The following is a 57,671-nucleotide window of genomic DNA, read 5'->3' on the forward strand; positions in this document are numbered from 1 at the left end:
CATATAACCCCGATTCAGGCACTCAAAAATTGGCAACAAAAAAGACCTCAACTTTTTGTGAAATCGGTTCATGACTTTGCGGGACCTGACAGGTAGGTCATCAACAGGGTGGTTGGGACCTCCAGTCCACGACGTTCTTTGATCGGCACACGCGTGCCAGGTAAAGTTTTGGGTCGCGGCGCCGGTCTTCAGCCAGCCCCACCCCCCGCTCACTCCTGCGTAAGCGCCAGTCCACACCGCGGCACGTTTCTCGTCGCGACCGCGAAAGCGGAAGACCACTTTTTGAACCTGTGGCTAAAAACTAAAGGTCTGACCCCATGTCGCTCATGTTCCACGTGGAACACCGAGGCAATATCGGCGAGCTTTTCTTCCCCTCGCCTTCCATGCTAGCCTTTTGGGGACGCGTTGATTCCCCATCCGCCTTCAACAATAAGCATCGCTCAGGAGGGTCCTTATCATGAAAACCTACCGACAGGAACTCTGGATGCACGTCCCGTCCCGAAGGGGTTTTGTAAACATCACCCATCAGGTGGAAGACGCCGTCCGATCCAGTGGCGTTCAGGACGGTTTGGTTCTGGTTAACGCCATGCACATCACCGCTTCGGTCTTTATTAACGACGACGAACCCGGCCTGCACCAGGACTACGAACAGTGGCTGGAACAGCTCGCGCCCCATGAACCCGTGAGCCGCTACCGCCACAATCGCACCGGCGAAGACAACGGCGACGCCCACCTTAAGCGGCAGATCATGGGCCGAGAAGTGGTGGTGGCCATCACCGACGGCCGCCTGGATCTGGGACCCTGGGAACAAATCTTTTACGGCGAATTTGACGGAAGACGTCGAAAGCGCGTCCTCATCAAGATCCTCGGCGTCTGAAAGCGCTGTTGCGGCAGGTCCGTGCCCTTTGGACGCGCCTGTTTCGGCACTCCGTGCGCTCCATAACTCCCTCAGAGCCGTTCCATGGCTTCGGGAGGGTCCGCGCCGGGCGGACGAATCTTTCGTTGCACCTCGCCCATCAGGTTTTCTTTTTCCACGTCCGTGAGCCCTCGCGAGGGCTCTAGCACTTCAAGGGGCGCCTCTGTGGTCCCGTAAATCGTCCAACCCGTCAGAATGCCGCGCCTTTTGGTCACGATTTGTGACTGCATCCATCCCGCATCCCCGATGACCAAAGCAAAACAAAAGGAGCCGTACACCGTCTCAAGAATTCGGGCTCGGCCCACCGGTGCGTCCGTCAGCACGGTCACGGTACCTTTCTTCAGCTCTTCCGGGTCCCAGACCGTGTCCCAAAGGACCGTCAGGCCATCGATGCGGATTTCCCTTTTTAGCACCGGGCGCCGGACCTTTGAGGCCACATATTCGAGCACCGTACGATGGTTGGTTTCGTCCACGGGAGAAAATCCATGGTATTGAAGGTCTCCGTGGGAATGAATCCATCCGTTGATCAGGCGTCCCGCTCTCAGATTCTCCTGAAAGGCCAAAAGATCCGCCGTGTCCAGGCGCGCGTACTGAAGTAAATTTGCGGCATTGCGAGGCAGCCCGATGTCCGTGATCACCTCGGGGCGTTCTTCTTCACCCAAGGTGAATCCGTACCATTCATAACTTTCTCCGTAAAGTTCCCGCACCGCCGCGGAAATGGCGTAGGCCTTGTTTCGCGCATACCCCGTCATTCGCACGCACTCGGGCAGGCTGCCCAGCGGCACTTCCAGCACGGTGGGCCTTTGAAGCGTCGAAAGCTTTTTGATTCGCATGCCCCCGTCCTTCCTCAGGCCAGAGCCGCCTTGACCTGCATGGCGTTCACTTCGTAGTCTCCCGTATGTGTTCCCGGCAAGGAAAACATGGGCTCCAAAAGCACACGATGAAGAATGCTCGTGAGCCCTCGCGCTCCCACCCCTTCCTGCTCGGCGCGCCGGGCCACCTCCAGCACCGCTTCTTCCGTTAACCTAAGCCGAATTCCCCACGCCTCAAAATCCTTGATAAAGGCCTGCAGGGGACTGTCCTCGCTCTTGATCAAGATGTCTCTTAAGTTGGACGTGGTCAGGGAATTGAACACCACGCGCACGGGCAATCGGGCCATGAGCTGCCTTTCCATGCCGTAGCGCACCAAATCGTCCGGCACAAGAAATTCCCGCCACAGGCCCTTCAAGCCCTGTCGCTCCATACGCTGCTGGACCATTTCCTGAAGGCTTTCAAAAGCGCCACCGGCAATGAAGAGCACGTGGCGAGTGGAGAGAGTCAGGCGATCCCGGCCCCATTCAATGGTGTTTTCCATGCCTTCAAGAATCTTGAGCAGGCCTTTTTGCACGCCTTTGCCGGACACATCCTTGGTCAGCGTCTTTTCCGAGGCGATCTTGTCGATCTCGTCCAGGTACACCATGCCTGTTTGGGCCGTCAACGTGTGCCCGCCCGCCGAAATCAAAAGGTCCACCAAAATGTCCGAGGCACTTTGACCCACGTAGCCGGTTTCGCTAAACTTGGTCAGGTCTTCCACCACAAAGGGAACACCCACCAATCGAGATGCCACTTCGCACGAATAGGTCTTGCCGCAGCCCGTCGGGCCAACGATCAAGATATTGGCTTTGGGCGTCTTGACCCTTTGCAGAGCCTTTTCCACATCGCCCCCCACCTGGCCCGCCGCTTCCCGCAAGGCCGCTCCCAATCGACGGTAGTGGTAGGCAATGGCCGTCGCCAGAATCTTCTTGCCCCGCTCCTGCCCGATGACAAAACGATCCATTTCCGCTTTAAGCTGCGAAGGCGTCTTGTTAAAGCCGGTGATGTGCTCCACGGTCTGAATGGTCTTGCGCTCCCGCACACCATCCATCTTCTCTTGAATTTTCCACCGACTTTCAGGCGCCAACGGTTCAGCCACGGAGCATCTCCTTACCTCAGCGCTTGGCGGCATAGTAACGGTATAGGAAAGCAAAACTGTATCGAGAAAGAATCCATGGCGGAATGGTGGATTTCAAGGCATAGAGCGGACGGCTCAGCAAAAGGTCCGCCCGCGAAGCGGCCCATGGCAGGTAGGGGCTGTCGACGCGCCTGAGGATTTCCATGACTCCGCCAAAGAATTGTGGATCCACGAGGCCAAAAAGCGCACCGCACGCCCCGGCCTTTCGAATTTCGCCCTGCATCAAAGCCTGGGACACCGTGTGTTCCACCGGTTCTCGATCCAGCGCGATCAACAGATCCCTAGGCTGCAGGTGATCACGTTCTAAGATCAGGGCGACGCGACTGAAGCGGTCCGGCTGGAAAGACTCTTGGCCTTTGTCCTGGGCCCTGTGGCGCTTGATTCGATCCCTTTTGTGCCTAGGTCCAGGCATTGGTGACGGGAATGTTTTCTGAAAGCCGCCGTGCATCCTGCGCAGAAACCCTCAAATCGTCGAAATTAATCTCGCGCTCTATGGCGCTCAGCCCTTCCAGACTGTGATAGCCGTTTCTTTTTCTGGCGTCGTAGCCGTGATACAGGGCATTCAGACCGTCCTCGATGGACCGAAAGATATCCCGGGCGTTAAATGTTCGTCCCCGCGGCGCATGCCCCAGGCAGATCCTCTGCCACGGCTGATAGCGCGCCAAAAGTGGATGCTTGTACTTTTCCACCACCACCGGCCACAAATCCACCGAGGATACTGCCACGCGGCAATCCGGAAAAAGGTAGAGGCGCTGGTAGTAGTCCATGAGCGCGTAACGGCCCGTTCTTTTGTAGACCACCAGAGCACCATCGAAGGGTCTGTGAAAGAAACCGAATCCGTTCACTTCCAGCGCCCCCCGTGTCAGCACATACAGCATCAAGGCGCGCCCTAGCTTCGGCCACGATGCAAACCCATCCAAGGTCTCGCGAATCCAACTCTCTTCGGCAAGAACCGCCTCTCGAGCCTTCCCGATCAAGGCCGTCTCCACAGCTTCCAGTAGATCTCGCCTGGTAACCCTCTGAACACCCTTGCTTTGAAAGACACGGTCCGCGGCCGGCATTTCCGGGGCCTCAACAAACCGCGGCGACGCCTCCATCTCTTCCACCCCGCGGACGTAACGCGTCGGGACCCGCACCTTGTCCGCCAACCACGCCGCCAGGGCCGCTCGCCTGTTTTGTGCGGCCTTGATCTTTAGCGGGACACGCACGAACCGAGGAAGCACCTCAAAGAGAACCATCTCCACAGGCTTTAACCCAAAACGCAGAAGCCGGGGCCTTTGAGCGGAACTCAGGTCTCGAAACCATGTTTTTCGCCGCTTCTGGGCCATGTGAGGAAAAAGCTCAGAGGCGTGTCGCACCACATCCTGCCACGACACCGTCTCCACGTAGGCCGTCCCTTCACGCAAGAGGATTCGCGGCTTGACCTCAAGGCCGCTCAACCCCTCGGCTTCCGCAGACAATGGCTCGAACCCCTGAAGCTCTTCAACAATCTGGGGATCCAGGGGACAGGGAAGGTACATTCTCCCCTGGTCCATCAGAGCCTCATGGATTTTCTGAAAAAAGCGCGACTTTTGGCTCGCTCGCCGCCGGCCAGGCACGGCCACTACCCCCTTGGGGTTCCCCCTTCTTGAGGTCTCAACACCCTTACGGCCACGTAATAATATTTTTCGCCTTCCTCCGTCTGTTCCACTCGGGCCTTTTCCAAAGGGTCACCTTCTGCGGGCCGTCCGGCGCAGAGCAGGACACCGTCTTCCATCTGAAACAGGATTTCCTCCAAAATTTCCCGCTCTTCCACGGAAAGATCCTGGCGTGACAGCACGGCATTTACCAATTCCTGCAACGTCCGGCCTTCGTAGGTGCCCGGCTCGAACACTTCCAATAGCCCTTCGGCCGCCTGACCCGGTAGGACCTCCACGACCAATGGCACCGGAAGTTTTCGCGATTCCTTATCCGTCTCGTCCTGCACGTGAAGTTTCATGGTGCACCCCAAGCGTTTGGGAATTTTCTCGTATTGTGACATGGATTTCTCAGAAGTCAAAAAGGCCGCCTGCTTCGGCGAATTCTTCGGCGGGATTTTCACTTCGCTCTTCGACGACAAGGCACGGCGGCTGCGCCCCAACGGCGCCTTCGGGCAACGCCCGCGTCTTTCGGCGCTCAGGGCCTTTGCTCGACGACGGCCTCAACAATAGCTCGAACTCGCGGGTGCTCCTGCAGGGTCTTTAAGGGGAGAGGCAATTTGCGACGCCAATTGGGATGTTCATGAACCGTTCCCGGCACATTCACCTGGTCGATCATGCCGCATAGGTCTTCCAAAGACACGGCCAGCAATTTGGATCCGGAGGCTGCAAGATAACGATAGAGCGCCGCCGCTCGTAAAGGGGCGAGCCGTTGTTCCTCTTTCTTCCGTTCCTTTTGCGTGGGTCCAGGTTCTTCGTGGTATCCCCAGGAACGCAAGAGAACACGCAACGCCTTCTTGTCAGCAACCCGCCGTCGCGCCAACGCCCTTCGAACCTGAGCACTGGGGTAAAGCTGCAGGCGCCTTCGAAGCCGAAGGTCTGTTCCCTGCCAAAAGCCTTCCAGCGTGGGGAGATCATGGGTGGCAAACGAGGCCATGGATTGGGTTGGATAGTGGCTTGGTGGAGGAAAGGTGCCGTCTTCCATTCTTTCAAAAAAACACAGTCGGCATCCAAACAGGCCGGCCTCTTTCATCGCCTCTCGAATACGTTGAGGCACGGTTCCCAAGTCTTCGCCCACAATGACGCACTGGTTTCTTTCACTTTCCAGAAGCACGATCCCCAATAGCTCCTGCAACGGATAGCGCACATAGGCTCCGCTGCGCGGGTCCTTTCCGGCCGGAATCCAATATTGGCGCATGAGCCCCATGACATGATCCATGCGCAAGGCCCCGAATTCCCTCATATTGGCGCGCAGCATGGCGACAAACGGTTCATACGCTCGCTGCCTGAGTCTTTGTGGTATCCAAGGGCAAACCCCCCATTCCTGACCGTTGGGGTTGAAGTCGTCTGGCGGAGCTCCAACGCGCACGTCTCGAGCATAGCTGTCAGGGTCCAGCCAGGTGTCCAGCCCGGCCGGGTCCACGCCCACGGGTAAATCCCCATATAGACCGACGGCCAAGCCTCGTTCCCATGACCGGTGCCCGCAGGAAGCCAGTTGTTCTCGAGCGATCCACGCCAGATATTGATGAAAGGTTACCGCGTCCCTGTGTTCCGACGCAAACCGAGACACCGCGTCGCTTGCCTTGTCCTGGTAGGCCTTTGGCCACAGAGGCCACCCCCACACGGCCGCATTCAGGGCACGAAAATGGGCGTCCAGAGCGTGAAATACTCCGTAGTCCTCAAGATCTTTTCCTTCCATGGCCACAAAGCGCAGAAACTTTTGGGCCCGTTCCGATGCTGTTTTCAGGTGATGCTCACAAAAATGGTGGAAAAGCCTCTGTAAAGCCCGGCGCTGCATGGCCCATACGCGATCGTAGTCCACCAAGGAAGACTCCCGGGCCACACAGCACGCTTCCTGAAAGTCCTTTTCCCCGCACCAGCGGCGCACCTCCTCGCATTCCTCAAATTCCGGCACCGCTTCCACGTCGATATACCACGGCTGCAGGAATCGTCGGCTGGATGGCCCATAAGGACTGACCTTGGACGGATCTTCGGGAAACAGAAGCCCTAGGGGATTGATGCCCACAAAGGCGGCGCCAAGATCCGCAGCCCAATCGATCAGCGCCTTGAGATCGGAAAAGGACCCGATTCCCCAGTTTCTTTCGGACCGCACACTGTAAAGCTGCCCCGTAAGGCCCCATAGCTTTCTGTCCCCTCGCAAGGCTTCCGGCAGGTAGGCCCGATGAGGCACGATGATGAGGCGCTGTCGAGCCACGGACTCCCCATGAGGCCCTTGCAGATGCACTTCCAGATCATGGTACCCACAGCTCACTCGCACCCAAAGATAAAGAAGGCGCCGAAGATATGACCTTCCCCCGTGATCCATGGCTTCCAGGCCGGGAAGCGCCGCCAGGAATCCTTCGCCCTGGCTCTCCGACCCATCTTCACGCCGCAGGTGCCAACGGTATTGGCCGTAAGCTAAGGGCTCCGGAAGGGTGAGCACCACGGCCACGGGGTATGTTCCTTCGGGCACCACGTGTACAGGGTCCACCGCGTTCCGACACGACCGTTCGGCAAGCTCGTCAAGAATGTTCAGCAGGTCTTTTGGAGTTTCCGCCCAATAGCCAAGAGCGGAAAGGAGGGCCTTGAGCGTGTCGTCTTCCACGTCCTGTTCTCGTCCCCAGCCGTCCTCATACCGCGGCTCAATTCCGCACAGGGCGGCAACGCGTCTCAAGAGTGCTCGCTCTCCGTTTAACGTGTTATCCAAAGGCACCTCCATTGGCCCTATCCATTGACCCACTGTCCCATTTTTCAGATCAGGGCACTCGGTTTCAGAATTCAAAGAGCAGCAGTGGTGGGTCGTAAAATGTCGGAGGCTCCACTCCCAGAAGCTGCATCAGTGTGGCCGCAATGTTGGTAAGCCCCGGATCTTTCACCGAAGGGTCGATGCGCATCTTCACCACTTGCGACGCACTGTAAGCGATGAACCATACGGGGTTCAGGGTATGGGCCGTCTTGGCTTTGGGTTCCCCGTTGGGATGGCGCTTGACTCGACCCGTCTTTTTGTCCACTTCATACATTTCCTCGGCATTGCCGTGATCGGCCGTGACCAGTAGAACGCCCTGGGTGTCCTGCACTGCTTTGATAATCCTTCCGAGGCAAAGGTCCACCGCTTCCACGGCCACGATCGCCGCCTGATAGACGCCCGAGTGCCCCACCATATCGCCGTTGGCAAAGTTCAGGCGTATGAAATCATAGTTCCTGGATGCGATCTCATTGACCACGCGGTCGGTGATTTCCGCCGCCTTCATCCAGGGTCTTTGTTCAAAAGGCACGCGATCCGAAGGAATTTCCACGTAGGTTTCTAAGCTTTCGTCGAATTTTCCCGACCGATTTCCATTCCAGAAATAGGTGACATGCCCGAATTTTTGCGTTTCACTGATGGCGAGCTGTTTGTATTCCTCGGCGCAGAGAAATGCGCTCACCGTGTTCTCGATATGCGGCGGTTCCACCAGATAGCTCTTGGGAATGTGCAGGTCCCCATCGTATTCCATCATTCCCGCGTACGCCACTTTAGGGTAGGGCTCTCGAGGAAACTTGTCAAAATCCTCCTCTTCAAAGGCCCGGCTGATTTCAATGGCCCGGTCCCCTCGAAAATTGAAGAAAATCACAGCATCGCCATCCCGTATGGGTCCCACCGGACCATGGGCATCCGCAATGACGAACGGCGGGATGTCCTGGTCGATGACACCGGGAATTTCCTTGCGGTACGTCTCGATGGCTTCCACGGCCGAGGCAAAAAAACGGCCTTCCCCGGCCACATGGGTCTTCCAGCCTCGTGCCACCATGTCCCAATTGGCCTCGTATCGGTCCATGGTGATGACCATGCGGCCGCCGCCGCTGGCGATGCGATAATCCACACCGGCCTGCTGATTCAGTGAGGCAAGAAAGGCCTCAAAAGGCACCACGTACTCCAGGGCCGAGGTTTCTCCCACATCACGTCCGTCTAAGAGAATGTGCACACGGCAGCGTTCGATCTTTTCCACAAAGGCGGCCTGCTCCAACATTTTTTTCACATGATCTAGATGACTGTGCACGTTGCCGTCCGAAAAGAGTCCAATAAAGTGAAGGGTCCCCTGGTTTTGTCGACAGTAGTTCATGAGCCGTTGCCAGGTCTTACCCTCAAACAGCCGCCCTGTGGCCAGGGCTTCGTTCACCAGCCGAGCCCCTTGTGCATAGACTCTGCCGGCCCCTATGGCATTGTGGCCCACTTCCGAATTGCCCATGTCCCCATCACTGGGTAGTCCCACGGCGGTTCCGTGGGCCTTGAGCAATGTAAAGGGGCAATGGGCCAGGAGCCAGTCCAAGTGAGGAGTGTAGGCATGGGACACCGCGTTTCCTTCCGTGTTGGACGCGCAGCCAATGCCGTCCATGATAACCAACACCAGCGGGCGAGGGCCGTTTCTGGGCAAAAGACGCTTCACTTTCATGGGTTTCTTCCTTAGGCTGTGGGCGTCACTGCATGGCATCCTCAAAGACGCCTCTCAAGGGGTCGTTGCGGTTTTGTGGTGTGGCCGCGCCTTTGATCACACTGAGAGACCGACACACGGCGCGAAACGGCTTCACGGCTCGCGCCGCTTTGGCACGGTCCCTTCTTGAATCAGCGGCTAGCGTTCCCTCCAGACGGGGGTGCGCTTTTCCATAAAAGCCTTCACACCTTCCTTGGCATCTTCGGTGGTGCACAATCGAGCAAACACCTCGTTCATGTACTCAAAGGCTTTATGATACTCCATGTCCGCCGCCACGTAAAAACCCCTCTTGGCAATCTGCACGGCAATGGGGCTCTTTTGGGCCAGCACGGCCGCCCAATCGTGGGCCGCCCTGTCCAGATCCTCTGCAGGCACCACGCGATTGATAAGCCCTCTGGCCTGGGCTTCCCTGGCATCCATCAATTCTCCGTAGAGAAGCATCTCGAGCGCGGTCTTTCGCCCCACAGACTTGGACACGGGAATTACGGGGCCAACACAGTTCAAGCCCACGTTAATGGCCGTCAGTCCCAATCGAGCCGTTTCCGCGGCAATGGCCAAGTCGCAGGCCGCCACAAGACCCGCGCCGTTGGCGGCGGCCACTCCGTGCACTTGCGCGATCACAGGCTTTTTCATCTCGCTTATCGTTACCAAAGGGGTTTCCATGCGCTGAATCCATGCCTGCAGTTCCATGGGGGACTTGCCGTCCAACTCACCGACATCGATGCCCGCACAAAAGTGCTTGCCCGCCCCTTTGATGATCACCACACGCACCGCAGGGTCGGCGTCCAGTGTCTTCAAAGCCCGCGACAGCTCTTCGGCCAGGGGCGTCGTGAACGTGTTCAATTGATTGGGTCGGTTCAGTGTGATGGTCGCGACGTAGTCTGCACCCATTTCCACCAGCAGGGTCTCATAGGTCATGGTCGTCTCCTCCCTTTGCGTTAAACGATCCCTGCAAAACCCTTGCGCACGCCGACTCTCCGTTAAGGCGTATCGACGTTCGCGCTTCTACACCATGAGCCATTCCCAAACCGCGGCGCAGGTCTCCTTATCTCATGCGATAGCCCTGAGGTCTTTCCCCCAGAACCACGGCCACTCTGTCACGGTCTCCTTCCCAATGAACCACATCCAAGATCACCTTGTCTCCCGGCCGATAGCGCCGCAAAATCCTCATGAAATCTTCCACGCTCTCCACCGCGTGCCCATCAATCGCCACCACAATGTCTCCACCCACGACGATTATGTAATTACCCACTTGGGCTCGCGTCTTTCCACCGCGCAATCCTGCCTTGTCCGCCGGGCCACCAGGAACGAGCTCCATGATCATGGCCCCTCGAGACACCCGCAGTTGAAGAGCCTCAGCAAAATCGGGAAACATCGTCATCAGGGTGGCTCCAATCCACGGGTAGCTGTAGTAGCCCTTGTCAATGAGTTCCCGAACCACCGCCTTGACCGTGTCCACGGGAATGGCAAAACCGATCCCCACATTGGCCCCCGTGGGGCTGAAAATGGCCGTATTGACACCGATCATGAACCCCGACGAATCGATGAGCGGGCCGCCGGAATTGCCGGGATTAATGGAGGCATCCGTTTGAATAATGTCTTCAACCAGCGCACCCCCCGGCGCTCTCAAGGTTCTTCCCACAGAACTGATCACGCCCCTGGTGAGGGTTTGGCCCAATCCAAAGGGGTTGCCTATGGCTAACACTTTCTGTCCCACTTTTAAACCTTTTGAAGTGCCCATGGGAATGACGGTCAAATCTTTTTTGGGTGCATCAATTTTCAACACGGCGATGTCACTGTTGGGATCAGACCCGATGAATTTGGCCGTATACTTCTTGCCGTTGAAAAGAGTGACCTCCAGCTTTCTCGCATCTTCAATGACATGATGGTTGGTGACAATATGGCCTCGCTTATCAATCACCGACCCGGAACCTGCCCCTTGGCGTGGCACGATATTGAAAAAGAAGTCCCGTTCGAGCACCGTGCTGGTGATGTTCACCACTCCCCGAGAAAGCCTTTCGTAGAGTTCGATGTTGTTCTTTTCGTCATCCGTAAGACTCCACGCCATGCGGGGTATGATCACCACCATCACGCACAACCCCACAACCCACGCCTTCCAGAATCGCTGTCCCATCCTTGTTCACCTCCAGTGTCTGCAGCGCTTCGGCTTTCGATGGCCGTATCCGAAATCAGCACCCTCGAAGACCTCGCTTATCCACACCCTCACGCCAAGGGAAACCCAATCCCAATGGAACCCCTCTAGACGGCCGATCCCAAGCCGTCATAAATTCTTTGCTCCCGTGGGTCGACAAGGGTATCCTTTAGCGTCCAGGGCTTGTCTTGTGATGGATATTTTCCCATGCCAATAATTCGTTTGCTAACTAACAAAAACACCGTCCTTAGGCAAACGCCAAAGGGTTGCGTGCGTCGATCCCTCGTGGGGGTCGCCATGGATTTCTTTCGCTCAGGCGTTCGCCGAGTTCACACTGCCAGTCCTTGGAACCTCATGGCGACCTTGTTCGCTCTGCACCTTGCGGCAGGAATTCTTGTCAAAGGGTTTCTCAGTTTGCATCGTGTGGAACGGCTGGTGCCTATGTCGGCCCTGGCCCTGGGCTTGGGGTTTTGCCTTTGGGCACAAAGGCCCACCACGAAAGCCCACACAAAGGGTTGGATGCGCTTAGGCCCAGCCTTGATCTACAGCTTCTTTATCGCCGCCATGTCCCATCAACCGTTGACCGGTGTTCGACTTCCCGTCTCGGCGAACCTCTTTCATCCCGTGGAATATGCGTGCCTGGCCGTGTTGTGGGGTTGGTTTTGCCTTCCGGTGCTTTCACGGCACGGATCCTTGGCCTTTGCGGGGTGGGTTTTTGTGCCCGGCATTCTTTTTGCCCTCAGCGATGAATGGCATCAGAGCTGGGTTCCCGGAAGGTTCAGCAGCCCGTGGGATGTTGTTCTCGATGCCATCGGGCTTTGTGCCGGAGCGGCTGCCGTGGTGACGCTGTCCCGCTGGGCGCCCCCGTGGAATCCTGCCCTTTGGCCGGAGCTCGATCAAGAATGCACAAACATCAGGGTTACCGCGAGAAGCCCATGAGCATAGAGTCCGGCAGCCACATCATCGGCCACGATGCCCAAGCCCCCCTTCAATTGTCGATCCAGGACACAGACAGGCCAGGGTTTCAAGATGTCCATGGCCCGAAAGTACAAGACTCCAAGTACCATGGTCAGGGGTGTGGCCGGCATGCCCGTGGTGGTGAACAAGAACCCGATAAGCTCATCGATCACCACATCTTGTGGATCCTGATGTCCCAGGCTGTTTTGCGCCTCCTCGGCAACCCAGCAAGACCCGACAAACAAAAGCCCCAAGAGCAGGCACGCCCACCCGTGCGGCAACGCCGACAGAACCGACGCGACGGGAATTCCCGCGGCTATGGTGGCCACGGTCCCTGGAGCCACAGGGGCCGTGCCCAACACACCCAACCGAGCGATCCTCACGGCTATGGGCGGTTTCGATTGGTGTGTGTCTGCCAAACTCATGGGGGCTCCTTATTCAGCCGGGAAACATCAGCCTTGGGGAAAGTGCCCAAGAATCCATGTGCTGCGCCAAGGCCTTTTTTTGCTCGAGGTCTTTGATGAACGAGAACCAGCATCCAGAACAAAAGAACTGTGGGTCCCCCTTTCAAATCATTCGTCCAGAAGAGTATGCCTTTTACGGCATCGACCCGCAAGACATTCCCATAGGAACTTTTGCCGCCCACGACCATCCGTCCTTTCTCATGAGCCGCTATGGCGGCAACGCCTACGGCTTTGGGCTCGTGGAACAAAACAAGCTCAGCCCCGACGACTACGACTTTCTTGAACGCATCGACTTGAACGACCGTCAGAGCATCATTCGCCATGCGGATCGTTTGAACGATATCTACAAGAAGCTGGGCCTTCTCATGCGGTTTTCCCGCCGAGGCACACGCTACTACCTAATCCCCATCAATCTCGTGGCCCAATCGGTTCAGGACGTGCGCGCCAAGGCAGAGGCGGTTGAAAAAGTCATCGCCGACCATGCGCGGGCCACAGGGTCGGAACGGCTCGATGTGGCCCTTTTTACGACCAGCCAGGACCTGATTGCCCATGATCTGGCGGCTCGCCTTTCCCATCACCGGCTTGCCATAGTCGACGACATTCGAAAACTGCGGGCATGGCGCTCTCCTTTTGACGTGGCCGTTTTTCCTCGCGATCCCTGTGAGTACCTCATCGGACAACCCCTTCCAAAGCCGAAACAATCCGCACGTAAAAAAAGACGTCTTTTCCGGTACGCGGGCTATGTGGCGGGAAAAGTTTACGATCTTCTAGAATCCAGCGGAAGGGTTTTGGTTCTTGCGGACAGCCCTTGGTGTGTGGCCAAGGCCGGCCAGTACCTTGTGGAATTCCTTTCGGAGGAGGAATTCAAAAAATTCTTGCTTTTCAGCCACATCTACAAGACGCATCAACGCTATTCTTCGCAGAAACATCCCGTTTCCGTCCACCCTTTGGATTTTCATTTCTATGTGCACAACGATCCCATCAACATCGACTTTGCTCGAGAAACGCTCGGCGTGCCGCACCCCTTTGATCTTGCCCCAAAAGACATCGACCGCTTGCCGCACTTGGACCATCCCCTCCCGCACCCTTATCGAAAAAGGAGAGCCCTGGCCTGGGAAAAGGCCTTCGCACCCTACTTTGACATGCACCTTGTGGATGCCGTCACCACCAGGATGCCTTCCCAAGACTGGCTCAAACGGCTGCGCGTGCCCGACAAGGCCTGGCCCAATAACGTCGGCGTCTTCACCGGCACGCCTCGCCCCGTTTCGGTGTCTCGACAAGAGGTCGAAGAACGCGCCAAGAAAAGCGGCATGATGGGATGCCATCCCACATTGACTGCATCTTACCGAAATTCTTTTCGTTACGTGGCCGACGTTTTGCGCGCGCTCATCCAGATTCGCGACGGCCGGTTTGGACCAGTAGGGGAAGTGGAACGGGACCGCCTGATCAATCCTTTTCGGCGCAAGGAATTGAGCGAGCAGGCATTCCTGCCGGTTCGACAACTCCTTCGGCAGCTGGACAAATTGCAGGCTATCGAAGAAACCCTGAACCCGGACCACCTGGAAGGCCCTTCCACACCTGTTCTAGAAAACCTAGAAAAACTGGCCCTGCATGGCTTCACACCCGCCCAACTCACCGAGATGGTTCTGATCGTCACGGGGCACAGTGCCATGAGCCGCATCGTGCTTGGCAAAATGCCCGCCCGCAACCTGAAACCTCTCACCGACGCGGCCACCGACTCACCAGCCCACACCGTCGTGGACAAACTGCGCATCTGCCGCCTCATGAGCGTCGCTGAAATCGCCGCGTCCTTTGGCCATCCGCTGACCTCCGTGCAGATCGACGAGGTGTTTCGCATCTATCACGACGCCGTGCGCGTCGCCACAAATCCTCAGATGGACTGGCACGCGCTGGAAGACCAGCGCATCAGTGAAATGGGCGGCGTACAATACAAGGCCCTTCGAGAAATGCTCAAATTCTTTAACCTCTTTGAATACCTCAACACCTGGTACGAACTTCTGGATAAAGGTCCCTTTGAACGAGAAGTGTTCTGCGACTACGATCCGGACAAGCTCCGTCAAGTGGAACAGGTGCTTCAACTGGCCAGCATGGTAGATCGCTTTCGATCCCACCTTCACGACAGTTCCATTCCCCGTCAAACTTTTTTCTTTCGCCAGTTTCTGCAAACGGAATTTCACGGCACAGGCCATCTCTTTCCGTCGCTGGGCCCCAAATGCGGCTTGAAACTGCTCTGGGTGACGGTGCAAGTGAGCCCCCATCGCATCGTCAATTTCAATCCTCTTCTGGCCGCCGTGCCCCCGGGAAAAATGGCCCTTCGCCTCGAAAAGATTCGACAGGCTTTGGAAAAGCTGCCCGTTGAAACCATGCCCTGGAAAGAATTGGACGGTCTTCGAAAAACCCTGCTCAAAGGAAAGCCCATTTTTCTCCATAACTCGGGCTTACGACTCACCTACAATGCCGCCACCAAAGCCATCGACGTGTCCTACGTGGACGTACAGGAGAACGTGGAACTCATAGAAAAGCTGCTGAGCAAGTTTGAATCCTGCAAACTCAAGGAAGTGAGCCTGCAAGAGGTCACCCAGCTGGAGCGCCTCTTTTCAGAAATCTCCAGTTACAAGCAATACCTTTACGAGGAAGGGCGAAGCGAAGCCGATGTGCACCAGGAAGGGCCCCCCAGTCCGTCCTTCATGGGGTTGCGGCTCTCAAGCATCGAAAACCGAATTCGGCACGTGTTTCTGTCGCAGATTCTCGTCCCCGAAGAAATCTTTGATACCGTGAGTCTGCTGGTGGAACACTGCCCCAATGTGCTGCGGTTTGTCATGCCCGACTTGCACCACCTGGGACAGCTCATGGAAAATCGCCCCACACGTAAGCGCCAGTCGGTTGGCTCCTACATCATGCGCTGCCTGGAGAAATTTCAAGCGCTCATCCTCAAGGACAGAGAGAATTTTCAGGATGTTACTACCTACTACCAAATGGCCAAAAACGAATTCGGCCCCTTGGCGACGGAAGACAACGGCGCCAAACACCATCAGTTGGAAATCTTGGAACACTTTCTAGAACGCATCGACCAGGAACGGCCGGCTCTGACCCAAGCCCTGACGCTGGCTTTGCTTTTTCAGGATCTCGGCAAACTGGAAACCTACACGGAAGAGTCGAAAATCCTTGAACGCATCTGGACCCACGCCGAGCGCAGCGTCCGCATTCTTCAACAACACCGCACTTTGAGCCAATACAATCTTTCCAAGGAGGTGCAGGACCTTACGCTGGAACTCATTCGCCATCACGGCCTCATCGGCCATGTCATTCAAGGCTCGGAACCCATCACCGCCATCGAGCTTCTAACGCAAGCCAACGATAAGGATCTGCTGGACACCTTTGTCTTGCACGCCATCCTGGCGGCTGCTTCCGTTGAAGAGGGGCTCATGACGGAAGATCTTCTGGACCTCTTTTTGGAATACCGCCACGGATGCCTCCATGTGATGAAAACGGGTGGTTCCTGGTATGCTCACTGTCGCGAGAAAATGCGCCACAAAGGACAGGCCTCTCTTCACGCCTCGGAATCCGCTCCTCAACTGCTGCCTCTGACACCCCCCGCCAAAGTTTCTGCCTACATGGATTCTCAGGACGGGAATGAAGACGACGAGATGCTATGGCGCGGACGCCAGATCGAAGCTTTTGAACGGCTTCTGCGCCTTATGGGGGTTCCCTGGGTGGATTTTCACGACCTGCAGATGGCCTCCATGAACGTGCCCGTCGCTTTTATTCATCACCAAAAAGGACTGCGAAGTGTGGGGCTGCACCATTTCCGTCAGAACGTGACCAAAGCCCTGCAAATCTTGGCGGAGGTCCAGCGCATGGATGCATCTCTTCGAACCTACCTTCTCTATGGCCTGGACCCGCTAGGCGGTGCTTTTCGCATCTATGACTTTCACCATTTTCCACCATTTCTCTCGGTCCAAGCCTGCCTGAACCTGCTGGCCCTGGGTCTTATGGCCTATCATCGCCACTGGGCCGGTATGCCTCGTCAAGGTCTTGTGAGTTTTCGTCCGCTGAGCCGTGTCGTACGCCATCGCCACGAAATCCTGGAAGAATATCTGCATGACCTTGCCCTGCACGACCCGTCTTCCTGGATCCTCGGCACGGAACCCTGGAACACCGTTCAGAGCTTTCTCATGGTCGAAACCAGCCCCTTTGGACCCGGCGTTCAATTGCGCCTGCCCGAAAGCCTTCAGGTCGAAGCTCTTCTGCACGCCATCTCGGAAGCGAAAACCCACGAAGAATTGCGCCATGTGTACCGGGAACAATTGAAAAAACTGCACATGCTTCCCTTCGTGACACCGGAACAAATGGAACACATCAAAGTCGTCTACCACCGGCGTATGGAAGAAATCAGCCGTGAACTGCTTCACGAGATTCAAAACGCTTTGGCCCGCCTCACCTCCTTTGACGAACTGGACCTCTTTCGCACACGCTTGTTCGAATCCCTCTCCCGCGCCGTTCTCTCGGAGGACGATTACTTCCTCATTGAAGACCTGCTGGATCATCATCGAAGCCGGCTTCGAGACGAATTTCTGACCAAGGTGGCGGAAAAAGTCTACGCGTTCAAAGACCGAGAAGCTCTCACAGCCTACTGGAACTCTGTCAAAGCCGAACTCTTTCGATTCCGTTCCTACATTGGCAAAGAATACGAAGCCATGATCGCCTCGTATATCGACACGCAGCTGCAGGGCTCTTCTCTTGAACCCGGTCCTTGAGTAGGGTGCCCGATTTCTTTACCGTTATCCGTGGAAAAGCAACAATGCAGATTCTTCGTCAGGTGATCGACTCTTGCGCGCGGCCTCGACAGTCCGCTCCCGTGGGAAAGGCTCGGCCTAGGCCGTCTCGGGCGCAGAAACCTGGTGGGGTTCTTTAATGGGAAGAATGAAATAGATGGTGTTCCCATACTTCTTAGGTTCGCACCCCACTTCGCCACCGTGAATTTCCACCACGTTTTTGACAAAATGCAAACCGTGACCCGTGCCTTTCTCTCGACCCACGTTGGAGGCGCGAAACCCTTCGTCAAAAAGCCTTTTGGCCTCTTCCTTGGAAAGGGGTTGCCCGGTGGTAAAGATGCTAAACTGAACCCCATGCACACCCTCTCCAAAGTAATTCTTCAGAATCTTTCGATGATAGGAAATAAATTTGATCTTTTGCCCCCGCGCATCCTCCACCTCGCGCGTGTACTTGACGGCGTTGGAAAAGAGATTGTCAAACACTTGGGAAATCAGCCCCTTGTCCACAAAAAGCGTCACTTCTTCGTCCGGTATATCCTCCAACCGATTGTCTACATGAATGCCGGTTTTGGCCAACACAGCCTTGTAACGATCCAAAATGGGCTGAATGATCTCTGTTCGAAAATTGCACGGCTGACGCCGCAAAACATACGTGCCCTTTTCAAAATGATCTCGCCGCAACAAGGTTTCCAGGAAAAGGCTCGTGTGCTCGTAATGCTTTTTAAGGGATTGGTACTCTTCTTCCAGTGCGTCGTTGCGAGTGGCCAAGCCGTGATACAATTCGCACAACTCTCGACACAGGTTACTGTCCTTGGTCTGCGTGAACATGATGAGGTCACGAAGGTCTTCCTGAAGTTTTCTGTACTCGTCGATGGATTTTTTCAACCTAATAAGGAACAACTTGTAGTAGAGGTTCGGGGATATGACGTTGTGCTCAATATCAGAAACCAGCTGATTGATAAATTTGATGTGTTGAATATTTTGTTGAAGAAGTAACTTTTGATGGAGATTGTACCCGATGCGATTGCTGAACTTTTCCAGAAAAAAAAGGCCTTTTTCGTCCACCTGTTCTTTGGGGTAGATTTCAAAAAGTCCGAGAATGGGGCTTTGGCCGCCAAAGGGAAGCCACTGGGTCAAAGCGACGTTGCCTCGTATGGGAAGAAGATAGGAATGGTCCGTTTCTGCAATTCTGTCAGACAGGGCCGGCACGGTTTGGGAGGAATCCTGGGCTTGGACCACCCCGTCCGTGCTGGTGCAGACCATTACCAGTCGACCTGTTTTGTTGTCCAGTACATAGAGGCGGCTTTCGAGACGGAAGAACTCTTTGGGCACCGTGACGCAGATCAGGTAAAGGTTTTCCAGGCTGGTGTATTCCTGGGCCAGGTCAAAAAAGGTGGCAAAGGCCTCTTCCTGAAGGCGTTCAAAGTTGTAGCGCTCATAGGCCGCTTTTTTTTCGCGCACCCGCGCCCCCATGTGCTCAAGGGCCTCCCTATTCATTGTCATCGCCGCTCCTTTTTTGTGTCGACATCGGGTGTCACGGCAATGGAAACTCCAGTTCCGATTTGAGATCTCTTTCCATGAGGTCCCAAACGGCCTGGCGGGGATTCTTGTTTTCATGCAGAATTTGATACATCTGCTCGCAGATGGGCATATCCACGTGAAGCTTTTTGGCCAATTCATAGACGGAGGTGCATGTGCGAATGCCCTCGGCCACCATTCGCATGTCGGCCAGAATTTCCTGCAGCGTTTCGCCGCGTCCAAGGCGAAAACCCACCGTGCGGTTGCGGCTCAGGTCTCCGGTGCAAGTCAGCAAAAGATCCCCGATGCCCGAAAGCCCGGCAAAGGTCAGGGGATGCGCTCCCATGCGAACCCCCAAGCGGGTGATTTCCGCAAGGCCTCGCGTGATGAGAGCGGCTCGAGTATTGAGGCCGTAACCCAGGCCGTCGCAGACGCCCGCCGCAATGGCGATCACGTTTTTTAGAGCACCCGCCAGTTCCACGCCCACCTTGTCCGGGCTCGTGTACACCCGAAAATAGGGCGTGTGAAAAACATGCTGAACCTTCCGAGCCGTCTCCCGATCTTCTGCGGCCACCGTAACCGCCGTGGGCGTTTTTTGCATCACTTCTCGAGCAAAGGAAGGCCCGGCCAGCGTTACCACGCGAATGCCCAAGGATTCGGGAAGAATTTCTTTCCAGATTCCGGACATGGTGAGCAAGGTTTCGTTTTCGATGCCTTTGGTGGCGGAAACAATGACGGCGTTTTCCTGAAGGTGAGGGACCATTTGCAGGGCCACAGAGCGGTAGACGTGGGAAGGGACCACCATCACCAGCAGGGACCGATGTCGGATCACCTCCTCGATGTTCCCTGACGGCATGATCCGTTCGCTCAGAGAAAAACCCGGAAGATAAAGTGTATTTTCCTTGGTTTTTTGAATGGTTTCAGCCAGATCCTTTTCATAGACCCATAAAGACACCGAAAAGCCCTTTTCGGCAAGAAGATGCGCCAGCGTGGTTCCCCAACTGCCGGCGCCGATCACTCCAATGTGCTCCTCTATGTGCCTCACTGGCCCGACTCCCCTTCATCCAATTCCGCCACCACGGCCACATCGACAATCTCTTCCGAGGCGCCCAGATCCATAAGCTTGACGCCCTGCGTGGATCGTCCCATTTCCCGAATGTCTTGCACTTTGAGGCGAATAAGTCGCCCTGTGTTGGTGATCAAAAGCACTTCATCGTCGTGGTGAACCTGGCGAAAAGCCACCACCTCTCCGTTCTTGTCTGTCACGCGCAGGTTCAAAACGCCCTGGCCACCTCGGCCCTGAACCCTGTATTCCGAAGAGGCGGTTCTCTTGCCAAATCCCTTGCGCGTCACCACCAGCATGGACGAGCCTTCCTCAATGGTGTCCATGCCCACAAGGGTGCTGCCCGCCAATTTCATGGCCTTGACGCCTCGAGCGTCCCTGCCCATAGGCCGCACGGTTTCTTCGCGAATGCGAATACACTTTCCGCTTCGACTCATAAAGAACAAGTCCTTGGACCCGTCCGTCAAGCAGGCGGCAATGAGTTCGTCGCCTTCATTGATACCGATGGCGCGGATGCCGTTGCTGCGAGGATTGCCAAAGGCTCTCAGTTCTGTTTTTTTAACCACACCCTTTTTCGTGGCCATGACCACAAAACCGTCTTGGTCGAATTTCTTCACCGGCATGACCGTGGCCACCTTTTCGCCATCCTGCAAAGGCAGCAGGTTCACAATGGCCTTGCCCATGGAAGCGGGACCCACTTCGGGAATGGCATAGACCTTGAGCCAATAGACGCGGCCTTGGGAGGTGAACACCAACAGGTGGTCATGGGTAGAAGCCGTGAAAAGGGCCCGCACAAAGTCTTCTTCTCGAATACTCATGGCCGTGCGTCCCTTGCCCCCTCGCCTCTGACTGCGATAGGTGTCCACGGGTGTCCTTTTCACGTAGCCCGCATGGGAAATGGTTACCACCACCTCCTTTTCGTCGATGAGATCTTCGAGAGAAACATCCTGGGTCTCGGAAAGGATCACAGTGCGTCGCCCGTCGCCGTAAGTTTCGATGATTTCTTGAAGTTCCTGATGGATCAATTCATCCACCAAGGCAGGGGACGCCAAAATGGCTCGATAGCGTTCGATCGCCTTCAAAAGCTCTTCGTATTCGTTGAGGATTTTTTCCCTCTCCAGAGCCGTGAGCCTCTGCAGACGCATGTCTAGAATGGCCTGCGCCTGCACCTCGCTCAGCTCCAGAAAATTCATCAATCTTTCCTTGGCCACTGCTGGACTGGGCGACGTGCGAATCCATTGAATGACATCATCCAGGTGTTCCAGAGCCTTTTTCAGACCTTCTAAAATATGGGCCCTTTTTTCCGCCTGCTGCAAATCGTAGCGCGTGCGCCGCTCCACCACCTGGCGACGAAAATCCAGAAAATGCTGCAGAAGGGCTTTGAGGTCCAGCAGTTCCGGCCGGTTATTGACCACCGCCAACAAAGTGACGCCAAACGTGGATTCCACGGCCGTGAACTTGTAGAGCTGGTTTTCGACCACCTGGGGGTTTGCTCCAGACTTGAGGGACAGCACGATGCGCATCCCTTCCCGGCTGGATTCATCCCGAATGTCCTGTATGCCCTGAATCTTTTTTTCCTTCACCAGTTCGGCAATGCGCTCCAAAAGTCTGGCCTTGTTGACCTGAAAGGGCAGTTCCGTGATGAGGATCTGGCGGCGCCTTGCCGTCTCTTCGATTTCCACGCGACCCCGCACGCGAATGAGCCCTCGACCTGTGGCGTAGGCTTCCTGAATCCCTTCTATGCCCACAATAAATCCTCCTGTGGGAAAGTCGGGTCCCGGAATGTGGCGCATCAGTTCCTTGAGACTGGTTTCCGGTTTTCGAAGCAGCCACTGAAGGCCGAGGCACAGTTCCTTGATGTTATGGGGCGGAATGTTGGTGGCCATGCCCACAGCAATGCCGGACGCTCCGTTCAATAGCAGATTGGGTACTCGAGTGGGAAGGACGGAGGGTTCCATGAGGGAGTTGTCATAGTTGGGCAGAAAATCCACGGTTTCTTTTTCAATGTCCTGCAGAAACTCGTGGGCCAGCCGCGCCATGCGAATTTCGGTGTAACGCATGGCCGCCGGTGGGTCTCCGTCAATGGAGCCGAAATTTCCCTGTCCATCTACCAGGGGATAACGCATGGAAAAGTCCTGGGCCATGCGCACGATGGTATCATAAACGGCGGCATCGCCGTGAGGGTGATACTTACCGATGACATCCCCCACGATACGCGCAGATTTCTTGTAAGGTTTGTTGTAATCGTTTTTCAGTTCGTACATGGCGTAAAGCACGCGCCGATGCACGGGCTTTAAGCCGTCACGCACATCGGGCAAAGCCCGCCCGATGATGACGCTCATGGCGTAATCGAGGTACGAGAGCTTGATTTCATCCTCGATATTGACAGTGGGTAAACTCATGAGAACCCTCTTTTGCTGTCCTTGGCCGCTCACCTGACCTTGTTCTCAAGGCTCCACTCCGGGAAGACCTCTTTTGCAAAACTGTGCAGGCACCCTTACTCATGCAGTGTAAAGCGATGCGGTGCGCGGGAACGTCTTGAGATGTTCGCCACGCGACGCCACGTCACCTTTTCGAAGGCTTTTTTAGAACCCTTACGACCTCACGGTCGAATCGTCATATGTCCAGTTCTCGAAAGTCCAGGGCGTTGACCCGGATGAATTCCCGGCGCGGCTCCACTCGATCCCCCATGAGGGTGGTGAACAGTTCGTCGGCCATGTACTCATCGTCAATGCGCACGCGAAGCAAAGTGCGGCTTTCGGGGTTCATGGTCGTTTCCCAAAGCTGCTCCGGGTTCATTTCTCCAAGGCCTTTGTATCGCTGGACGGTGAGGCCCTTGATCGCCTCGTCTTTCAGGTACTGAAATAGCGTCTCGGGGTCCTGCACGGCCATCTCGGCGCCAGCGCTCACCACACGATAGGGCCGATCATCCAACACGGCCAGTTCCTTGGAAAGCTCCACGAGCTTTCGAAACTCCACCGATTTCAAAAACGCGTAACTCAGCCGAAACTTTTCCTGACCATTGGTGGGCTGCCAAATTTCCACGTCGTAACCTCGCTGCTCCTCTTCCATCTCGATCTGCGATACGGCGTAGCCGGCAGCCTCCAAAGCTTCCCTCAGCCTCTCCATGCTGGAGTGGTCTTCCGGAACAAAATCTTCGTGGGCCAAAGTGCGAGCAAGAAATCGAAGCAGATCGCGGCGAATTCCCTTGCGCGCGAGCCGCTCCAGCCAGTCTTCATACTGCGCATGGGTCTTTCGAAGTTTCACAAGCCAATCCGCACTGAGAGGCTCCTCACGGTGCCCCAAATACACGAGGTGTTTCTCCGCCGCACGGGCCATCAGATAGGCTTCCAATTCCACATCGTCCTTTAGGTAGAGCTCCTTCTTGCCCACGGCGACTCGATACAAAGGCGGTTGCGCAATGTAGAGGTGGCCTCGCTCGATGAGGTCAGGCATCATGCGAAAGAAGAAGGTAAGCAACAGCGTGCGAATGTGGGCGCCATCCACATCGGCGTCGGTCATGATGATAATCTTGTGGTAGCGAAGTTTTGCCGGATCGAATTCATCCTGACCGATACCGGTACCCAAGGCCGAAATCATGGTGCGGATCTCCTGGTTTTCCAGCATCTTGTCAAACCGGGCCTTTTCCACATTGAGAATCTTACCTCTCAAGGGAAGCACCGCTTGAAACCGTCGATCCCGCCCCTGCTTAGCCGAACCTCCGGCAGAATCCCCCTCCACAATAAAAATTTCACTCTTTTCCGGATCCCTTTCCTGACAGTCGGCCAGCTTTCCCGGCAGCGAGTGATCACTGAGAAGGCCCTTGCGTCGCGTCAGCTCTTTGGCCTTTCGAGCCGCTTCCCGGGCCCGCATGGCCTCCAGCACTTTGTCCAAAATCACCCGAATGATTTTGGGGTTTTCCTCAAAGTAAGCGCTCAACTTTTCGTAGGTCAGGGTTTCCACCATGCCCTTGACATCACTGTTGCCCAGCTTGGTCTTGGTTTGGCCTTCAAACTGCGGCTCACGAAGCTTGACACTTACCACCGCCGAAAGGCCTTCACGAACGTCATCGCCCGTCATGCGTTCCACGTCCGCCTTGGGCACCTTGTTCTGCAGGGCGTACTGCTTGATACTGCGGGTTAGACCTGCCTTGAATCCCACAAGGTGAGAGCCGCCTTCCCGCGTGTTGATGTTATTGGCAAAGGTAAAAATCTTTTCTTTATAGGTACGGTTGTATTGTAAAGCGATCTCGATGATCACATCCTGGCGCTTGCCCTCGATGAAAACCACTTCCGAATGCAACGGTTCCTTGTTGCGGTTCAGATATTCCACGAACTGAATGAGACCGCCTTCGTAGTGAAAAATTTTTTCCTTGGACGTGCGTTCATCGATGAGATCGATGCGCAAGCCTTTATTGAGAAAGGCCAATTCGCGCATTCTTTGCGACAGAATGTCAAAGCTCAGATTCGTGTCGGTGAAAATTTCCGGATCGGCCTTAAAGGTTACCCGAGTGCCCCGTCGGCGCGTTTCACCGATCTGTTCCAGGGGCGTCTTGGTCTGACCACGTTCATAGCGCTGAAAATAGACACGCCCTTCACGACGAATTTCCACCTCCAGGAATTCACTGAGCGCGTTGACCACGGAAACCCCTACACCGTGAAGGCCTCCAGAGACCTTATAGACCCCATCGTCGAACTTACCTCCGGCATGCAACCGGGTCATGACCACTTCCACCGCAGGCAGGCCTTCCTTTTCGTGAATATCCACAGGAATGCCCCGGCCGTTGTCCTCCACGGTCACACTCCCATCCAGATGCACCGTCACCTGAATGTGATCGCAATAGCCTGCCAAGGCTTCGTCAACGCTGTTGTCCACCACTTCGTAGACCAACTGGTGCAGGCCTTCCGTGGACACATTGCCGATGTACATGGAAGGGCGCTTGCGCACAGGCTCCAACCCTTCCAAAACCGTGATGCGGTCTCCCGTGTAGTGTTCGGCCACTGCGCCATCCACCGTGCTCTGAGGCACGTCCAGCCACCGTTCCAGGTTTTGCTCCATAGCGAGCCTCTTCCTCACAGCATCGAGTGTCCTTTGAACCCAAGACACCCCCTCCGGTGTCTTGGGTTCAAAGGCAATAATTCAAAACGTTTCTTTATACTCTTCTTTGCTTCCGAATGCAATCAAAGGATGGCTTAGAGAAAAGAAATTCTATGAGGGATTATAGTGGGTTAGAATCGTCCCTTAATCTAGACCATCATGGGCATGATGAGGGCGAAAATTCCGGGATCGTCCGGATCTCGAAAGATGCCTCCGTGGTATTCGTCCACCCATTCCACACGCACCGTGGGCCCCGTAAAGCTTTGAATCACGTCCATGACGTAGCGAATGTTAAAGGCAATGGCGAAGTTTTTTCCGGAATACTCCACAGAGATCTCTTCATAGGCCGTTCCATGCTCCACACTGCCGGCTTCTAACCCCAGCAGGTCCCGCGACATCATGAAGCGGACGTGCATCGACGAGGCATCACTGACCACGGCCATGCGACGCAGAGCGGCTTGCAGATCCGCCCTAGGTACTTCCACGAACCCTTCCACCGCCTCGGGAATGATCGCTTCGTATTTGGGAAAGGCTTCCTCGAGAAGAAGCACCATGAGGTGCGTGTCCGGCGTTTGCACAATGAGGCGGTTTTCATGCAAAGCGCCCTGAACGGCGTCGGTTTTTTCCAAAAGCCGAATGATTTCCTGAACCCCCTTGCGAGGCACCACAACGCCCTGAACATCACCAAAAAAGGCCTTTGAAGGAAAAGAAATTTCGTTCATAGCCAAGCGATGCCCATCGGAGCTAACCAGACGCAGCCGGTCCTCCGCCACAGGGTGCCAAAACATGCCCGAAACGCTGATGGCATCCTCGTCCTGAGGCACCGCATACACGGTGCTTTCCAAACCCCGGCGTAGGGTTTCCACATCCAAGGGGCACGTCTTTTCCGGCGTGATGGTTTCCAAATAAGGAAAGTCCGCCGCAGGAATGGTGGCCAAGGCATAGTTCACCGTGCCCGCTTTCACACTCAAGCGAGCATTATCCAGCAATTCACAGTGCAGCGCTTCATGGCGAAGTTCTTTGACACTTTCCAAAAACTTTCGCGCCGAAACCGTGGTTTGTCCGGGAGACACCACATCTGCTTCAACGCTGGTTTGCACGCTCAGGTTAAGATCTGTGGCTGAAAGCGAGAGTCGATTTTCATTGACCGCGGCTTCCACTAACACATGCGTGAGCACCTGCATGCTGGCGCGCTTCTGGTCCGTAATGCCAACCACTTTCTGCAAGCCCGATTGCAGCACTTCCCGATTCACCGTAAACTTCATGGCCATCACCCACAGCGTTTGTTGATTTTTTAAAGTTTTTACGTCTTAGAATTTGAAAAACATCGTAAGAATAATTAGAACCTGTTGAATTGTCAAAAAGTGCCCTAAGCCGTTTATTCTCTTTCAAAGAATTCTGCACACGTTTTCAAATTTTTGAGCCCGCATTCGAGCCCCTTTCTCGACCTTTTGGAAAGAATGCACACTTTTAAACAACTTCTCGATCACACTCCGGGCTTTTCAAACACTTTTTCTTCCGGGTCTTAAACCGGTGCCTTTCAAGGCCAACTAACTTAGAGGCCAAAGCTTCTCGTGACTTTTCCGCTTGACAACCATTCCAGGGTTCAGTACCGTGCCGTGGAATGTGAAAAATAGTTCTTGTGGTGATGCCCATTCCCCATAACCGTTCTCATCATAGCCTATGTTCGAATAGGCCGATTGTTGAAGCCGTGTCAACAGGTATGTTTCCTGTGAGGCCCGTGATGAAAGAGGGCCCCTTGAAGGGCACGTGCGCCTGCAAGGGCAAGCCCAAAGCCTGATCTTTAACGCTCAACTGTAGGAGGAAGCTATGCCGTACGATCCGACCAAAATGGCAGATTGGCAGATTTCGGAAGAAGCGGAAAAGAACATGCCCACGCCGGACCAATGGCGGGACAAGTTAGGCTTGGAAAAAGATGAGGTGATTCCCATCGGGCGGCTGTGCCGACTTAATTTCATGAAGATCATGGAGCGGCTCAAAGACAAACCGGACGGCAAATACATTGAGGTGACGGCCATCACACCCACGCCTTTGGGAGAAGGCAAGAGCACCACGTCCTTAGGCCTGATGGAAGGTCTGGGAAAGCGCGGCAAGAATGTGGGCGGGTGTTTAAGGCAACCTTCGGGCGGTCCCACCATGAACATCAAGGGCACGGCGGCGGGCGGTGGTAACGCCTTGCTCATTCCCATGACCGAATTTTCCATGGGGCTCACGGGCGACATCAACAACATTGTGAACGCCCACAACCTGGCCATGGTGGCCTTGACGGCGCGCATGCAGCATGAACGCAACTACACGGATGAGCAATTGCAGCGACTGACTCGCATGCGCCGCCTGGACATTGACCCAACACGGGTGGAAATGGGCTGGGTCATCGATTTCTGTGCTCAATCGCTGCGCAATATTGTCATCGGTTTGGGTGGCCGCTACGACGGCTACACTATGCAATCCAAGTTCGGTATCGCTGTGAGCTCGGAGATTATGGCCATTTTGTCCATTGTGAGAGACCTGGCCGACCTTCGCGACAGAATGAGCAAGATCACAGTGGCCTTTGACAAGCGAGGCAATCCCGTCACGACCGGGGATTTGGAAGTGGCTGGGGCCATGACCGCGTGGATGGTCGATTCCATCAATCCGACCCTTTGCAGCACGGCCGAGTACCAGCCGTGTATGGTCCATGCCGGGCCTTTTGCCAACATTGCCGTAGGCCAGTCGTCCATCATCGGGGACCGTGTGGGTCTGAAGCTTTTCGACTACCACGTGACGGAAAGCGGCTTCGGGGCGGATATCGGTTTCGAAAAGTTCTGGAACGTCAAGTGCCGCTTCAGTGGGCTGAAGCCTCATGTGTCCGTGCTGACCACCACCGTGCGTGCCCTCAAGATGCACGGCGGTGGCCCCAAAGTCGTGGCCGGGCTTCCCCTGCCCGAAGAGTACACCAAGGAAGATGTGGCCCTGGTGGAAAAAGGCGTGGCCAACATGGTGCACCATATCAACACGATTCGCAAATCGGGCATGAACCCTGTGGTGTGTATCAATGCGTTCCACACCGACACCAAGGACGAGATCGCCGTGGTGCGCAAGGCCGCGGAAGCAGCTGGAGCTCGCTGCGCGGTCTCGGAGCATTGGCTGAAGGGTGGCGAAGGCGCTCTGGAATTGGCCGATGCGGTCATCGAGGCCTGTGAACAATCGAGCGAGTTCAAGTTCCTCTATCCGTTGGAGATGAAGTTGCGTGATCGCGTGGAACTGATCGCCAAGGAAGTTTACGGCGCCGACGGCGTGGCCTGGCAGCCTGATGCGGAGGCCAAGGCCAAGATGTTGGAATCCGATCCCAAGTACGCCGACTTTGCCACCATGATGGTCAAGACCCATCTGAGCCTCACGCATGATCCCTCGATCAAGGGGGTTCCTAAAGGCTGGGTTCTGCCGATCCGCGATGTGTTGATTTACTCTGGCGCCAAGTTCCTCTGCCCGTGCGCCGGCACCATCAGCCTCATGCCGGGCACTTCGTCCGATCCTGCGTTCCGCCGCGTCGACGTGGACGTCAAGACCGGCAAGGTCACCGGTCTTTTCTAGCGGCAGGTGAATTGATGGCGGCGGGGGGTGCTGAGCCCCCCGCTGTGCTTTTGGCAGCGTAAAAGGAGGGCGGTATGTCGGCAAAACTGATCAAAGGGGCGGAAGTCGCCAAGCAGATTCGGGAAGAATTGGCGGCAGAAGTCAAAAGCATCAAGGAAAAGTATGGTGTGGAACCGGGCCTGGTGACCATTTTGGTGGGGGAAAACCCGGCGTCCCAAAGCTATGTGCGGGCCAAACAAAAAGCCGCCCATGAACTGGGGTTCTATTCGGTTCAGGACAATCAGCCGGCGGATATTTCGGAAGACAACCTTTTGGCCCTGATCGACAAATACAACAAGGATCCAAAAATCGACGGCATTTTGGTCCAGTTGCCTTTGCCCAAGCATATTAATGAAAACAAGGTGCTCTACGCCATCGACCCGGGCAAGGATGTGGACGCCTTTCATCCCTTTAATGTGGGCAAGCTCATGATTGGCCAGCCGGATTATCTGCCTTGTACGCCCGCCGGCATTCAGGAGCTCTTGATCCGTTCGGGCACGGAAACGTCCGGGGCGGAAGTGGTGGTTGTGGGCCGCTCCAACATTGTGGGCAAACCCATTGCGGTCATGATGATGCAAAAGGGTAAGGGCGCCAACGCCACGGTGACGGTCTGCCACACCCGCACCAAGGATGTGCAGTTCCACACAAAACGGGCCGATATTCTTATCGTGGCCGCCGGTGTGACAGAATATGTCAAAGGGGATTGGATCAAACCGGGGGCTGTAGTCATTGATGTGGGTGTCAATGAAGTGGGACAGACCGCCGACGGCAAGAGAATCCTCAAGGGCGATGTGGCCTTTGACGAAGCCAAGGAAGTGGCCAGCGCCATCACGCCGGTTCCCGGCGGCGTGGGCCCGATGACCATCACCATGCTCATGAAAAATACCGTGAGGGCCTGCAAAGTCCATCACAAGATCAAGGACTAAGGTTAAAAACGCCAACATAAAGAGAAGGGGGGCGATGCGCTTCGGCGCATCGTCCCCCTTCTTCTTTAAAGAGCTTAGCCAACGAATTGGCGAAAAGGATGCTTGCCTATGCTTTCAGTGGGCTCGGGCCCAGGGCACGAACCTTGTCCACCATGGTCTTGGCCGCGTCCACAAAACCTTGGCCTTTTCCCGCCATCATGTGAAAGAGCGCCACGCGATCGGCTTCCACCCCGAGCTGACTGATCAGTTCTTGGACGTATTTGACCTTCTTTTGCGCCTTCTCCACGCCGTGTTTGTATTGGCAACTGTCGGGTTGGCAGCCTGCCACGTACACGCCGTCGGCTCCAGCTTCCAAAGCTTTCAGCAAATGCAAACTGTCCAGTCGACCCGTACATGGCAATTGAATCACCTTAACGTTTTCCGGAAGGTTCAGCCCCATCTTCTCGGAAATCTGTGCGGCCGAAGAGGCGCAATTGGCACAGCAGTAGGCGATGATTTGCGGTTCAAAGGTGCTCATTGGACCACTCCTTCTCTCGAGTCTCTTTAAGCCGTGCCACGGGGCCTCACTGCACGGCGGATCCCATTAGGCTTTGCGCCATGGCGGCGATGTGATCATCACTCAGGCGTCGATAGGAAATGGCCTTACCCGGACATTCACTCACACACATGCCACACCCCTGGCAGAGCCCCGGGTCGATGAACGCATGGCCCTGAGGGCTGTCAATGAAGGGGATTTGAAACGGGCAGGTGCGCACGCAGGTGAGGCACACGGCACACTTATCGGGATCCACTTCCGCCACGGCACCCCCCACGAGCATCACATCTTGGCTGAGAAGGCGCATGGCGCGGCCGGCCACGGCCCAGCCTTCGGCCAGGCTTTCTTCCACAGGCTTGGGAGCCAGCGCGAGCCCGGCGAAGAACACGCCCTCCGTTTCTCCGTCCACGGGGCGCATCTTGGCGGGGGATTCGGCAAAGAAGCCATCCTCATCCAAAGACACTTTGTAATGGGTTGCCAAATCAGCGACCTCAGCGGGAATAATGGCCGTCTGCAAAGAAATGAAATCCGGCGTCAGGGCAATGGGACGGCCGAGAATAGGATCCGTGACCACGACCTTGAGGCGCCCGTTTTCCACCGTCACCTGTGGTTTGGAGTCCAGGTCGTATCGAATGAAAAACACGCCCTTCTCTCGAGCTTCCTTGTAAATGCGCTCTCGTTCGCCAAAGGTGCGCACCTCACGGTAGAGCACATACACATCCATATCTGGGTTTTTGGTTTTCAAATCGATGGCGGACCGCACCGCAAAGGTGCAGCACAATCGGCTGCAATAGGGGCGCTGGGGTTCTCGACTGCCCACGCACTGAATGAAAACGCCGCACTGGGCGGAACTAAAGGCGTTGGGATCGTCGATCATTTTCTTCGTAAAATCACTCCAGCGATAGATTTCCGGGTGCTGGCCGTAGGCGTATTCTTGAGGCTTTAGGGAATGGGCACCCGTAGCCAGCACCACGACGCCGTGTTCCACTTCTTTTCTCTCGCCTCCCTGCAGCACGGTGCTTATGTAGTTGCCGGCAAAACCTCGAGCCCCTACCACTTCGGCCGAGGTCATGACCGTGATTTTGGGGTTTTTCGTGACCTTGTCGATGGTCGCTTTGAGAAGATCCTGGACCGATTCCCCTTTCCACGCCGATCGCACCTTGTGCGCGTGCCCTCCCAGGCGATCCTTCTTTTCCACCAGGGTCACGGGCACATCCATTTCGGCGAAAGCCAAGGCCGCCTGCATACCGGCTAAGCCACCGCCGATGACCAAGGCGGACTTCTTGACCGGAACCTTTGTGTAGTTCAAAGGCTCCAGCATGCGGGCCTTAAGCACGGCCGTGCGGAATAGATTTTCCAGGCGAGGCAATTCCACCGGAGTGCTTCCAAGGGTGCGCAAGTCCACGAATTCGTAGAGGCTGGGGTTCAACCCAGCATCCTTCATGGCGCTTTCGATGAGTTCCTGGTGCATGATAGGGGTACAGCTGGCGTAGACGAGGCGGTTGACTCCGCCCGCTTTGATGCGTTCGGCGAGCCGACCCAAGGCGCTGCCGTCCTGAAGATCCAGCCGTTCCACAAAGGAGACGCCGGGAAGACCCTTGACAAAGTCGGCCAAAGGATTCAGCAAGGCTTCAAATTCGGGCAGCTTGGACGGGCAAAGGCTCAGCACCACGCCGACCGACGGAGCCTCCCCGCTCACATCCCGAAACGGCGCTGTGGCCCCGTTTCCAGAAGCCCCCTTGACCATGGCGGCCACTTTGCCCGCCGCGGCCGCTGCTTCCACCACACTTTGATGGACGTCTCGAGGTCCCGCCGCGCCGCCGCAGACAAAGACCCCGGGCACGTTGGTTTCGCAGGGTTTGAAGTTGTCCGTAGCCACGTAATGGTCCTCGGAAAGGGCCACGCCCAGCATTTTGGCCACGGTCTCCAGTTCGGCAGAAGGCCTGAGGCCCACGGAAAGCACCACGAGGTCAAAGGTCTCGGTCTGCTTGGCTCCGTTTTCGTCCACGTATTCCAGGACCAGATCTTCGGTTCCGGCCGCCTTTTCAATGCTATGAATGCGGCTGCGCACCAGGCGCACCCCCTTTTCTTTGGCCTGGTCGAAGTACCGTTCGTAGCCTTTGCCGTGTGTGCGCATGTCCATGTAAAAGATGGCGGTCTCGACTTCGGGCAGCACGTCCTTGAGCTGCACGGCTTCCTTCAACGCATACATGCAGCAAACGGACGAGCAATAGGGCGCGTCGCACTTGTTGATTTCACGGGATCCCACACACTGCAGCCACGCGACCCTTTTGGGTGGCTGGCCGTCGGAGGGCCTTTTGGGAACGCCCTGAAAGGGCCCCACGGGTTTTTGAAGCCATTCCAGCTCGATGCTGGTCACAACATTTTGAAAGGCCGCGTAGGCGTACGTATCATAGGCCTGAGCATCGAAAGGCTCCACACCCAGGGCCAAAATCACAGCCTGAGCCTCCACAGACGCCTCACCGGCCGGCCCCGCGATCACCGCCTGAAAGGCCCCTGCTGAGCCAGAAATACGAACTACGCTGGATTCGGTCCAGGCGCGAATATTGGGATGGAGTTTGCAAAGCGTCGCCCGGTTTGCGGCTTTACAACAGCTGCACAGGGGATAAAGCCGATGGAGTTTGGTAACCGTACCTCCCAGTTCGCTTTCCTTTTCCACCAGGTCCACGAGGTAGCCCTGAGCCGCCAGATCCAATGCGGCGTTCATTCCGGCGACACCGCCTCCAACGACCAAGACATTGCCTTTGTTCTTCTTTTCCTGTGATTGTGTCATAGGATTCCCTCAACTCTTTGATGGCTCAACGGACAATAAGCTGCCCCACTGCGTGGCGGCAAACTCCTGCGGTGCCCATCACTTTTTTCAACGGCTTTTGAGGAAAAGGTTCTTGTGCCGGTCTATGGTTAAAGGTTCGGGGCTCTCTGCCTCGCGTTGGTAATTCACAAGACACGTTCCTTCTATGTGAAAAAAAAGGCAACGTCAAGGTGCAATTGGAATCTCCGGTCCAAGAGTTTTCACGGGTGGCCCAAGAACGTCCGCAAGCTTTTTCGGCCTATGCGCGCTGCGTGATATCCTGGCAGACCGCGGCCTCGGCTTTGTGAAGCAGTTGAACATCCGTGAAGTGTTGCAGTTGAATGGCCTTTCCGGGGCATTCAGCAACGCAAGCACCGCAACCTTGGCATTTGGCTGGGTCGATGTAGGCGGAGCGCCGCACGGAATGGGTCGCGGTCACCACGACAGGGACTTCATAGGGGCAGGTGCGCACGCAGGTGAGGCACACGGCGCATTTGGCCGGATCGACCACGGCAACACGCCCGCCCACGAACAACTGTTTTTGACTCAGCACCGTAGCGGCTCGAGCTGCCGCTCCCTTGGCCTGAGCGATGGACTCTTCCAGGAACTTGGGGCTGTGAGCCAGACCACAGAGATAAAGGCCCGGGCTGGCAAAGTCCAAGGGCCGAAGTTTCACATGGGCTTCCATGAAAAAACCATCCGCATCGGTGCTGAGCTTGAATAGTGCGGCCAGATCACCATGGGAAGCTCGAGGTACAATGGCCGCGCTGAGGACCACCAGATCACAACGCAGATGAATCTTTTCCCTCAGGTTCTGATCAAAGACCTGCACGTGCACGCCGTCTTGCCCAAAACTGACCTGGGGCTTACGTTCGGGCCGGTACCGAAGGAACCGAACTCCTGCTTCGCGCGCCTGTCGGTAGTAGAGCTCCCGAGTGCCAAAGGTTCGAATATCGCGATAGAGAATCGTGACGTGGGCCGTGGGATATTTTTCCTTGATGCGCAGCGCGTTCACAACGGCGGCCGTGCAGCAGACTCGGCTACAGTAGGGCCGCTCCTCGTCTCTCGAGCCCACGCACTGAATCATGACCACGTGGGAGAGGTTGTCCAGTCCGTGAGCTTCGTCGGCAAGCCTTTTTTGCAGTTGCAGTTGCGTGACCACGCGCGGATCCTCCCCGTAGCCATACTCTTTCGGCCGGTATTCTTCGCCGCCCGTGGCCACCACCATGGCGCCGTATTCGAGAATCCTTTCGCCTTGCGGGGTTTTAACCCGGCTGATGAAATGCCCCGTATGGCCTTCAAAGGAAAGAATTTCCGAAGCGGTGAGCACTTCGATGTTGGGATGATGGCGCACTGTTTCTATGGTTTGGGAAACGGCTTGAGTGACATCGACACCGCTTGGATGGAAACGGATCCACGCCCGCGCTTGACCTCCCAGCTCTGCCTCCCGTTCCACCAAGTAGGTGTAAAACCCCTGATCCGCGATATAGCGGGCCGCCGTCATGCCGGCCATGCCCCCTCCAATCACCAGAGCTTTTTGTATCACGGAGACGGGCATTTCATGGAGCGGCTCTAGAAAGAGTGCCTTGGCGACGGCCATGCGCACCAGGTCTTTGGATTTCTTTGTGGCCTCCTCAGGTGTTGTTCCATGCACCCAGGAACACTGGTCTCGAATATTGGCCATCTCAAACAGATACTTGTTGATACCGGCCTCGCGCAGGCATTCCTGGAAAAGGGGTTCATGAGTTCGAGGGGAGCAGGAAGCCACCACCACACGATTCAGGTTTTTTTCCTGAATGATTCTCTTGATTTTTTCCGTGGAATCTGTGGAACAGGTAAAGAGCAGGTTTTCGGCATGGACCACGTTGGGCAGCGTCGCGGCGTAGTCGGCTACTGCCTTGACGTCCACGACGCCGGCGATGTTAATACCGCAATGGCAGACGAAAACCCCGATGCGAGGAATGTCTCCCGGCATGGAACGTTCCTCAACGGTCATAGGCGGCGTGGTGCGGCTGTGGCGGGCCGACGCCAGCAGGCATTGGGCCGATGCGGCCGCCGCGCTGGCCTGGGCCACGGTTTCCGGAATGTCCTTAGGATCGGTGCTCACGCCGCAGGAAAAAACCCCCGGCCGCGAGGTCTGCACGGGATCCATGGGGTCGGAGACGATAAAACCGAACCGATCAAGGGCCGCTCCAAGGCATTGCGCCGTTTCTTTGGTGGCCTCCGTTGCGGCGAGTCCCACGGACAGCACCACCATGTCAAAGATTTCCCTTTGCAGCGTGTTGTTCTCGTCCACATAGGAAATCTCCAGCCCATGGCCGTCCACGGTCTGGACCACACGGCTGATCTGGCTCCGCACGTAGCGCACGCCGTGCTGGGATTCCGCCCTTTGCCAATACCTTTCAAAGCCCTTTCCCATGGCTCTCAAGTCGATGTAGAAAATGGTGGTTTCCACATCGGGTTCATGGTCTTTGGTGACGATGGCCTGTTTCGTGGCGTACATACAGCAAACACTTGAGCAATAATCCCTTCCGATGGAAGTGTCCCGGGATCCCACGCATTGAATCCACGCTATTTTTTTGGGAACGGCGCCGTCGCTGGGTCGTTGCACATGCCCGCTCGTGGGACCCGAAGCGGCGAGAATTCGTTCATATTCCAGGCTGGTAATGACATTGGCGTAGCGGCCGTAGCCGTATTCGGGTTTCAGCGCGGCATCGAAGGGACGGTACCCGCAAGCGTAGATGATGGCCCCCACTTCCACCGTGTCCTCTCGTGGCATCATATGATGATCAATGGCTTGAGGCAGGCACGCTTCCACGCAACGGTAACACTCGCTGCACACGCCGCACTGCAGGCACCTTTGCGCCTCGGCTCGAGCCGTTTCTTCATCGAACCCCAACTGCACTTCTTCGAAGGAATGGATGCGTACTTTTGCGTCCAGCCGCGGCATGGAGGCCCGAGGCGCTCTGGGAACGGGTTTGTCCGGGCGTGGTGCCGTGCGGCTTGGAACGAAGCGCCCTTCCCGAAGATCCAGGCCCCGCAGATAGCGATCGATGGAGATGGCCACTTCCTTGCCGGCCGCGATGGCTTGCACCACGGTGGCAGGCCCTGAGGTCACATCCCCGCCCGCAAAAACGCCCGGTCGGTCCGTTTCATAGGTCACCGGATCAACGACAAAAGTCCCCCAGCGACTGACCGTGGGGCGACTTTCCGGGTCCATGGCATCGAGAACCGCTGGGTCGGTCATGAGGCCTACGGCGGCGATGACGCTGTCAATGGGCACCTGGTATTCGGATCCCGCCACGGGAATGGGCCGGCGTCGGCCGCTTTCGTCGGCTTCCCCCAATTCCATGCGAATGCATTCGAGGGCTGTCACATGCCCTTCGGCATTGCCGTGAATGGCCACCGGAGCTGCCAGAAAATGCATCTGAACCCCTTCGTGCAACGCTTCTTCCACTTCTTCCGGATTGGCCGGCATTTCTTCCCGACTTCTGCGGTAAAAAAGGTGCACTTCGTCGACTCCCAGGCGCACACAGGATCGAGCCACGTCCATGGCGCAGTTGCCGCCGCCGATCACCGCGACTTTGCGGCCGACGGGGGGCCTTTGGCCGGTGTTCAAGAGTTTGAGAAAACTGGTTCCTGTGTAGACTTCCTGCAGGGTTTCTCCGGGAATGTTGAGTTTGAGATCCTTTTGGGTGCCAATAGCCAGAAAGAAGGCTTCATAGCCTTGTTGGCGAAGGTCTTCCAATTGAAAATCTTTACCCAAAGCGGTGTTGGTGCGAATTTCCACGCCAAGCCTTTGAATGAAATCGATCTCGGCCTTGAGCACATGGCGGGGCAAACGGTATTCGGGAATGCCGTAGCGTAACCATCCGCCGGGCTCGGGCATGGCTTCAAAAATGGTCACGCTGTAGCCTTCCAGAGCCAGGTAGTAGGCGGCCGTCAAGCCGGCAGGGCCCGCCCCCACAATGGCCACGCGACGGCCGTTGAATTCCTTTTTGGGAGGCAAGGGCCCCGGGCCGTTCTGGGCTTCCCAGTCGGACACAAACCTCTTTAGAAAATCAATGGCTACAGGCTCGTCCACTGCGCCACGGCTGCACACGGTCTCACAGGGATGATGGCACACGCGGCCACACACGGCAGGCAGGGGATTGACCTTGCGAATGAGCTCCAAGGCCTCTCGGTACCGGCCCTGCGCGATGAGAGCGATGTAGCCCTGCACACTGATGCCCGCAGGACATGCCGCCTTGCACGGGGCCATGCCCTTTTTGTCGATGGCAAAGGTGGATGGAATAGCCTGAGGAAAATGACGGTAGATGGCCTTGCGGGTGTTGAGCCCCTGGTTGAAATCGGCCGGCATTTCCACGGGACACACGCGCTCACATTCACCGCACGCGGTGCAGCGGTCTTCCAGCACATAGCGCGGTTCGCGGCGCAGCGTCACCTGAAATCGCCCCGGTTCGCCGGCCAGCTCCGCGACCGTCGTTCGTGTGAGAATCTCGATGTTGGGATGGCTGGCCACTTCGATGAGTTTGGGCGAAATCATGCAGGTGGAGCAGTCGTTGGTGGGAAAGGTCTTGTCCAGCTTGGCCATGTTTCCACCGATGCTGATGTCCTTTTCCACCAGCAGGACGCGAAAGCCGCTGTTGGCCAAATCCAGGCTCGCTTGCATTCCCGCAATGCCGCCTCCAATGACCATGACCGAACCGTTCACGGACCCTGTGGATGCCGGTTGCGCGCTCATGACGCCTCCTTATCGTCGTCTCAGGTGCAGTCTTGCACGTGGAGTCGATGGCTTTCTTTCGGTCAAAGACCTACGGAAGTCAGGACGGGCTCGCCGTTCACCCTATGCCGTTTCATCCAGTCTCGCGCTTTGGTTTCTCCAAGGGCGAGGCCGATGAGGTCGGTGAAATAAAAAACGGGAAGGGATGAAGCGAGTCCCTGTTGCTGAACAATGCGGGGTTGGTACAGGTCCAGATTGGCATGGCACATTTGGCAGGAGACCACCACGGCGTGCGCGCCCTGATCCAGAGCCCTTTTCAGAAGCTTGCCCACGAGAGCCGACACCAAGTCCGGGCGAGCGACGGCGTGACTGGCACCACAGCAGTCGGTCTTGAAAGGCCAGTCTAGAACTTCCGCACCCACCGCTTCTAAAAGGCGATCCATGGTGGTGGGGTTTTCCCACGCCAAAGCATCGGTGATTTTCGGAGGCCGATTGACCATGCATCCATAGTAGCACACCGCCCGAAGACCGTGTAAAGGCCGAACGAGACGACGTTCAATTTCTCGCACAATGGATGGCTGACTGAAATAGTCCACCAGATCCCAAACACGAACCTGAGGATCCTCGTCAGCCCCCGCTGCCTGGGCTGCCTTTTTCTTCAAGGCTTTTTCTGCGGATTTTAAACGATTGTAGCAAAGGGCGCAGGGCGCTGTCAGGTCCTTGAGCCCCTGCTGGCGGGCGAGATGAAGGTTGCGGGCCGGCAAGGCCACCGACAGGTCATGGTCCAGACTGTGCGCGGCCGTGGCGCCACAGCAGTTCCAATCGTCCAGCTCCACAAGCTCAATGTCCAGCAGCCGACACACCCCTTCAATGGAGGCTGCGTAGTCGCGCGCCGTTCCTTCCAAAGAACATCCGGGATAGTAACCCACCGAAAACATACCCCTTCCTCCCTTGCGCCCCATCATAAAGACGCCGACGTGTCCTTTTTTTCTCGGCATTGTGTTGGCTTGGCAAAGAGGCGCTGTACCTCGGCAAGGTGGCGAACGCCTCGAGGTCTCAAAGGCAGTCGGCCTCGGCTCCACAACGCCACACCAAGGCGAATCTCGTCCCAGAGAGTTCCATCCGCGAGCTTGGCCTTCCAGGCGCCGCTGGAAAGCATGTAGCGCTGCATGAGGCCCGTTTCAAACACACGACCTCGTCGAGCGATATCTTCAAGGAAAGCTTTGTGAAAGGCATAGGTCAGGTTTTGGCGAGGATCCACCAGACCTTTGGCGTGGGCCTGCTGTTTGAGGTAGTCCATCAGGCCCGCGATGTCGATGTCGTTGGGGCATCGCGTTGTGCACGTCTCACAGGACGAACACACCCAGATGGTGGCACTGGAAAGCACCTTGTCTTCCAGGCCCAACAAAAGGTAGCGCACGATCTGGTCTGGGTAATAGTCCATGGCAAAGGTCAAAGGACACCCACTGGTGCACTTGCGGCACTGGTAGCACAACTCCGGCTGTATGCCGCTCAAGGCCAAAATCCGCTTTGTGGCGTCGTAGTTGGGCTCCAGCACGACTTCATCCATCACCTCGTTCATAGCCACCTCCAGGCAAAAAAAGAGAACGAGACCTCCGTCCCGTTCTCCTTAGGTAAAAGGCGTAAGCTTTTCGATGGCGCCTTGGCCCGAGAAGAAACCCTTCCTAAGGCGCAAGAAACTCTGCCACCAGCTGATCCCACTTGAGGTGCGGCACACTGCCATAGATGTCCTCAACCACCTCACCACCGGTTGCCGCCAGAGGAAGCTCGGTGTCCGGAGCCACCAAGGCTTCCAGCCGATGCACTTCAGCGCTGAGCCAGGTTCGCGCGGCCTGGTCGGCGTGGAGTTCCGCCAGATCTTTTTTGAGATGACGGGGCTCGACCACGACGAGCCACCCCTCGCCGTAAGGATCCTCCTTGATGATTTGAGGGTTCTCGACGGCCTTGTGGTTCCATGCCACCACCACACCGTCCACGGGGGCCACGAGCGGGGCGATCTTTTCTTCGCGTCGAAACGACCATGCCGCAGCGCCCCTTTCCAGGTGAACGCCCAACTTGGGTAGCCGAACATGAGTGATGTATCCTAACAAGTGCATGGTGAAATCATCAACTCCAAAACGCACCAATCCGCCATGATCCACTCGAGCCCAAGTGTGCCGAGGATGGTAATAATAGCCGTCGGCCAGCAAAAATCCCGAGATGTTCTGAAGCCTTGGCGTGCCAAGGACCTCGGTCATGGAGCGGTGTTCCAGCTCCTGATCAAATTCGCAGGTGGCGCATGCATAGGCGTTGCCGCAGTAGCGCACAGGCACGCGCCCCGTGATCATGTGCCGGCATTCCTTTTGCGTGTAGGTTTTTTCTTGATACGCGGAGCGCCATGCCTGAAAATGATGGTCACCGGTTTCCAGCCTTTGGGCCATGGCCTTGTCAAAGGCGCACGTGAGGCAATCGTAGGCATTGTCGCACAATTTGAAGTTGATGACACCGGCCTTCATCCACACACAGGGATGGTCTCCCTCGAGACCGAAAACGCGAACCCTGGCCTTTTTGTCGTGAATGGATTGCACCTTCATGATGATAACCTCCTTGTGTGGGTCGTCGGTTACCCCTAAGGGGAGCACAGAGCGTGCCAAACCTGGGGACACCAAAGAAGAACGCTGTGCCCTGAAAAAATGCCGATTCTAGCTCCATCACTTCAACGCACTGGGACCTCTTGGGCCCAAAGGCACGGCGGGTTATGCTGAAAAAAACAACACCCTGTTGTTTTTTTCGACAAAGATCTCCCGCGGCCTGATGGCCGCGATGGCGAAGACGTTTCACGGGCGCCGAGGAGGCACAACAATGACGGTCGATGGCACGGATCGGCCGATGCGCATTGCGGTCATTGGTGGGGGGCGCCGGTGCAAGGCGCTCTTGGAAATGATGGACCAGCGGCGCTTTCCGGGCCTCAGGGCGCAGATCGTTGCCGTGGCCGATCCCAATCAGGACGCCGTGGGGGTGCAGCGGGCCAAGGCCATGGGCATCATGGTCACGACGGACTACAAAGATTTCTACAAGATTCCCGATTTGGATCTGGTCATTCAGCTCACGGGCAAGGAAGAGCTGCTGGAGGATTTTATCAAACACAGCCCGGCCAAGGTGCGCGTGCTGGAGTCGGCCATTTCACGGCTGTTTGGGGACATCATTCGGTTTCAGGAAGAATCCCTTTTGCACGAACGTCAGCTGGAACTGGTGGAAGGGATTGTGGAAAGCATGTTTTCCAGCATTCGAGACCGAGTGGCCATTTTGCAACCGGACCGAAAGATCGTCGATGCCAATCGAGCCTTTCTCGATTGGGCGGGTCTCAGTAAGGAAGAAATTCTCGGCAAGTTTTGCCACCAGATTTCCCATCGATCTTTAGAACCCTGCCCTCATCCCTCTTCCCATTGCCCCTTGGAGGAATGCCTGCAAACGGGGAGCATCGGTCATGCCATTCATGAGCATTACGATCGAAACGATGAGGTGCGCTTCTGTGAGATCACCACCGTGCCGCTCAAAAGTCCGAATGGTTCGATAGAACTCATCTTGGAGGTGCAACGGGACATCACGGACGAACTGGAAAAAAAGCTGGAACAGAAAACGCAGGCCTTCAAGAGGAACCTGGCCCGCCTCATTCATGAAGACAAGATGATCGCCCTTGGAAAACTGGTGGCCAGTGCGGTTCATGAAATCAACAACCCCTTGTCCGGAATCCACGCCCTGGCACGGCTCATGCGGCGTCAATTGGAGGAAGGCTTATTGCCGGCTGATCTAGAACAGTTCAAATACTACCTGCAGCTCATCGACACGGAATCGGCTCGGTGCAGCACCATTGTGTCCAATCTGCTTTCCTTTTCCCGGCAGCACAAACTGGAGCGGCGCCTTTTTGATGTGAACAAGGTGATCCACGACGTGGTGCTGCTGAGCCGTCACCGCATGGAATTGCAGCACGTGTCGCTGGGGCTGGAGTTGGAGCAGGCATTGCCGGAAATCGAAGGGGATGCCGGGCAAATTCAACAGTGTTTCATCAACCTTATTTTCAATGCGCTGGAAGCCATGCCGGAGGGAGGGCGGTTGACGGTGCGCACGGCTCTGGATGCCAAGCGCCGAGAGGTGCGCGTGGAAGTGGAAGATACGGGCGTGGGCATTCCCAACGAGCTCATGTCGCAGATTTTTGAGCCCTTTTTCAGCACCAAGAATCAGGACAAAGGGGTGGGGCTGGGACTCTCTGTGGTGTACGGTATTGTGAAGGAACATCGCGGCAGCATTTACGTAAAGAGTAAAGTGGGAAAGGGCTCGTGTTTCATTATGCGCTTTCCCATTCCATCAAAAACCTCATGTCACGGGCGGGAACCTCAATGACCGGGCGCTTCAAGATCCTCGTGGTTGACGACGAGCTCATCGTGCGAGAATCCTTGGTGGGCTGGCTCAAGAAGGGGGGCTATGAAGTGACGGCTGCCTCAGGAGGCCGCGAAGCCCTCGAAGGACTGGAACGAGTTGGATATGATTTAATTTTTTTGGACATCAAAATGCCGGATATGAACGGCATTGATGTACTTAAGGAGATCAAGCAACGGTATCCCGGCACCATGGTGGTCATGATCACCGCCTACGGCTCTGTGGAAAGCGCCGTGGAAGCCATGAAGTTGGGCGCCAATGATTACCTGATGAAACCCTTTGAGCCGGAGCAACTGAGCCTTTTGGTGGAAAAACTGCTCCAGCACAAGAGACTCATCGACGAAAACATTTTGCTTCGAGAACAGATGGCTACGGCGGTGGTGGAACGGTATCAGGACATGATCGGTGTGTCCTCGGCCATGCAGGCCCTTTTTGAAATGGTGGAAAAAGTGGCCGCCGTGGATTCTCCGGTGCTCATCAAGGGCGAAACGGGTACAGGCAAGGAATTGGTGGCCAAGGCCATTCATGCGCGTAGCCCTCGCCGCTATGGACCCTTCATTGCCATCAACTGCGGCGCCTTTACGGAAAGCCTTTTGGAGAGCGAACTCTTCGGCCATGAAGTGGGTTCTTTTACGGGCGCGGTCAAGGCCAAGAAAGGGCGACTGGAACTGGTGCGCGGCGGCACCCTGTTTCTTGACGAAGTCGGCGAGATTCCCATGAAGATGCAAGTGGATCTGCTGCGCGTTTTGGAAGAACACAGAATGCATCGGGTCGGAGGGACTCGCGACATACCCGTGGATTTTCGCCTTATTTCCGCAACCCATCGAGACTTGGGCAAAGCCATGGAGGAAGGCTACTTTCGGCGGGATTTTTACTTCAGACTCAATGTGGTGGAGCTGGAAGTACCGCCGCTGCGAGCCCGCCGAGAGGATATTCCTCTGTTGGCGGACTTTTTTCTGCGCCGTTTTCGAAGGGAGACCAACAAGCCCGTGGAAGGCTTGGACAAGAAGGCCGTGGAGCTTCTGTGTGCGTACGATTGGCCCGGCAATGTGCGGGAATTGGAAAATGCCGTGGAAAGAGCCGTCGTGCTGGCCCAGGGAAGAATCTTGACCGAGGACGATTTCGCTTTTTTGCGAAAGACCTATGGGGCTGTGGAACCCCAATCCCTGGAAGATATGGAAAAGCTGCACATTCAGCGTATTCTCAACCGATGCCGTGGCAACATCAGCCAGGCGGCACGTATGCTCAAGATCAACCGCACGACCCTTCACAATAAGATTAAAAAGTACGGACTGCAGGGGACCGCGTGAAAGCCGGCGCCGAAGACGTTGAGGGTATAGCCCAAAGACGGCATGGGGCCGCCATCGCCGTGCTCCCCATGGGGGATGTGGGGGAAGCGGCCGTGCGCGTCGTAGCGGCCAATGTGCAGACGGTGCTGGGCTTGCCGACGGATAGATTGCCTCGGATTCCTGTACCTGAGACGTGCTATGTGCCGGAAAGGCGTCAATACGACGCGGCCAGAATTATCGCTTACCTTCAGAGCTGGAGCGCCGGGTTGCCGCACTTGAAAATTCTGGCCCTGCTGGCCTTGGACATGGGTGTTCCCATTTTGCGCTTCGTGTTCGGAGAAGCGCAACTGGGTGGGCGCTGCGCCGTGGTCTCGAGCTTTCGTCTGCGCCGCAACCCAGACGGCACGGATGTGGGACTGGAACATTCCTACGAAAGATTGGCCAAAGTAGCCCTTCACGAAACGGGACACACCTTTTCGCTTTTTCATTGCGACGATCCCCGATGCCTGATGCATTTTGCCCCGAGCGTGCAGCACCTGGACCGGATTCGCCTCTTTTTTTGTTCTCGCTGTGATTTTTTGTGGAAAGAAACTCGCAAATCTCTGGCCTTGGAGCCGGTTTTGGGAAAACGCGGCATGACCCCTCAGGCACCTTGACAACAAAAAGCCCATTAGATATAGGTGTATCTGTGAAAAATATTGCATTACCCACGCCCCACACGCCATGGGCACCTTTGTGACGGCCCAGAGCGTCCGTGGCCGCATCCCACAGTGAGTGATCGATGACCGACTTTGAACCGAAAATTGTGGCTTTTTGCTGCATGTATTGAGCCTACACGGCAGCGGACCTGGCAGGTTCCATGAGGCTCAACTATCCCCCCAACGTGCGCATTGTCAGCGTGCCCTGCACGGGCCGAGTGGACATGATTCACCTGTTGAAAGCCATTGAGACGGGCGCAGACGGGGTCTATGTGGCCGGCTGCATGGAAGGAGAATGCCATTTTCGCAATGGCAACATCAAGGCCAAGCGGCGGGTCATGGCGGTCAAGAGAATTTTGCAGGACGTGGGGTTGGAGCCGGAACGAGTGGAAATGTTCAACGTGTCGGCCTCCGACGGCCCTCGATTTGCGGCCATCGCGCGGGAGATGACGGAGCGGATTCGAGCCCTGGGTCCCAGCCCTTTGCGGGGATCCGAGGAATGTGTTGCGTGGATGGAGGCCGGTTGATCGGCTGACGTTTTGGGAAGGCTGTAAGCCAACGCGCATTGGGGGTGCGGACGTATTCGGCCCGCATCACGGGTGACAGACCAGTCCGCGGGTGTGCGGCATCCGAGGACGCGCCAAGGGAGGGAAGGATTTATGGTTGTTGCCGAAAGAAAACCCATCGAGGAAATCCTTGCGATGGTGGCCGACTTTAAGAAGGTGTTGCTGGTCGGCTGCAAGGGGTGCGTGACGGTCTGTTGTGCCGGAGGCACCAAGGAAGTGGGCATCTTGGGTTCCGCGCTCCGTATCGCCAGGAAAAAGCAGGGCAACCCGTTGGAGGTCGTGGAGCATACGCTGGAACGCCAGTGCGATCCCGAGTATGTGGATCAATTGGCCCCCATGCTCAATGACAATAGCTTTGATGCGGTTTTGTCCATGGCCTGCAGTGTTGGGCCCCAGTTCATCGCCAAGAAGTACACCATTCCCGTGTACCCTATGCTGAACACCACCTTCATCGGCGGCGCCTTGGAACACGGCGTGTGGGCCGAATTCTGCCAATCCTGCGGCAATTGTCTCATTCACCATTTCGGTGGTTTGTGCCCCATCGCGCGCTGTTCCAAGAGCCTCATGAACGGGCCATGTGGGGGATCCGCCAACAAGAAGTGTGAAGTAAGCCCGGAAATCGACTGCATTTGGCATTTAATCTATGACCGCATGGTAGAGCTGGGGCAATTGGAAAAGCTGCGCCCGGTGTTTCCCATCAAGGATTGGTCCACGAGCCGCGATGGTGGTCCTCGAAAGATCGTCAGGGAGGATTTGAAGCTATGAAAGCCGGAAGCAACCTGGAGAAGGTGTTTACGCAAGGGCATTTCGCAGTCACTGGTGAATTGGGTCCTCCTCGCGGCGCATCCGTGGAAGTCATCGAAAAGAAAGCCGGATATCTGCGCGGTGTGGTGGATTCCATCAACGTGACGGACAACCAAACCTCGGTGGTGCGCATGTCCAGTGTGGCTGTGTGCAAGCTGCTGGTGGACATGGGCCTGGAGCCTAACCTTCAGATGGTGTGTCGGGATCGCAACCGCATTGCCATGCAAAGCGATCTTCTCGGCGCATATGCTCTGGGCATTCGCAATGTCTTATGCCTTTCCGGAGACCACAACCGCTTTGGGGATCATCCCCAGTCCAAGAACGTCTATGACGTGGATTCCATGCAGCTCATCGGCATCGTGAAAAAGCTTCGCGACGAAGGCAAAATGCTCAGCGGCCAGGAACTGGAAGGGGTGCCCAAGTTTTTCATCGGAGCGGCCGCCAATCCCTTTGGGGATCCCTTTGAATTTCGCGTCACTCGGCTGGCCAAGAAAATCGATGCCGGCGCGGACTTCATTCAGACCCAGTGCATTTACAACATGGAAAAATTTCGAAAATACATGCACATCGCTCACGAAGAGGGGCTGACCGAAAAATGCTATATCATGGCGGGCATCACGCCCCTGAAGTCGGTGGGCATGGCGAGATATATGGCCAAATTCGTCCCGGGTCTGGACGTGCCGGACTACTACATCGATCGGCTCAAAGGCGTGGAAAAAAAGAAACAAGCCGATGAGGGGATCAAGATCGCCGTGGAGCAAATTCAAGAAGTGCGAGAAATTCCAGGGGTCAGGGGCATTCATTTGATGGCTATCGAATGGGAACACAAGGTGCCGGAGATTTTGGAAGCGGCCGGGTTACTGCCGAGACCGTCCGTCAACTGATCGACCCCAGGTGGCCCACGCATCAAGAGGTGGAACGAAAGTTCCGCCTCTTTTTTTTGCTGCGGTGCCCGAAAAGTATGCAAAAGCACGGGCCTTTAAGCATGCGTCGGGAGGTGTGGTTGACAGGAAGGTGTCGTGACGAATAGGATAACGCGCCTTTGGCAATGAAGGCGTGGCGGGCGCGCACAAGGAGGGTTTTTCCATGAGTTTGACGGTGGCTTTTGGAGGCAAGGGCGGCACGGGCAAGACGACCCTTGCTGGCCTATTGATTCGCTACATGATTGAAAAGGGCATGAAGCCGGTCTTGGCGGTGGATGCTGATTCCAACGCGAACCTCAACGAGGTTCTGGGTGTCTCTTTGAATGAAACCCTTTCCCAAGCTCGAGAGATGATGAAAAAGGATGTCCCCACGGGCATGACCAAAGACATCTTCATGGAAATGAAAATGGAGCAGGCTCTGGTGGAAGGGGACGGTTTCGATCTGATCGCCATGGGCCAGCCCGAAGGGCCGGGGTGTTATTGTGCGGCCAACAATTTGTTGGCCGGTCTTCTTGATCGATTAATGAAAAATTACCAATACCTGGTCATTGACAACGAAGCCGGCATGGAACACTTCAGCCGCCTCACGCAAAAGGACGTGGACGTGCTCGTGCTGGTTTCCGATCCCAGCCGTCGAGGCTTGACGGCGGCCTGCCGCATTTCGGAACTGGTGAGTTCCTTGCCCATGAGGGTAGGCAAGAAGGTTCTGGTGGTCAACCAGGTCCAGGAGCCGCTTTCCTGGCCCGAAGAGGTGGTGAAGGTGTTTTCCAACGGGAATATTTACACCGTGCCCGCGGATCCCCTTTTGGCGCAGTTCGACATGCAGGGCAAACCCACAAGTCAATTGCCCAGCGATTCCCAAGTGGTGCATGCGGCCTGGGCCCTTTTTGACAAGATTTTGCAAGAAATCAAGGCGGGGTAAGGTCGACAGACAGGGACGGCCTGCTAGCCGTTTCCAAACATGTTCTGATCGCGGTTCCATGAAGGCGTTCACGGGGAGGGAAAGCCATGGAGGCCGTTAGACAGGCATTGCTCAGTGTCACGGACAAGACGGGCCTGGTGCCCTTCGCCCAAGGTTTGGTGAGGCATGGGGTGCGGCTGTTGTCCACGGGCGGTACGGCCAGGGTACTCAAAGAAGCCGGAATTCCTCTTCGGGAGGTTTCGGATTACACGGGGTTTCCCGAGATGCTGGACGGTCGCGTGAAGACGCTGCAACCCAAGATTCACGGGGGCATTTTGGCCATGAGGGATCGGCCCGAGCACATGGAGACTTTGGCAGCGCACGGCATTGAACCCATCGACATGGTGGTGGTGAATCTCTACGCCTTTGAAGAGACCGTTTCGGACCCCAAGTGCCGCTTTGAAGATGCCATTGAAAACATCGACATCGGGGGTCCGGCGCTCATTCGCGCCGCCGCAAAGAACCATGCCCATGTGGTGGTGGTCACGGACCCTGAGGACTACGCGGCGGTGCTTCAGGAGATGGATGCCCATGGTGGAAAGGTTTCAGCGGCGACGCGCTTGCGCTTGGCCGCCAAGGCTTTTTGCCTCACCCATCGATACGACGGGGCCATCTGCCGTTATCTTGAAGGCCGGTAGGGGATCGCAGCAGCACAATCATGGAGTGACAAGCGGGGATTTCCCCGCTTTCGTGTTCTTGGTGTCTTGGCGTATGGGGAAGAATTCATGAAGATACTTGTTGTGGGCAGCGGCGGCAGGGATCATGCCATTGCATGGAAATTCGCACAAAGTGATCGGGTGAAAAAGGTTTATGTGGCCCATGGCAACGCCGGCATCTCGCAAACAGCCCAGTGCGTGGATGCAAAAACCCCGGAAGAAATTGTGGCCTTTGCCCAAAGGGAAAGCATCGATTTGACCTTCGTGGGACCGGAAAAACCTCTTTCGGCGGGCATTGTGGATCTGTTTGAGCGCCACGGCTTGCCGATTATCGGGCCCAATCGTCAAGCCAGCCGGCTGGAATCGAGCAAATGTGACACCAAGCTGATGCTAAAGGCTTTGGGGATTCCGGTGCCGGAATTTGCCGTGTTTTCAGACCCCGACGCCGCCCGAGCCTATGTGCGTTCCGTGGGTTATCCCGTGGTGGTCAAGGCCGACGGATTGGCGGCGGGTAAGGGTTCTTTGGTGTGCGATGATGTGGCCGCAGCGGAAGCGGCCATTCACGACATCATGGAGGCGCGAATTTTCGGTGACGCCGGATCGCGCGTGGACATCGAAAAGCGCCTCTACGGCCGTGAACTGTCCTTTTTCTGCTTTTCTGACGGCTATACTCTGGTGCCCATGGTGGCCGCCCAGGACTACAAGCGCGCCCGCGACAACGACGAGGGAAAAAACACCGGTGGTATGGGATCCTATTCCCCTCACCCCTGGTTGGATGACGCCCTGGTGGAAACCATCATGAGCCGGGTTGCCAGGCCCTTAATTGACGGCATTCGAGAGAAGCACGGCCTGCTCTACCGCGGCGTCCTCTACCTCGGCCTCATGCTCGTGCAGGAACCCGCTGGCATCACGCCCTACGTGCTGGAGATCAACATTCGCTTGGGGGACCCGGAGGCTCAGGTCATTCTGCCTCGACTGAAAACCGACCTCGTGGACATCTGCGAAGCCATCCTGGCCGGTCGCCTTCAGGATGTGCCCTTGTCCTGGGATTCACGGTACCGCTTGTGCTTGATTGCTGTCAGTGGTCGAACCAAGGGCAAAAAAGGCTGGTATAAAGGCTATCCGGATCGTTACAAAATCGGTGTGCCCATTCACGGTTTAGATGCCGTAGATCCCCAATGTTTGGTGTTCCATTCGGGCACGGGCTGGGGTAACAACGGAACGTTGGTGACCACGGGAGGCCGAGTCTTTGGGATTGTGAGTTCAGGTGAGACCTTGGCCGAAGCGCGAGCCGTGGCCTATCGAGAGATGGAAAAAGTCTCTTTTGAAGGCATGTATTACCGAAAAGACATTGGCAAGGATTGAAAAAATCATGCCTTCGTGGGGCAAAGGCCGCCAAGCGCCATGAGCCGTTGCAGCTTGCAGCGCCCCCACGACCTATTTCGTGGGCTAGAACAAAAAAGAAGGCGACTCCCTCAAAGGCTTTGCAAAATGCGATAAAAGAGCCTTTCAGAGAGATGGTGACCATGACGACGGCAAAGAAACCTTTGGTCGGCGTTTTGATGGGAAGCGACTCGGATCTTCCTGTGATGGAAGGAGCTTTTGAGGTACTTCGAAAGTTTGGGGTTCCCTTTGAAGCGGCCATTCTTTCAGCGCATCGAACTCCAGAACAGGCGGCGCAGTATGCAGCCACGGCGGCGGAAAGGGGCCTCCAAGTGATCATCGCCGCCGCGGGCTGGGCGGCTCATCTGGCAGGCGTGCTGGCCTCTAAGACCATCCTCCCTGTGATCGGCGTTCCTGTAGATTCCTCACCCCTTCACGGTATGGACGCCTTGTTGTCCACCGTGCAGATGCCGCCGGGCATTCCCGTGGCCACCATGGCCATCGGGCAAGGGGGGGCGCGCAATGCTGCTTTGTTTGCCGTGCAAATTCTGGCCCTTTGCCATGACGACCTGACGAAAGCCTTGAAGCGTTACAGGGCGGACATGGCCGCGGAGGTTTTGGCCAAGAACGCCAAGGTGGACGCGTCGGTGAGGGTTGAGGGGCTATGATGGCGTCCCCTCGGCGATGGATATCCCCCTTTGCCCGGATACCGAAGGAACTGGAGGAGGTGCTGCGCCGTGGTGGGGTGGTGATCTATCCCACAGAAACGGTCTACGGCCTGGGCGGGGACCCTCAACATGCCGCCGTCATTGAAAGAATCCAAAACCTCAAGGGCCGGCCTGTGCACAAACCCTTTCCCCTCATCGTGGCGGATCGGGAGGCGGTGCGGCACTGGGTGCAGTGGCACCGCGATCCTCTGGATCGCATTGCGGAACGCTTTTGGCCCGGTCCTTTGACCTTGGTGTTGCAAGCTGCTTCCAATGTCCCGCAAGGCTTGCAGTCGGCGGAAGGCACCGTGGCCGTTCGCGTGAGTGCGCATCCTGTGGCGACCCTGATGGCCAAAGCTTGTGGCGGTGCTCTGGTGGCAACCAGCGCCAATCTTTCCGGAGAACCCCCGGTTTCAAGCCCCGCCGAACTCTCCCGTGCCCTGTTGGATGCGGTGGACGGGCTGGTGGATGGCGGGACCTTGCCCCCTTCCCCTCCGTCCACATTGGTGGCCGTGACCTTTCACGAAGAAGGATTTTCCTGGAAAGTTCTGCGTCAAGGCGCGGTGTCCGCGGAAACGCTCGCCCTGTTTTTTCAGGGCGAAAACGTCGCCGCGACAATGGAGGACCTTTGATTTATTGGCTGATTCCAGTTCTGGGGCTCATGACGGGGCTTTGCGCCTCGGGGTGGTGGTGTGCTCGACGGTGGCGAAAAGAATGGTCAGGGCCCAGGCGGGTTGTGCTCACGGGTGGAGGCACGGGAGGGCACGTGAACCCGGCTTTGGCCATCGCGGAAGCCATCAAGAAGCGAGAACCGGAAACGCGATTTCTCTACGTGGGTGTGGCCGGCAAGGCCGAAGCCGTCATCGTGAAAAGGGCGGGTTTGCCCTTGCGGTTTGTGTCCTCTCGAGGATTTCCGGGATTTCGACCGTCCCTGGCTTTGGTGCACTTTGGGGTCGCCATCACGTGGGGGACTCTGCAGTCCTTAGGAATACTGATGCGGTTTCGGCCCCATTGGATTATTGCCACGGGAGGCTACGTGAGCGCTCCCATGGTCATGGCCGGTTTTGTGCTCAAAGCCCTCGGCATTGGCCCGGTGAAAATCTTTCTTCACGAACAAAACAGTGTACCTGGTCAAATGAATCTCCTTTTGGGGCGCTACGCGGACCGTGTGCTGCTTACCTTTCCTCAAACCCTCGCCGACTTTCCCAAGAACGGTTCCGTCGTAGGATACCCCGTTCGCCACTCCATTCTGGAGATTCCCAGGGAGGAAGCTCGCCAAAAGTTGTCTTTTTCCCTTCCCGAAAGACGCCGCGTGGTCTTTGTTTTTGGCGGCTCTCAAGGGGCTCGAACCATCAACCGGGCTGTGGTGGAGGCCCTGTCCGCGCTGGCGCCGCATCGCGACCGGATTTTTGTCATTCACAGCATGGGCCTGGCCGCCTCGGAAGACTACCATGCCGTGAAGGATACGGAAGCCTTGCTCAAGGCCCGCTACGGCGAGGACACCGTGGCGTCTTTCAGCGATTTTTATTACCGTCAAGACTACTTTCATCGCATCGCCGAAATCTATGCGGTCAGCGACCTGGTCGTGTGCCGCAGCGGGGCCGGAAGCCTGAACGAACTGGCCCGGCTGGGTAAGCCGTCCTTGCTCATTCCCAAAGCCAACCTACCCGGCGACCACCAGGTCATGAATGCGAGGGCCATGAAAAGGGCTGGAGCGGCCGAGGTGCTGTTTGAAGATACGGTATTTGAAAAGGGAGAACTTCGCGATCGTCTCGACGGGGAAGTTCTCGCGGCGAAAATTTTGGAGCTCCTGGCCGACGAGGCCAAACTCAAGGAAATGTCCGAACGATGCCGCCGGTTTTTCAGAAAACAAGCGGCGGCCCGAATCGTGAGCGAATTGTACGGCGATCGGTCTTTTGACAACGGCTGGAATTGTCAAGCCCTGGAATCCTTTTCTCCTCTTCTCAGTCATCAGCAGCTTTTACGCCGCTTGCAAGAGGCCTACAATGCGGACCCCTTGGGGTACGATCCCGAACAGATTCAGGGGATTTCAGAAGACTTGGCCTATTATCGGTATAGGGCTGCGGCGCTTCTGGTGAATCCCTCGTGGGCTTTGCGAAACCTTGGCGTCAAGCTCATCGGCCTGACGCGATACCAGGAAAAGACGGCCACCCTAGTGCACATGCTCTTGGATCGGACGCCGGCTTCGCGCCTGGAGCGTTGGTTTGGCGGAGACTTTCGGCAGGTGGGCTTTATTCGTCGCAATGCCGTTCATGCCTTGATGGTCATGAATCGTATGGATCCTTTGGTGGAGGAGGCGATCATGGCCGCCATGGAAGACCCTTATTACGAGGTGAGGGCTCAGGCATGCCGCGCTGTGTCTCACTTCGGCAAATATTTGGCGGGCAAGGAATCGTGGCTCAAAGCTGTTTTGGAAAAACTTGAGGATCGATGTTTCGAGGTCAAGGTGGAGGCGGCACGGGCCCTTGGCGAAGTGGGGACCGACGGCCGAGCCATGGAAGCGCTCTTGAATCTCGGCGAAGCCTTTCACTGGCAGGTGCGCAATGCGGCTCTCATGGGAGTGCGCCGCCTTCTGGAAAGGCAGGTGATTTGGCCATGCGAAGAACTATCTGAAAAGCTCGGTCGATTTATTTTGACCGCCCCTGACTTTCGTCCCCACTTTGTCATTCGTGAAAACTACAATGCGGTCATGCGCCTGTGCCACCGTTTCGGCTCGGCGCGTTCTGCTACCGCACAGGCCAAACCCGACGTCGCTGTGGGAAAAAAGACATGATTTACGAGCTGGCGAACCTTATCCTGGACTCATGGCCCGCCTTTTCGTTTTTGAGGCTGATCAATTACCTCACCTTTCGGGCCATTATGGCGGCCCTGACCGCTGCGGCTTTTATGTTCATTTTCAGCCGACCCTTTATTCTCTACATGCACCGAAGGGGGTTTCAGGATCAGAGTCGAGAGACGGGCCTTTCCACCCATGACAAGAGCGGCACGCCCACCATGGGCGGGGTTTTGATTGTCAGTGCCGTGGTGTTTTCCATGGGCCTATGGGGAAATTGGCGCAATCCCTTTTTGCAATGGCCCATGATAGCCATGCTTTGGCATGCCCTCATGGGTTTTGCGGACGATTATTTCAAGATCGTTCGAAAGAGCGGCAACAAGGGGCTGTCGGAACCGACCAAATTGGCCCTGCAAAGCCTTTTCAGTGCAGGTTTTGCCTGGATCATGGTGGGACCCCTTTCTCCGGTGGGTCCCGATATGGCCGTGCGCGTCTATGTCCCCTTTGTCAAGGTTCCCCTCTTTACCCTGCACCCCTTCATTTATGCCCTTTTCATTTTTCTTTTCGTCATCTTTGTTTCCAATGCCGTCAACATCACCGATGGACTGGACGGATTGGCCATCACACCGTCTTTGTTCGTCATGGGGGTGCTTGGAGTGTTTGCCTATGTGCAGGGCAACACCATTTATTCGGCCTACCTTTTCTACCCCTACCTCAAAGGGGCGGGGGAACTGACGGTTTTTGGGGCGGCTTTTGTGGGGGCCGGATTGGGGTTTCTATGGTACAATGCCTACCCAGCACAGATTTTCATGGGCGATACGGGCTCTTTGGCCATCGGCGGTACCATCGCGGTCGTTTCTGTTCTCTTGAAACAGGAATTTCTCTTTCCCATCCTGGGAGGGCTTTTCGTAGTCGAAGCCTTGACCAGCCAGATTCAGGATAAGATCGGGGTTCGATGGTTGGGACGCCGCCTTTTTTACCGAGCGCCCCTGCACCACGATTTACAACATCGCGGTATCGCGGAAACCAAGGTGGTCATTCGCCTCTGGATCATCTCCGGCCTGTTGGCGTTCGTGGCCCTTTCGACGCTCAAGATTCGATAAAGGCCCCTCATAGCCGTTCTTAGAAAATCAGCCGGGAACGTTCTTGATCGGTCCCTTTCGGCCCACACACTCGTAGCGAAAACCCAAGGCCTTCATCTGGTGGGGTTCGTACACATTGCGCAAGTCCACGAAAACGGGTTCGGCCAAAAGGCTCTTGATGCGCGGAAGATCCAAGGCTCGGTATTCGTTCCATTCGGTGACGAGCACAACACAGTGCGCGCCCTCGCAGGCTTCGTAGGGCGACGAGCAGTACTGCACTTCCGGAAGCAGTTTAGCGGCTTCTTTCATGGCCTGAGGATCGTGGGCCCGCACGATGGCTCCGTGTTCCGTAAGTGCCGGAATGATGGTCAAGGCGGGGGCTTCCCGCATGTCATCGGTTTCGGGTTTAAAGGCCAACCCAAGGACCGCGATGATCTTTCCCGCTTCCGTACCGCCGAGGGCGGCGCGAATCTTTCGAACCATGCGAGCCTTTTGGGCGGCGTTGACTTCCACGACCGCTTCCACAATTCGACAGGCGACCCCGTGTTCCTGAGCGATTCTCAGCAGGGCCAAGGTGTCTTTGGGAAAGCAGGATCCCCCGTAGCCTGGACCCGGATGCAGAAACTTTCGCCCGATGCGCCCGTCCAAGCCCATGCCCTTGGCGACCGCATGCACGTCGGCTCCCACTTCTTCGCAAAGGTTCGCCATTTCGTTGATGAAACTGATCTTGGTGGCCAAAAAGGCATTGGAGGCATATTTGATCAGTTCCGCCGTTTCGATGGTGGTGACCACAAAAGGGGTTTCGATCAGATAAAGAGGCCTGTAAATGGCTCGAAGGCGCTCTTCTGCTTGAGGGCTTTCCACCCCGAGAACGACCCGGTCGGGGCGCATGAAATCGGCAATGGCCGCACCTTCCCGCAAGAACTCGGGGTTACTGGCCACATCGAAATGGGCGTGAGGGTTTTCCTGGGCAATGATGCGGGCCACTTGTCTGGCTGTGCCCACCGGCACGGTGCTCTTGTTGACCACCACAGTGTAGTCCCTCAGCCGCGGCGCAATGGCTCGAGCCGCGTCAAACACGTAGGAGAGATCCGCATAGCCGTCTCCGCGGCGAGACGCCGGTGTGCCCACGGCGATGAAAATCACGTCAGCTTCCCCGACAAAAGGGTCGAAATCCGAAGAAAACGACAACCTGCCGGCGGCGCAGTTCTTTTCCACCATGGGTTGAAGCCCAGGTTCGTAAATGGGAACGAGGCCTTCGCGCAGTCGCTGAATCTTTTGCGTGTCGATATCGATACACGCAACCTGGTGACCGAATTCCGCAAAACAGGTCCCGCTGACCAACCCCACGTAGCCGGTGCCGATCACCGCTATTTTCATTGTCTCCTCGTCTGTGAATGCTGTAGGCTATGTATTGCCGAAAAAAATAAACCTCGGCGCGCGCCACTTTAGCACAGCCGTTCAAGAAGTGAAGAGCGAACCCATGCTCAAGTCATCCTTCGGGACAAAAATCTTTGTGGCCATTGTGGGCGTGAGCGCCGCGACTTTGGTGATCACGGGCGGCTTTCTTTACTGGCATGGAACCGCCCTGCTTCGACTCAAGAGCACCGAAGAGCTCTTCACGGCATCGAATGCTATCGCCTATTACATGGAGCACAACCTGGAGGACGTGCTTCGTCAGCTGGAAGCTTGCCCCTTTTCCTGGGCTCAACAACGTGAAGGTGCTCGAGGGGGCTCATGGCCAGACAAGGAGACCGCGATCAAGGAATCTTTTTCGGAATACGCAAGCCAGCTTTTCCGAGACTTTCCCTGGATTGCGGCCGTGGCGCTTCGAAATGAAATCGGAAAAATCCTCTTATGCCATGGCGAAGAGAACTTACTGAGTCCATCCCTTGGCCCGTGCGATCCCATTGCTCTACTTCCCAAAGGTTGTTTGCTTCGAGGTCCTGAAACGAAGAGCACGCGAAGGGTCTATGTGGAGTTGGGGCTGAGCCGAATTCGTGAGGCCCACCCCAGGTCCCTCGCCTGGACCTTTGTCGTGGACGTGTCTGCCCTGGCCACGTCGGCCCCTGTGCCCTCGAGACTCCTGAACGAGATGATGGTGGTGCTGGGCAGGTCGGGCCAAGCCGAGGCTTCGGTCGTCAAAGAGGCCCGCTGGGCGGACACACGGCTTCGAGAGCAGCTCACGTCGAAGCTCGGCCAGATGTTTCTCGAGAGTCGAGATGTGGAGCCGGGCCCTATGGCGGTGGAAGGTCAGAAGATTCTGGTGGCGTCCAGTTTCTTGCCGAAATTGCGCTGGCCGCTGGTTATGGCCGTGCCGGAAAAGAGTGCCGGCATGTCGGCTTCGGCCTTGTTAAAGACGGCCCTGTGGGCCTGTGGCTTGGGGATCGTCTTGTCCCTGGGGGTGTCCTGGTTTGTCGCTTCGCATCTTATTCGCCCTCTTCGACGCTTACAGGAAGCGTTTCGAGAATTCAGCCAAGGGAACTGGAACGTTCAGGTGCCGGTGACTTCAGGCGACGAAATCGCCGAACTGACCGATGGATTCAACCAGGGCGTGGTGTTTGTCACCACGCAGCACCGAAAGCTCAAACGCCTTCAAACGCTCGTGCATCAGACACAGGACGCCGTGGTGCTGTGCTCGTCCAAAGGCAGTTTGGTCTATGCCAATCCGTCGGCGTATGCTTTTTTCGGCTTTCAGCGCCGGGAGGACACGGTCCTTGCACGACTTCACGACAGGGTCTGTGCTGTGGATCGAGAGCGCTTTGACCAGACCGTGTGGCCCAGCATGCTTGAGGGCCCATGGGAAGGGGAAATTCACTTCTGTCGTCAGGATGGCAAGGTTCAATTGGGGTGGCTTCGTGGCGGCAGCGTGTCCGATGAAGCGGGGAATGCTCCCTTTGTCTACGCCATTATTCGCGATATTTCCGATCGCAAGGCGGCCGAAGAGGCGCTTCGGAATGCCGAGGAATACTATCGCACGGTGTTTCGCACCAGCCCGGACGCCATTGTGGTCACCAATCCCTCGGAAGTCATCGTGGATGTCAACGAACCGGGCTTTCCAAATGTTTTCGGCTATGAACGCCACGAAATTCTTGGTCGACCTATCGGCGATCTTCTGGCGGAAGAGATAGACGGCACCGCCTCCCTTCTTTCGGCGCTCAAAGGATCCGGACGCATCACCGTCAAGTGGCGCCGTAAGGACGGCTCCGTTTTTCTGGGCGAAGCCACTCAGGGTGCCCTCAAGGACGCCAAGGATGTGTGGCGAGGCTCTGTTCGCGTCATTCGCGATGTGAGCGAACGCGAAGCTCTTTTGGAAAGACTGGAGCAGACCAATCAGGAACTCAAGAGCTTGGATGAGTTGAAAGACAAGTTCTTAGCTGGAGTCAGCCACGATCTGCGCACGCCGCTCATTCCCGTGCGGGCTTTTTTGGAAAAACTCCTTCAGGGCAAATGGGGACCACTCACGGCAAGGCAGGAAGAATTCCTTCGTTACTGCTTGATCGGCGTGAGCCGAGAAATGATTCTCGTGGAAGAACTGCTGGATTATACGCGGCTGAAATCGGGAAGTCTTACCCTGCGCAAGGAAAATGTAGACCTTCAGGACGTGCTTCGCGCCAGCCTTTTTCTACTTAGGATCCTCGCGG

At 56.3% G+C, this 57,671-nt stretch carries 41 protein-coding genes (1 of these 41 running past the window's edge); 19 read left to right on the forward strand and 22 right to left on the reverse strand.

The window, feature by feature from the left end:
• The first annotated feature begins 457 nt into the window (after nt 1-457).
• On the forward strand, nt 458-877 hold the full coding sequence (locus tag EDC27_RS10325; RefSeq protein ID WP_123290563.1) for a secondary thiamine-phosphate synthase enzyme YjbQ: 420 nt from the start codon (nt 458-460) through the stop codon (nt 875-877).
• Nucleotides 878-948: 71 nt separating this feature from the next.
• Here EDC27_RS10325 and EDC27_RS10330 read toward each other — a convergent pair whose 3' ends face one another.
• The 9 genes from EDC27_RS10330 to EDC27_RS10370 all read right to left on the reverse strand — a co-directional run bounded on the left by EDC27_RS10330 (nt 949) and on the right by EDC27_RS10370 (nt 11,185).
• The gene (locus EDC27_RS10330) at nt 949-1,749 is read right to left on the reverse strand and encodes a hypothetical protein (RefSeq protein WP_123290564.1); all 801 of its coding nucleotides are present in this window, start codon (nt 1,747-1,749) and stop codon (nt 949-951) included.
• A gap of 14 nt (nt 1,750-1,763) precedes the next feature.
• Complete coding sequence (locus tag EDC27_RS10335) at nt 1,764-2,867, reverse strand: AAA family ATPase (RefSeq protein ID WP_170161755.1); 1,104 nt, start codon at nt 2,865-2,867, stop codon at nt 1,764-1,766.
• A 16-nt stretch (nt 2,868-2,883) separates the two neighbouring features.
• Entirely contained in the window at nt 2,884-3,318 is a 435-nt protein-coding gene (locus EDC27_RS10340) for a hypothetical protein (RefSeq protein ID WP_123290566.1), read from the reverse strand.
• The gene (locus EDC27_RS10345) at nt 3,305-4,441 is read right to left on the reverse strand and encodes a hypothetical protein (RefSeq protein WP_148045735.1); all 1,137 of its coding nucleotides are present in this window, start codon (nt 4,439-4,441) and stop codon (nt 3,305-3,307) included. The genes EDC27_RS10340 and EDC27_RS10345 overlap by 14 nt, the downstream gene beginning before the upstream one ends.
• A 68-nt stretch (nt 4,442-4,509) precedes the next feature.
• The gene (locus EDC27_RS10350) at nt 4,510-4,926 is read right to left on the reverse strand and encodes a hypothetical protein (protein ID WP_123290568.1); all 417 of its coding nucleotides are present in this window, start codon (nt 4,924-4,926) and stop codon (nt 4,510-4,512) included.
• 134 nt (nt 4,927-5,060) lie between these two features.
• Complete coding sequence (gene malQ / locus EDC27_RS10355) at nt 5,061-7,289, reverse strand: 4-alpha-glucanotransferase (protein WP_170161756.1); 2,229 nt, start codon at nt 7,287-7,289, stop codon at nt 5,061-5,063.
• 64 nt (nt 7,290-7,353) lie between these two features.
• The gene (gene gpmI / locus EDC27_RS10360; protein ID WP_123290570.1) at nt 7,354-9,012 is read right to left on the reverse strand and encodes a 2,3-bisphosphoglycerate-independent phosphoglycerate mutase; all 1,659 of its coding nucleotides are present in this window, start codon (nt 9,010-9,012) and stop codon (nt 7,354-7,356) included.
• A 177-nt stretch (nt 9,013-9,189) separates the two neighbouring features.
• Entirely contained in the window at nt 9,190-9,969 is a 780-nt protein-coding gene (locus EDC27_RS10365; protein WP_123290571.1) for an enoyl-CoA hydratase-related protein, read from the reverse strand.
• A 127-nt stretch (nt 9,970-10,096) separates the two neighbouring features.
• Nucleotides 10,097-11,185: a S1C family serine protease gene (locus tag EDC27_RS10370; RefSeq protein WP_123290572.1), complete on the reverse strand. Its 1,089-nt coding sequence runs from the start codon at nt 11,183-11,185 to the stop codon at nt 10,097-10,099.
• Between the two features lie 372 nt (nt 11,186-11,557).
• Here EDC27_RS10370 and EDC27_RS10375 point away from each other — a divergent pair, with 372 nt between their 5' ends.
• The gene (locus EDC27_RS10375) at nt 11,558-12,142 is read left to right on the forward strand and encodes a VanZ family protein (protein WP_170161757.1); all 585 of its coding nucleotides are present in this window, start codon (nt 11,558-11,560) and stop codon (nt 12,140-12,142) included.
• On the opposite strand, the gene EDC27_RS10380 is transcribed toward EDC27_RS10375, so the two are convergent.
• Nucleotides 12,100-12,585, reverse strand: a complete 486-nt coding sequence (locus EDC27_RS10380) for a phosphatidylglycerophosphatase A family protein (protein ID WP_123290574.1) — start codon at nt 12,583-12,585, stop codon at nt 12,100-12,102. The genes EDC27_RS10375 and EDC27_RS10380 overlap by 43 nt on opposite strands.
• A gap of 95 nt (nt 12,586-12,680) precedes the next feature.
• Here EDC27_RS10380 and EDC27_RS10385 point away from each other — a divergent pair, with 95 nt between their 5' ends.
• Nucleotides 12,681-17,402: a hypothetical protein gene (locus EDC27_RS10385; RefSeq protein ID WP_148045736.1), complete on the forward strand. Its 4,722-nt coding sequence runs from the start codon at nt 12,681-12,683 to the stop codon at nt 17,400-17,402.
• A gap of 117 nt (nt 17,403-17,519) precedes the next feature.
• Here EDC27_RS10385 and EDC27_RS10390 read toward each other — a convergent pair whose 3' ends face one another.
• From EDC27_RS10390 to dnaN, 5 genes are all read right to left on the reverse strand, one after another.
• Complete coding sequence (locus tag EDC27_RS10390) at nt 17,520-18,923, reverse strand: sensor histidine kinase (protein WP_170161758.1); 1,404 nt, start codon at nt 18,921-18,923, stop codon at nt 17,520-17,522.
• Between the two features lie 31 nt (nt 18,924-18,954).
• Nucleotides 18,955-19,974, reverse strand: a complete 1,020-nt coding sequence (locus EDC27_RS10395; protein WP_123290933.1) for an NAD(P)H-dependent glycerol-3-phosphate dehydrogenase — start codon at nt 19,972-19,974, stop codon at nt 18,955-18,957.
• A gap of 5 nt (nt 19,975-19,979) precedes the next feature.
• Nucleotides 19,980-22,403 (reverse strand): DNA gyrase subunit A, encoded by a 2,424-nt coding sequence (gene gyrA / locus EDC27_RS10400; protein WP_123290577.1) that lies wholly within the window; start codon nt 22,401-22,403, stop codon nt 19,980-19,982.
• A gap of 214 nt (nt 22,404-22,617) precedes the next feature.
• Complete coding sequence (gyrB, locus tag EDC27_RS10405) at nt 22,618-25,059, reverse strand: DNA topoisomerase (ATP-hydrolyzing) subunit B (protein WP_123290578.1); 2,442 nt, start codon at nt 25,057-25,059, stop codon at nt 22,618-22,620.
• A gap of 188 nt (nt 25,060-25,247) precedes the next feature.
• Nucleotides 25,248-26,363 carry a DNA polymerase III subunit beta gene (gene dnaN / locus EDC27_RS10410; protein WP_170161759.1) on the reverse strand — a complete coding sequence of 372 codons (1,116 nt, stop codon included), beginning with the start codon at nt 26,361-26,363 and terminating at the stop codon, nt 25,248-25,250.
• A gap of 565 nt (nt 26,364-26,928) precedes the next feature.
• On the opposite strand from dnaN, the gene EDC27_RS10415 reads away from it, so the two are divergent.
• On the forward strand, nt 26,929-28,692 hold the full coding sequence (locus tag EDC27_RS10415; RefSeq protein ID WP_123290580.1) for a formate--tetrahydrofolate ligase: 1,764 nt from the start codon (nt 26,929-26,931) through the stop codon (nt 28,690-28,692).
• 74 nt (nt 28,693-28,766) lie between these two features.
• Nucleotides 28,767-29,657, forward strand: a complete 891-nt coding sequence (locus EDC27_RS10420) for a bifunctional 5,10-methylenetetrahydrofolate dehydrogenase/5,10-methenyltetrahydrofolate cyclohydrolase (RefSeq protein WP_123290581.1) — start codon at nt 28,767-28,769, stop codon at nt 29,655-29,657.
• A gap of 106 nt (nt 29,658-29,763) precedes the next feature.
• Here EDC27_RS10420 and EDC27_RS10425 read toward each other — a convergent pair whose 3' ends face one another.
• The 6 genes from EDC27_RS10425 to EDC27_RS10450 all read right to left on the reverse strand — a co-directional run bounded on the left by EDC27_RS10425 (nt 29,764) and on the right by EDC27_RS10450 (nt 40,321).
• Nucleotides 29,764-30,174, reverse strand: a complete 411-nt coding sequence (locus tag EDC27_RS10425) for a hydrogenase iron-sulfur subunit (protein WP_123290582.1) — start codon at nt 30,172-30,174, stop codon at nt 29,764-29,766.
• Nucleotides 30,175-30,220: 46 nt separating this feature from the next.
• Nucleotides 30,221-32,986 (reverse strand): FAD-dependent oxidoreductase, encoded by a 2,766-nt coding sequence (locus EDC27_RS10430; protein WP_123290583.1) that lies wholly within the window; start codon nt 32,984-32,986, stop codon nt 30,221-30,223.
• A 277-nt stretch (nt 32,987-33,263) separates the two neighbouring features.
• The gene (locus EDC27_RS10435; protein ID WP_123290584.1) at nt 33,264-37,748 is read right to left on the reverse strand and encodes an NAD(P)-binding protein; all 4,485 of its coding nucleotides are present in this window, start codon (nt 37,746-37,748) and stop codon (nt 33,264-33,266) included.
• A 62-nt stretch (nt 37,749-37,810) separates the two neighbouring features.
• A complete protein-coding gene (locus EDC27_RS10440; RefSeq protein ID WP_123290585.1) occupies nt 37,811-38,665 on the reverse strand; it encodes a CoB--CoM heterodisulfide reductase iron-sulfur subunit B family protein in 855 nt (284 codons plus the stop codon).
• Between the two features lie 23 nt (nt 38,666-38,688).
• On the reverse strand, nt 38,689-39,309 hold the full coding sequence (locus EDC27_RS10445) for a 4Fe-4S dicluster domain-containing protein (RefSeq protein ID WP_123290586.1): 621 nt from the start codon (nt 39,307-39,309) through the stop codon (nt 38,689-38,691).
• A 103-nt stretch (nt 39,310-39,412) separates the two neighbouring features.
• The gene (locus tag EDC27_RS10450) at nt 39,413-40,321 is read right to left on the reverse strand and encodes a glycine cleavage system protein H (RefSeq protein ID WP_123290587.1); all 909 of its coding nucleotides are present in this window, start codon (nt 40,319-40,321) and stop codon (nt 39,413-39,415) included.
• A gap of 268 nt (nt 40,322-40,589) precedes the next feature.
• On the opposite strand from EDC27_RS10450, the gene EDC27_RS10455 reads away from it, so the two are divergent.
• The 13 genes from EDC27_RS10455 (at nt 40,590) to mraY (ending at nt 54,048) form a co-directional block, all read left to right on the forward strand.
• Nucleotides 40,590-42,128 (forward strand): ATP-binding protein, encoded by a 1,539-nt coding sequence (locus tag EDC27_RS10455; RefSeq protein WP_170161760.1) that lies wholly within the window; start codon nt 40,590-40,592, stop codon nt 42,126-42,128.
• Nucleotides 42,125-43,474 carry a sigma-54-dependent transcriptional regulator gene (locus tag EDC27_RS10460; protein WP_123290589.1) on the forward strand — a complete coding sequence of 450 codons (1,350 nt, stop codon included), beginning with the start codon at nt 42,125-42,127 and terminating at the stop codon, nt 43,472-43,474. The genes EDC27_RS10455 and EDC27_RS10460 overlap by 4 nt, the downstream gene beginning before the upstream one ends.
• The gene (locus EDC27_RS10465) at nt 43,471-44,109 is read left to right on the forward strand and encodes a zinc metallopeptidase (protein ID WP_123290590.1); all 639 of its coding nucleotides are present in this window, start codon (nt 43,471-43,473) and stop codon (nt 44,107-44,109) included. The genes EDC27_RS10460 and EDC27_RS10465 overlap by 4 nt, the downstream gene beginning before the upstream one ends.
• A 125-nt stretch (nt 44,110-44,234) precedes the next feature.
• Nucleotides 44,235-44,678 carry a hydrogenase iron-sulfur subunit gene (locus EDC27_RS10470; protein ID WP_123290591.1) on the forward strand — a complete coding sequence of 148 codons (444 nt, stop codon included), beginning with the start codon at nt 44,235-44,237 and terminating at the stop codon, nt 44,676-44,678.
• Nucleotides 44,679-44,810: 132 nt separating this feature from the next.
• Nucleotides 44,811-45,482: a methylenetetrahydrofolate reductase C-terminal domain-containing protein gene (locus EDC27_RS10475; RefSeq protein ID WP_123290592.1), complete on the forward strand. Its 672-nt coding sequence runs from the start codon at nt 44,811-44,813 to the stop codon at nt 45,480-45,482.
• Complete coding sequence (locus tag EDC27_RS10480; RefSeq protein WP_123290593.1) at nt 45,479-46,405, forward strand: methylenetetrahydrofolate reductase; 927 nt, start codon at nt 45,479-45,481, stop codon at nt 46,403-46,405. Before EDC27_RS10475 ends, EDC27_RS10480 begins: the two co-directional genes overlap by 4 nt.
• A 202-nt stretch (nt 46,406-46,607) precedes the next feature.
• Nucleotides 46,608-47,366: an ATP-binding protein gene (locus EDC27_RS10485; protein ID WP_123290594.1), complete on the forward strand. Its 759-nt coding sequence runs from the start codon at nt 46,608-46,610 to the stop codon at nt 47,364-47,366.
• Between the two features lie 86 nt (nt 47,367-47,452).
• Nucleotides 47,453-48,043, forward strand: coding sequence for an IMP cyclohydrolase (locus EDC27_RS10490; protein ID WP_123290595.1), 591 nt, complete (start codon nt 47,453-47,455; stop codon nt 48,041-48,043).
• An 87-nt stretch (nt 48,044-48,130) separates the two neighbouring features.
• Entirely contained in the window at nt 48,131-49,426 is a 1,296-nt protein-coding gene (gene purD, locus EDC27_RS10495; RefSeq protein WP_123290596.1) for a phosphoribosylamine--glycine ligase, read from the forward strand.
• A gap of 152 nt (nt 49,427-49,578) precedes the next feature.
• Complete coding sequence (gene purE / locus EDC27_RS10500; RefSeq protein ID WP_245994457.1) at nt 49,579-50,112, forward strand: 5-(carboxyamino)imidazole ribonucleotide mutase; 534 nt, start codon at nt 49,579-49,581, stop codon at nt 50,110-50,112.
• Nucleotides 50,109-50,783, forward strand: a complete 675-nt coding sequence (locus EDC27_RS10505) for an L-threonylcarbamoyladenylate synthase (RefSeq protein WP_211334865.1) — start codon at nt 50,109-50,111, stop codon at nt 50,781-50,783. The genes purE and EDC27_RS10505 overlap by 4 nt, the downstream gene beginning before the upstream one ends.
• Nucleotides 50,780-52,945, forward strand: a complete 2,166-nt coding sequence (locus EDC27_RS10510) for a glycosyltransferase (RefSeq protein ID WP_123290598.1) — start codon at nt 50,780-50,782, stop codon at nt 52,943-52,945. Before EDC27_RS10505 ends, EDC27_RS10510 begins: the two co-directional genes overlap by 4 nt.
• Complete coding sequence (gene mraY / locus EDC27_RS10515; protein WP_123290599.1) at nt 52,942-54,048, forward strand: phospho-N-acetylmuramoyl-pentapeptide-transferase; 1,107 nt, start codon at nt 52,942-52,944, stop codon at nt 54,046-54,048. Before EDC27_RS10510 ends, mraY begins: the two co-directional genes overlap by 4 nt.
• 27 nt (nt 54,049-54,075) lie before the next feature.
• Here the strand turns inward: mraY and EDC27_RS10520 are convergent, their stop codons facing one another.
• On the reverse strand, nt 54,076-55,407 hold the full coding sequence (locus EDC27_RS10520) for a UDP-glucose dehydrogenase family protein (RefSeq protein ID WP_123290600.1): 1,332 nt from the start codon (nt 55,405-55,407) through the stop codon (nt 54,076-54,078).
• A gap of 103 nt (nt 55,408-55,510) precedes the next feature.
• On the opposite strand from EDC27_RS10520, the gene EDC27_RS10525 reads away from it, so the two are divergent.
• Nucleotides 55,511-57,671 carry the 5' portion of a sensor histidine kinase gene (locus tag EDC27_RS10525; protein WP_123290601.1) on the forward strand. It continues 431 nt past the right edge of the window, so the window shows 2,161 of its 2,592 coding nt (coding positions 1-2,161); the start codon lies at nt 55,511-55,513; its stop codon lies beyond the right edge, outside the window.

The organism is Desulfosoma caldarium (genome assembly GCF_003751385.1).
Lineage (GTDB): Bacteria > Desulfobacterota > Syntrophobacteria > Syntrophobacterales > DSM-9756 > Desulfosoma > Desulfosoma caldarium.

Coding starts and splice junctions, on each gene's coding strand:
- EDC27_RS10325 (WP_123290563.1), top strand. CDS start 458: ATGAAAACCTACCGACAGGAACTCTGGATGCACGTCCCGTCCCGAAGG.
- EDC27_RS10330 (WP_123290564.1), bottom strand. CDS start 1,749: ATGCGAATCAAAAAGCTTTCGACGCTTCAAAGGCCCACCGTGCTGGAA.
- EDC27_RS10340 (WP_123290566.1), bottom strand. CDS start 3,318: ATGCCTGGACCTAGGCACAAAAGGGATCGAATCAAGCGCCACAGGGCC.
- EDC27_RS10345 (WP_148045735.1), bottom strand. CDS start 4,441: ATGGACCAGGGGAGAATGTACCTTCCCTGTCCCCTGGATCCCCAGATT.
- EDC27_RS10350 (WP_123290568.1), bottom strand. CDS start 4,926: ATGTCACAATACGAGAAAATTCCCAAACGCTTGGGGTGCACCATGAAA.
- gpmI (WP_123290570.1), bottom strand. CDS start 9,012: ATGAAAGTGAAGCGTCTTTTGCCCAGAAACGGCCCTCGCCCGCTGGTG.
- EDC27_RS10365 (WP_123290571.1), bottom strand. CDS start 9,969: ATGACCTATGAGACCCTGCTGGTGGAAATGGGTGCAGACTACGTCGCG.
- EDC27_RS10370 (WP_123290572.1), bottom strand. CDS start 11,185: ATGGGACAGCGATTCTGGAAGGCGTGGGTTGTGGGGTTGTGCGTGATG.
- EDC27_RS10375 (WP_170161757.1), top strand. CDS start 11,558: ATGGCGACCTTGTTCGCTCTGCACCTTGCGGCAGGAATTCTTGTCAAA.
- EDC27_RS10380 (WP_123290574.1), bottom strand. CDS start 12,585: ATGAGTTTGGCAGACACACACCAATCGAAACCGCCCATAGCCGTGAGG.
- EDC27_RS10385 (WP_148045736.1), top strand. CDS start 12,681: ATGAACGAGAACCAGCATCCAGAACAAAAGAACTGTGGGTCCCCCTTT.
- EDC27_RS10390 (WP_170161758.1), bottom strand. CDS start 18,923: ATGACAATGAATAGGGAGGCCCTTGAGCACATGGGGGCGCGGGTGCGC.
- gyrA (WP_123290577.1), bottom strand. CDS start 22,403: ATGAGTTTACCCACTGTCAATATCGAGGATGAAATCAAGCTCTCGTAC.
- gyrB (WP_123290578.1), bottom strand. CDS start 25,059: ATGGAGCAAAACCTGGAACGGTGGCTGGACGTGCCTCAGAGCACGGTG.
- dnaN (WP_170161759.1), bottom strand. CDS start 26,363: ATGAAGTTTACGGTGAATCGGGAAGTGCTGCAATCGGGCTTGCAGAAA.
- EDC27_RS10415 (WP_123290580.1), top strand. CDS start 26,929: ATGCCGTACGATCCGACCAAAATGGCAGATTGGCAGATTTCGGAAGAA.
- EDC27_RS10420 (WP_123290581.1), top strand. CDS start 28,767: ATGTCGGCAAAACTGATCAAAGGGGCGGAAGTCGCCAAGCAGATTCGG.
- EDC27_RS10425 (WP_123290582.1), bottom strand. CDS start 30,174: ATGAGCACCTTTGAACCGCAAATCATCGCCTACTGCTGTGCCAATTGC.
- EDC27_RS10430 (WP_123290583.1), bottom strand. CDS start 32,986: ATGACACAATCACAGGAAAAGAAGAACAAAGGCAATGTCTTGGTCGTT.
- EDC27_RS10435 (WP_123290584.1), bottom strand. CDS start 37,748: ATGAGCGCGCAACCGGCATCCACAGGGTCCGTGAACGGTTCGGTCATG.
- EDC27_RS10440 (WP_123290585.1), bottom strand. CDS start 38,665: ATGTTTTCGGTGGGTTACTATCCCGGATGTTCTTTGGAAGGAACGGCG.
- EDC27_RS10445 (WP_123290586.1), bottom strand. CDS start 39,309: ATGAACGAGGTGATGGATGAAGTCGTGCTGGAGCCCAACTACGACGCC.
- EDC27_RS10450 (WP_123290587.1), bottom strand. CDS start 40,321: ATGAAGGTGCAATCCATTCACGACAAAAAGGCCAGGGTTCGCGTTTTC.
- EDC27_RS10455 (WP_170161760.1), top strand. CDS start 40,590: ATGACGGTCGATGGCACGGATCGGCCGATGCGCATTGCGGTCATTGGT.
- EDC27_RS10460 (WP_123290589.1), top strand. CDS start 42,125: ATGACCGGGCGCTTCAAGATCCTCGTGGTTGACGACGAGCTCATCGTG.
- EDC27_RS10475 (WP_123290592.1), top strand. CDS start 44,811: ATGGTTGTTGCCGAAAGAAAACCCATCGAGGAAATCCTTGCGATGGTG.
- EDC27_RS10480 (WP_123290593.1), top strand. CDS start 45,479: ATGAAAGCCGGAAGCAACCTGGAGAAGGTGTTTACGCAAGGGCATTTC.
- EDC27_RS10485 (WP_123290594.1), top strand. CDS start 46,608: ATGAGTTTGACGGTGGCTTTTGGAGGCAAGGGCGGCACGGGCAAGACG.
- EDC27_RS10490 (WP_123290595.1), top strand. CDS start 47,453: ATGGAGGCCGTTAGACAGGCATTGCTCAGTGTCACGGACAAGACGGGC.
- purD (WP_123290596.1), top strand. CDS start 48,131: ATGAAGATACTTGTTGTGGGCAGCGGCGGCAGGGATCATGCCATTGCA.
- purE (WP_245994457.1), top strand. CDS start 49,579: ATGGTGACCATGACGACGGCAAAGAAACCTTTGGTCGGCGTTTTGATG.
- EDC27_RS10505 (WP_211334865.1), top strand. CDS start 50,109: ATGATGGCGTCCCCTCGGCGATGGATATCCCCCTTTGCCCGGATACCG.
- mraY (WP_123290599.1), top strand. CDS start 52,942: ATGATTTACGAGCTGGCGAACCTTATCCTGGACTCATGGCCCGCCTTT.
- EDC27_RS10520 (WP_123290600.1), bottom strand. CDS start 55,407: ATGAAAATAGCGGTGATCGGCACCGGCTACGTGGGGTTGGTCAGCGGG.